The organism is Enterobacter cloacae complex sp. SYL003, assembly GCF_049236925.1.
GTDB classification, from domain to species: domain Bacteria; phylum Pseudomonadota; class Gammaproteobacteria; order Enterobacterales; family Enterobacteriaceae; genus Enterobacter; species Enterobacter intestinihominis.
This window is the reverse complement of sequence record NZ_JBMKJK010000016.1, coordinates 1-57671: the sequence shown is the minus strand read 5'-3', so window position 1 is coordinate 57671 and position 57671 is coordinate 1. Positions and strand designations below refer to the sequence as shown.

General features: G+C 56.4%; 51 protein-coding genes and 1 riboswitch (1 of these 52 running past the window's edge). Of the genes, 25 read left to right on the top strand and 26 right to left on the bottom strand.

Annotated elements, in window-relative coordinates:
- Both rhaA and rhaB read right to left on the bottom strand, forming a co-directional pair.
- On the bottom strand, nucleotides 1-706 hold the 5' portion of the coding sequence (gene rhaA, locus ACOT1A_RS18945; RefSeq protein WP_276170164.1) for an L-rhamnose isomerase. It extends 554 nt beyond the left edge of the window; 706 of the gene's 1260 nt are visible here — the first part of the coding sequence; the start codon lies at nucleotides 704-706; its stop codon lies beyond the left edge, outside the window.
- Entirely contained in the window at nucleotides 703-2172 is a 1470-nt protein-coding gene (gene rhaB / locus ACOT1A_RS18940; protein ID WP_023298908.1) for a rhamnulokinase, read from the bottom strand. Before rhaB ends, rhaA begins: the two co-directional genes overlap by 4 nt.
- Nucleotides 2173-2473: 301 nt before the next feature.
- On the opposite strand from rhaB, the gene rhaS reads away from it, so the two are divergent.
- Both rhaS and rhaR read left to right on the top strand, forming a co-directional pair.
- Entirely contained in the window at nucleotides 2474-3310 is an 837-nt protein-coding gene (gene rhaS, locus ACOT1A_RS18935) for an HTH-type transcriptional activator RhaS (RefSeq protein ID WP_022649815.1), read from the top strand.
- A 73-nt stretch (nucleotides 3311-3383) separates the two neighbouring features.
- The gene (gene rhaR, locus ACOT1A_RS18930; RefSeq protein ID WP_017382695.1) at nucleotides 3384-4232 is read left to right on the top strand and encodes an HTH-type transcriptional activator RhaR; all 849 of its coding nucleotides are present in this window, start codon (nucleotides 3384-3386) and stop codon (nucleotides 4230-4232) included.
- Here rhaR and rhaT read toward each other — a convergent pair whose 3' ends face one another.
- Nucleotides 4233-5267 carry an L-rhamnose/proton symporter RhaT gene (gene rhaT / locus ACOT1A_RS18925; protein WP_022649813.1) on the bottom strand — a complete coding sequence of 345 codons (1035 nt, stop codon included), beginning with the start codon at nucleotides 5265-5267 and terminating at the stop codon, nucleotides 4233-4235.
- A 288-nt stretch (nucleotides 5268-5555) separates the two neighbouring features.
- On the opposite strand from rhaT, the gene sodA reads away from it, so the two are divergent.
- Both sodA and yiiM read left to right on the top strand, forming a co-directional pair.
- Nucleotides 5556-6176: a superoxide dismutase [Mn] gene (gene sodA, locus ACOT1A_RS18920; protein ID WP_003861999.1), complete on the top strand. Its 621-nt coding sequence runs from the start codon at nucleotides 5556-5558 to the stop codon at nucleotides 6174-6176.
- Nucleotides 6177-6242: 66 nt separating this feature from the next.
- On the top strand, nucleotides 6243-6917 hold the full coding sequence (gene yiiM, locus ACOT1A_RS18915) for a 6-hydroxyaminopurine reductase (RefSeq protein ID WP_276170165.1): 675 nt from the start codon (nucleotides 6243-6245) through the stop codon (nucleotides 6915-6917).
- 99 nt (nucleotides 6918-7016) lie between these two features.
- Here the strand turns inward: yiiM and cpxA are convergent, their stop codons facing one another.
- Both cpxA and cpxR read right to left on the bottom strand, forming a co-directional pair.
- The gene (cpxA, locus tag ACOT1A_RS18910) at nucleotides 7017-8390 is read right to left on the bottom strand and encodes an envelope stress sensor histidine kinase CpxA (protein WP_022649811.1); all 1374 of its coding nucleotides are present in this window, start codon (nucleotides 8388-8390) and stop codon (nucleotides 7017-7019) included.
- Nucleotides 8387-9085, bottom strand: a complete 699-nt coding sequence (gene cpxR, locus ACOT1A_RS18905) for an envelope stress response regulator transcription factor CpxR (RefSeq protein ID WP_003862004.1) — start codon at nucleotides 9083-9085, stop codon at nucleotides 8387-8389. Before cpxR ends, cpxA begins: the two co-directional genes overlap by 4 nt.
- A gap of 150 nt (nucleotides 9086-9235) precedes the next feature.
- On the opposite strand from cpxR, the gene cpxP reads away from it, so the two are divergent.
- The 6 genes from cpxP (at nucleotide 9236) to ACOT1A_RS18875 (ending at nucleotide 15358) form a co-directional block, all read left to right on the top strand.
- The gene (gene cpxP, locus ACOT1A_RS18900) at nucleotides 9236-9742 is read left to right on the top strand and encodes a cell-envelope stress modulator CpxP (RefSeq protein WP_023305089.1); all 507 of its coding nucleotides are present in this window, start codon (nucleotides 9236-9238) and stop codon (nucleotides 9740-9742) included.
- 153 nt (nucleotides 9743-9895) lie between these two features.
- The gene (gene fieF / locus ACOT1A_RS18895) at nucleotides 9896-10780 is read left to right on the top strand and encodes a CDF family cation-efflux transporter FieF (RefSeq protein ID WP_023298903.1); all 885 of its coding nucleotides are present in this window, start codon (nucleotides 9896-9898) and stop codon (nucleotides 10778-10780) included.
- Nucleotides 10781-10964: 184 nt separating this feature from the next.
- A complete protein-coding gene (gene pfkA / locus ACOT1A_RS18890) occupies nucleotides 10965-11927 on the top strand; it encodes a 6-phosphofructokinase (protein WP_003862009.1) in 963 nt (320 codons plus the stop codon).
- A gap of 208 nt (nucleotides 11928-12135) precedes the next feature.
- Nucleotides 12136-13125: a sulfate ABC transporter substrate-binding protein gene (locus ACOT1A_RS18885; RefSeq protein ID WP_276170166.1), complete on the top strand. Its 990-nt coding sequence runs from the start codon at nucleotides 12136-12138 to the stop codon at nucleotides 13123-13125.
- Between the two features lie 111 nt (nucleotides 13126-13236).
- Nucleotides 13237-13980 carry a CDP-diacylglycerol diphosphatase gene (locus ACOT1A_RS18880; protein ID WP_276170167.1) on the top strand — a complete coding sequence of 248 codons (744 nt, stop codon included), beginning with the start codon at nucleotides 13237-13239 and terminating at the stop codon, nucleotides 13978-13980.
- Between the two features lie 73 nt (nucleotides 13981-14053).
- The gene (locus ACOT1A_RS18875) at nucleotides 14054-15358 is read left to right on the top strand and encodes an SLC13 family permease (protein ID WP_276170168.1); all 1305 of its coding nucleotides are present in this window, start codon (nucleotides 14054-14056) and stop codon (nucleotides 15356-15358) included.
- Nucleotides 15359-15405: 47 nt separating this feature from the next.
- Here the strand turns inward: ACOT1A_RS18875 and tpiA are convergent, their stop codons facing one another.
- Nucleotides 15406-16173, bottom strand: a complete 768-nt coding sequence (gene tpiA, locus ACOT1A_RS18870; protein WP_003862019.1) for a triose-phosphate isomerase — start codon at nucleotides 16171-16173, stop codon at nucleotides 15406-15408.
- 111 nt (nucleotides 16174-16284) lie between these two features.
- Nucleotides 16285-16881, bottom strand: coding sequence for a DUF1454 family protein (locus ACOT1A_RS18865; RefSeq protein ID WP_022649805.1), 597 nt, complete (start codon nucleotides 16879-16881; stop codon nucleotides 16285-16287).
- Between the two features lie 112 nt (nucleotides 16882-16993).
- On the opposite strand from ACOT1A_RS18865, the gene ACOT1A_RS18860 reads away from it, so the two are divergent.
- The gene (locus ACOT1A_RS18860; protein ID WP_022649804.1) at nucleotides 16994-17413 is read left to right on the top strand and encodes a DUF805 domain-containing protein; all 420 of its coding nucleotides are present in this window, start codon (nucleotides 16994-16996) and stop codon (nucleotides 17411-17413) included.
- On the opposite strand, the gene fpr is transcribed toward ACOT1A_RS18860, so the two are convergent.
- From fpr to ACOT1A_RS18840, 4 genes are all read right to left on the bottom strand, one after another.
- On the bottom strand, nucleotides 17414-18160 hold the full coding sequence (fpr, locus tag ACOT1A_RS18855) for a ferredoxin--NADP(+) reductase (protein WP_022649803.1): 747 nt from the start codon (nucleotides 18158-18160) through the stop codon (nucleotides 17414-17416).
- A gap of 96 nt (nucleotides 18161-18256) precedes the next feature.
- Entirely contained in the window at nucleotides 18257-19267 is a 1011-nt protein-coding gene (glpX, locus tag ACOT1A_RS18850) for a class II fructose-bisphosphatase (protein WP_276170169.1), read from the bottom strand.
- Nucleotides 19268-19403: 136 nt separating this feature from the next.
- On the bottom strand, nucleotides 19404-20912 hold the full coding sequence (gene glpK / locus ACOT1A_RS18845) for a glycerol kinase GlpK (RefSeq protein WP_022649801.1): 1509 nt from the start codon (nucleotides 20910-20912) through the stop codon (nucleotides 19404-19406).
- Nucleotides 20913-20933: 21 nt separating this feature from the next.
- Complete coding sequence (locus tag ACOT1A_RS18840) at nucleotides 20934-21779, bottom strand: MIP/aquaporin family protein (RefSeq protein WP_022649800.1); 846 nt, start codon at nucleotides 21777-21779, stop codon at nucleotides 20934-20936.
- 400 nt (nucleotides 21780-22179) lie between these two features.
- On the opposite strand from ACOT1A_RS18840, the gene zapB reads away from it, so the two are divergent.
- Nucleotides 22180-22419 (top strand): septal ring assembly protein ZapB, encoded by a 240-nt coding sequence (gene zapB / locus ACOT1A_RS18835; RefSeq protein ID WP_022649799.1) that lies wholly within the window; start codon nucleotides 22180-22182, stop codon nucleotides 22417-22419.
- Between the two features lie 583 nt (nucleotides 22420-23002).
- On the opposite strand, the gene rraA is transcribed toward zapB, so the two are convergent.
- The 7 genes from rraA to priA all read right to left on the bottom strand — a co-directional run bounded on the left by rraA (nucleotide 23003) and on the right by priA (nucleotide 30940).
- A complete protein-coding gene (rraA, locus tag ACOT1A_RS18830; RefSeq protein WP_015569946.1) occupies nucleotides 23003-23488 on the bottom strand; it encodes a ribonuclease E activity regulator RraA in 486 nt (161 codons plus the stop codon).
- Between the two features lie 92 nt (nucleotides 23489-23580).
- On the bottom strand, nucleotides 23581-24507 hold the full coding sequence (menA, locus tag ACOT1A_RS18825) for a 1,4-dihydroxy-2-naphthoate polyprenyltransferase (protein ID WP_088581795.1): 927 nt from the start codon (nucleotides 24505-24507) through the stop codon (nucleotides 23581-23583).
- A gap of 62 nt (nucleotides 24508-24569) precedes the next feature.
- Entirely contained in the window at nucleotides 24570-25904 is a 1335-nt protein-coding gene (gene hslU, locus ACOT1A_RS18820) for an HslU--HslV peptidase ATPase subunit (protein ID WP_022649796.1), read from the bottom strand.
- 9 nt (nucleotides 25905-25913) lie between these two features.
- A complete protein-coding gene (hslV, locus tag ACOT1A_RS18815) occupies nucleotides 25914-26444 on the bottom strand; it encodes an ATP-dependent protease subunit HslV (RefSeq protein ID WP_022649795.1) in 531 nt (176 codons plus the stop codon).
- 94 nt (nucleotides 26445-26538) lie between these two features.
- On the bottom strand, nucleotides 26539-27507 hold the full coding sequence (gene ftsN / locus ACOT1A_RS18810) for a cell division protein FtsN (protein ID WP_017383099.1): 969 nt from the start codon (nucleotides 27505-27507) through the stop codon (nucleotides 26539-26541).
- Between the two features lie 92 nt (nucleotides 27508-27599).
- Nucleotides 27600-28625, bottom strand: a complete 1026-nt coding sequence (gene cytR / locus ACOT1A_RS18805) for a DNA-binding transcriptional regulator CytR (protein ID WP_022649794.1) — start codon at nucleotides 28623-28625, stop codon at nucleotides 27600-27602.
- A 119-nt stretch (nucleotides 28626-28744) separates the two neighbouring features.
- Nucleotides 28745-30940, bottom strand: coding sequence for a primosomal protein N' (priA, locus tag ACOT1A_RS18800; RefSeq protein ID WP_154051977.1), 2196 nt, complete (start codon nucleotides 30938-30940; stop codon nucleotides 28745-28747).
- 200 nt (nucleotides 30941-31140) lie between these two features.
- On the opposite strand from priA, the gene rpmE reads away from it, so the two are divergent.
- The gene (gene rpmE / locus ACOT1A_RS18795; RefSeq protein ID WP_003862040.1) at nucleotides 31141-31353 is read left to right on the top strand and encodes a 50S ribosomal protein L31; all 213 of its coding nucleotides are present in this window, start codon (nucleotides 31141-31143) and stop codon (nucleotides 31351-31353) included.
- Between the two features lie 48 nt (nucleotides 31354-31401).
- On the opposite strand, the gene metJ is transcribed toward rpmE, so the two are convergent.
- Nucleotides 31402-31719, bottom strand: a complete 318-nt coding sequence (gene metJ, locus ACOT1A_RS18790; RefSeq protein WP_006179183.1) for a met regulon transcriptional regulator MetJ — start codon at nucleotides 31717-31719, stop codon at nucleotides 31402-31404.
- Between the two features lie 275 nt (nucleotides 31720-31994).
- On the opposite strand from metJ, the gene metB reads away from it, so the two are divergent.
- The 4 genes from metB to katG all read left to right on the top strand — a co-directional run bounded on the left by metB (nucleotide 31995) and on the right by katG (nucleotide 39030).
- On the top strand, nucleotides 31995-33155 hold the full coding sequence (gene metB / locus ACOT1A_RS18785) for a cystathionine gamma-synthase (RefSeq protein ID WP_017383102.1): 1161 nt from the start codon (nucleotides 31995-31997) through the stop codon (nucleotides 33153-33155).
- A gap of 2 nt (nucleotides 33156-33157) precedes the next feature.
- A complete protein-coding gene (locus ACOT1A_RS18780) occupies nucleotides 33158-35590 on the top strand; it encodes a bifunctional aspartate kinase/homoserine dehydrogenase II (protein WP_023298896.1) in 2433 nt (810 codons plus the stop codon).
- A gap of 224 nt (nucleotides 35591-35814) precedes the next feature.
- Nucleotides 35815-36705, top strand: a complete 891-nt coding sequence (metF, locus tag ACOT1A_RS18775) for a methylenetetrahydrofolate reductase (RefSeq protein WP_022649792.1) — start codon at nucleotides 35815-35817, stop codon at nucleotides 36703-36705.
- Nucleotides 36706-36849: 144 nt separating this feature from the next.
- Complete coding sequence (gene katG / locus ACOT1A_RS18770) at nucleotides 36850-39030, top strand: catalase/peroxidase HPI (RefSeq protein ID WP_276170170.1); 2181 nt, start codon at nucleotides 36850-36852, stop codon at nucleotides 39028-39030.
- A gap of 91 nt (nucleotides 39031-39121) precedes the next feature.
- Here katG and gldA read toward each other — a convergent pair whose 3' ends face one another.
- The 5 genes from gldA to argE all read right to left on the bottom strand — a co-directional run bounded on the left by gldA (nucleotide 39122) and on the right by argE (nucleotide 46005).
- On the bottom strand, nucleotides 39122-40225 hold the full coding sequence (gene gldA, locus ACOT1A_RS18765) for a bifunctional L-1,2-propanediol dehydrogenase/glycerol dehydrogenase (RefSeq protein WP_023298894.1): 1104 nt from the start codon (nucleotides 40223-40225) through the stop codon (nucleotides 39122-39124).
- 12 nt (nucleotides 40226-40237) lie between these two features.
- Nucleotides 40238-40900 carry a fructose-6-phosphate aldolase gene (fsa, locus tag ACOT1A_RS18760; protein ID WP_046621345.1) on the bottom strand — a complete coding sequence of 221 codons (663 nt, stop codon included), beginning with the start codon at nucleotides 40898-40900 and terminating at the stop codon, nucleotides 40238-40240.
- A gap of 128 nt (nucleotides 40901-41028) precedes the next feature.
- Nucleotides 41029-41793 carry a helix-turn-helix transcriptional regulator gene (locus ACOT1A_RS18755; protein ID WP_023298892.1) on the bottom strand — a complete coding sequence of 255 codons (765 nt, stop codon included), beginning with the start codon at nucleotides 41791-41793 and terminating at the stop codon, nucleotides 41029-41031.
- A 102-nt stretch (nucleotides 41794-41895) separates the two neighbouring features.
- Nucleotides 41896-44547: a phosphoenolpyruvate carboxylase gene (gene ppc / locus ACOT1A_RS18750; RefSeq protein WP_022649787.1), complete on the bottom strand. Its 2652-nt coding sequence runs from the start codon at nucleotides 44545-44547 to the stop codon at nucleotides 41896-41898.
- A 306-nt stretch (nucleotides 44548-44853) separates the two neighbouring features.
- A complete protein-coding gene (gene argE, locus ACOT1A_RS18745; protein ID WP_015569956.1) occupies nucleotides 44854-46005 on the bottom strand; it encodes an acetylornithine deacetylase in 1152 nt (383 codons plus the stop codon).
- 88 nt (nucleotides 46006-46093) lie between these two features.
- Between argE and argC the strand changes: the two genes are divergently transcribed.
- From argC to oxyR, 4 genes are all read left to right on the top strand, one after another.
- Entirely contained in the window at nucleotides 46094-47098 is a 1005-nt protein-coding gene (gene argC, locus ACOT1A_RS18740; RefSeq protein WP_032626959.1) for an N-acetyl-gamma-glutamyl-phosphate reductase, read from the top strand.
- A gap of 6 nt (nucleotides 47099-47104) precedes the next feature.
- Nucleotides 47105-47881: an acetylglutamate kinase gene (gene argB, locus ACOT1A_RS18735; RefSeq protein WP_115504209.1), complete on the top strand. Its 777-nt coding sequence runs from the start codon at nucleotides 47105-47107 to the stop codon at nucleotides 47879-47881.
- 105 nt (nucleotides 47882-47986) lie between these two features.
- Nucleotides 47987-49360, top strand: a complete 1374-nt coding sequence (gene argH, locus ACOT1A_RS18730) for an argininosuccinate lyase (RefSeq protein WP_023307180.1) — start codon at nucleotides 47987-47989, stop codon at nucleotides 49358-49360.
- Between the two features lie 305 nt (nucleotides 49361-49665).
- Entirely contained in the window at nucleotides 49666-50583 is a 918-nt protein-coding gene (oxyR, locus tag ACOT1A_RS18725) for a DNA-binding transcriptional regulator OxyR (protein WP_022649783.1), read from the top strand.
- On the opposite strand, the gene sthA is transcribed toward oxyR, so the two are convergent.
- Nucleotides 50566-51966 (bottom strand): Si-specific NAD(P)(+) transhydrogenase, encoded by a 1401-nt coding sequence (sthA, locus tag ACOT1A_RS18720; protein ID WP_154051983.1) that lies wholly within the window; start codon nucleotides 51964-51966, stop codon nucleotides 50566-50568. The genes oxyR and sthA overlap by 18 nt on opposite strands.
- 196 nt (nucleotides 51967-52162) lie before the next feature.
- Here sthA and fabR point away from each other — a divergent pair, with 196 nt between their 5' ends.
- Nucleotides 52163-52801: an HTH-type transcriptional repressor FabR gene (gene fabR / locus ACOT1A_RS18715; RefSeq protein WP_003862059.1), complete on the top strand. Its 639-nt coding sequence runs from the start codon at nucleotides 52163-52165 to the stop codon at nucleotides 52799-52801.
- A gap of 9 nt (nucleotides 52802-52810) precedes the next feature.
- Nucleotides 52811-53170 (top strand): YijD family membrane protein, encoded by a 360-nt coding sequence (locus ACOT1A_RS18710; protein ID WP_017383113.1) that lies wholly within the window; start codon nucleotides 52811-52813, stop codon nucleotides 53168-53170.
- A 90-nt stretch (nucleotides 53171-53260) separates the two neighbouring features.
- Here ACOT1A_RS18710 and trmA read toward each other — a convergent pair whose 3' ends face one another.
- On the bottom strand, nucleotides 53261-54361 hold the full coding sequence (gene trmA / locus ACOT1A_RS18705; protein WP_058677361.1) for a tRNA (uridine(54)-C5)-methyltransferase TrmA: 1101 nt from the start codon (nucleotides 54359-54361) through the stop codon (nucleotides 53261-53263).
- 104 nt (nucleotides 54362-54465) lie between these two features.
- Nucleotides 54466-54641: riboswitch (cobalamin riboswitch) on the top strand.
- 66 nt (nucleotides 54642-54707) lie between these two features.
- Here trmA and btuB point away from each other — a divergent pair.
- On the top strand, nucleotides 54708-56555 hold the full coding sequence (btuB, locus tag ACOT1A_RS18700) for a TonB-dependent vitamin B12 receptor BtuB (protein ID WP_023298886.1): 1848 nt from the start codon (nucleotides 54708-54710) through the stop codon (nucleotides 56553-56555).
- Entirely contained in the window at nucleotides 56500-57351 is an 852-nt protein-coding gene (gene murI, locus ACOT1A_RS18695; RefSeq protein WP_023298885.1) for a glutamate racemase, read from the top strand. The genes btuB and murI overlap by 56 nt, the downstream gene beginning before the upstream one ends.
- Nucleotides 57352-57671: the final 320 nt, after the last annotated feature.

The following is a 57671-nucleotide window of genomic DNA, read 5'->3' as shown; positions in this document are numbered from 1 at the left end:
TCTCTGCGCCAATGCCGAACAGCTTGCTCTCGACGGCGTCGATGTGGTGCGCCGGGTCCAGTTTTTCGCTGATAGCTTCATCCAGCGCGGCCAGCAGACGCTGACGCGGGGCCAGTCGGTCTACGGTGATGTCCTTCATGCCGTCCGGGATCCAGATATTCATTACCGATGGCGTGCCAAGCTGCTCGCCGAAATACGCCGAGACGCGGCGGCTGGCTTTGACATGGTCGATCCAGAACTGGCGGATTTCGTCGTTGGCGTGCGCAAGGGTAAACCCGTCCGCGCTCAGCGGGTGCGAGAAGCAGGACGGGTTAAAATCCAGACCCAGCCGGTTGGCCTTCGCCCACTCCACCCAGTTCTTAAAGTGTTCCGGTTTGATTTCGTTACGCGCGACCGGCTCGTCGGATTCGAGATAAATGGCGTGCAGGTTCAGGCGCTTTGGCCCGGGGATCAGGCTCAGCGCCAGCTCCAGATCCGCACGCAGTTCGGTGGCGTTGCGCGCTTTGCCCGGGTAGTTACCCGTGGCCTGAATACCCCCCGTCAGGGAACCGCCCGGGTTCTCGAAACCGGCGACGTCATCACCCTGCCAGCAGTGCATGGAGACGGGCAGACGGTCGAGCTGGCGCAGCGCCTCTTCGACATCCACGCCGACGGCGGCGAAACGCTGTTTAGCCAGATCCCAGGCTTGTTCAAGTTGAGTGGTCATGCGCAAAGCTCCTTAGTCAGTCGTTTTTGCTGAAACTGCGCCCGGTAGCGGGCAATTTCATGGCAGGGATGGGGGGTGAAGGTGGTCAGGCTGTTATTCGCCGTCACCACCGAACGGAAATCGTCGACGTTTGAAAGTTCGTCCAGGGTCATCAGCTGAATGCCGATATTGCCGAGCGTGGAGGCTTCAATCGGACCTGCCACCACGGTAATGCCGCAGGCATCCGCGCAGAGCTGGTTCAGCAGCTGGTTCTGGCAGCCGCCGCCCACGATATGCAGTTGTGTGAACGGTTTGCCGCGAAGGTCAGCCAGCTCGCTCAGGATGTCGGCATACAGCAGGGCGAGGCTGTCAAAAATGCAGCGTGCCAGCTCGGCGGGGCGGGAAGGTACCGGCTGCCCCGCTTCAAAACAGGCGGCCTGGATTTCGGCGCTCATGTGCACCGGGTTGATAAAGCGATCGTCGTTCGGGTTGATCAGGAAGGTGCAGGCCTTCAGCGTTTCGGTTTCCGCGATAAGCGCGGGCAGGTCGGTGATGGCCTGCTCTTTCAGCACCCGCTGGAGCAGCCACAGGCCCATGATGTTCTTCAACACGCGGTAGCGCCCTTCCGCGCCACCTTCGTTAGTAATGTTCGCCGCCATCGCGGCATCGCTGGTGTACGGGGTTTTGCTCTCGAAGCCCATCAGCGACCAGGTGCCGGAAGAGAGATAGGCCGCATCTTTGTCGGCGAGCGGCGAGGCAATGACCGCGCTCGCGGTGTCGTGACTGGCGACGGCGACAACAGGGATTTCATTCCCCTGCGGGCAAAGCCAGTGGCCGATCACATTGCCCGGATGGGTTGGTGCGCCGAACCAGGACGGCGAGGCGCCCGTCCAGGCCAGCAGATGTTCATCCCAGTTATCGGTGTTGATGTTGACCAGCTGCGTGGTGGTGGCGTTGGTGTATTCCCAGTTCATATTGCCGGTCAGACGGTAGCTTAAGTAGTCCGGGATCAGCAGCGCATGCGCCACCTTTTCGACCAGCTCAGGCTGTTGCTCAACCAGCGCACGTAGCTGATACAGCGTGTTAAACGGCAGGAACTGGATGCCACTGCGACCATAGATGTTCTCCTTGCCAAGCTGCGCGATGGCGTGCGCCATCAGCCCATCGGTGCGGCTGTCGCGGTAGGAGACCGGCAGGCCGACGCGTTCGCCGTGACTGTCCAGCAGCACGTAATCCACACCCCAGGTATCAATGCCGATACTGTCGATGCGAATACCGTCTTCGCAGACGTTGTGAAGTCCGGTGCGGATCTCTGCTTCCAGGGCGTCGATATCCCAGGTAACAAAACCGTCCTGTTTTTGCAGACAATTGGCGAAACGGTGCATTTCGCGAAGCGTAAGGGTGTGCAGGTCGCAGTCCCAGGTGGCGAGCATTACACGGCCGCTGGATGCGCCTAAATCGACAGCCACACAATGGCGAAAAGTCATGGTCGGGTCCTTTCTTAAGTCATTAGCGAGGAGTGTAAGAAAGGGAAGAAATAGCCACCTTCTCGCCACTGACAGCCCAAATCTCGCGCTGGCAAGAAAGCAAAGATGAACGTGAGGGAGTTCACAGTTTCCAGTAATCGCGGGGTTTGCAGGCAGTGTGACGCTGACCGCATTTCCCGATCTTTCCGCCTGTTTCTTGAAAAACCGGCAGCTTTTGCGCGGTTTGCTGTCAAAAATTTAAGGTGAGCGGGGAAGGCCTTAATTACTATTTTGAGAACTTTTCTCATTGGTAGAGGCCGTTATGACCGTACTGCACAGCGTCGATTTTTTTCCTTCGGGGGCTTCGCCGGTTGCGATTGAGCCACGGCTGCCTCAGGCTGCGTTCCCGGAACATCATCATGATTTTCATGAAATTGTGATTGTTGAGCACGGAACGGGCATCCACGTGTTTAATGGTCAGCCGTATACCATCAGCGGCGGTACTGTGTGCTTCGTGCGCGATCACGACAGGCACCTGTATGAACATACCGATAACCTGTGCCTGACCAATGTGCTCTATCGTTCTCCGGATGCGTTTCAGTTTCTCTCCGGGCTGAATCAGCTGTTGCCGCAGGAGAAGGACGGCCACTACCCGTCGCACTGGCGGGTGAATCAGTCCACGTTGCAGCAGGTGCGTCAGCTGGTAAGCCAGATGGAGCAGAGCGAGGATGGACAGGAGACGCACGCCATTGCTACCCGCGAGATGCTGTTTATGCAGCTGCTGGTGCTGCTGCGGCGCAGCAGCCTGGTGGAAGGGCTGGAAAATAACGACGCGCGCCTGAATCAGCTGATGGCCTGGCTGGAAGATCATTTTGCCGAAGATGTCTGCTGGGAAACGCTGGCGGATGACTTTTCGCTCTCGCTGCGCACGCTGCATCGTCAGCTCAAGCAGCATACCGGGCTGACGCCGCAGCGCTACCTCAACCGTCTGCGCCTGATCAAAGCGCGTCACCTTTTAAGGCACACGGATGAAAGCGTCACGGATATCGCCTATCGCTGCGGTTTCGGCGACAGTAACCACTTTTCAACGCTGTTTCGTCGGGAATTTAGCTGGTCGCCGCGCGATATCCGTCAGGGGAAAGACGCGTTGCTTCAGTAACGCGAGGGCAGTCACCGTTTTTTTACCGCAGAAAGGCTAATAATGTCCGGTTATTCGCCGTCGAGGTTGTGGTGTGGCTGCTCAGTTAATTCTTCGTAAAGATGATTTTTTTGCCTCCGCGAGTCAGGCCGTCGCGGTGGCGGACCGCTATCCGCAAAACGTCTTTGCCGAGCATACCCACGAGTTCTGCGAGCTGGTGCTGGTGTGGCGGGGCAACGGCCTGCACGTCCTCAACGACCGTCCCTACCGCATCACGCGCGGAGACCTGTTCTACATCCGCGCCGAAGATAAACACTCTTACGCCTCGGTTAACGATCTGGTGTTGCAGAACGTCATCTACTGCCCTGACAGGCTTAAACTGAATGTCGACTGGGCGGGCAATATCCCCGGTTTTCATGATGCCAGAGGCGAACCGCACTGGCGCTTAAGCAGCAACGGCATGGCTCAGGTGCGCCAGACGATTTCCCAGCTGGAGCAGGAGAGCCAGAAGAGCGATCCGGTGGCAAACCAGATGTCGGAGCTGCTTTTTGCCCAGCTGGTGATGACCCTGAAGCGCCATCGTTACGCTACGGATAATCCCTCCGCCACCACGCAGGAAGCGCTGCTGGATAAGCTCATCACCCGGCTTGCGGGCAGTCTTAACAAGAGTTTCGTGCTGGAAAAATTCTGCGAGCAGGAGCAGTGCAGCGAGCGCGCGCTGCGCCAGCAGTTCCGCACCCAGACGGGGATGACGGTAAACCACTATCTGCGCCAGCTGCGCATCTGCCACGCTCAGTATCTGTTACAGCATACGGAGCTGATGGTGAGTGAAGTGGCGATGCGCTGCGGCTTTGAGGACAGTAACTACTTTTCGGTGGTGTTTAACCGTGAGGTGGGGATGACGCCGGTTCAGTGGCGTCATCGCAGTCGAAAGGCAGCGTAATCAGTTCGCCATGCCGAGGCCGACGATATTGGCCGCAATAATAATCACCACGCAGCCCAGGCTCAGCACGCCAACCGGACGACGCCCGGCGTTGTTCCACTCTTTCAGCACCAGCCCAACCAGCCCGCCGCACAGCACGTAGAAGCTCATGTGCAGCATCCAGCTCATGTAGTCATACTGCGCCGGAATACTGGCGTGACCCCAGGCGTAAAAGAAGAATTGCAGATACCACATCAGACCGCCGAGGGCGGAAAGCAGGACGTTGGTGACGATCAGCGGTTTTGCCAGCGAGAAGTCGGCTTTTACCGACAGATTCTTCACTTTTGCCAGACGAATGAAGCAAAAGCCGAGGTTTACCAGTGCGCCGCCGCCCATGATCACCACGTAGCTTGGCAGGGCAACGTACAGCGGGTCGACGCCCAGCGCTGCAGCGGCGTCGTGCATCGGTTTGGCGGCGTTCATCGCGAACGACATGCCCGCCGAGAAGACGCCGCACATCACAGCCAGTAGCAGCCCTTTCTTCAGATTGAACTCTTCGGCTTTGATGCCCATCTTGCGTTCTTTCAACTGGCCCGCGCGGGTGACAATTCCCACGCCGATCACCGCTACCAGCACGCCCAGCAGCGTCATTCGCCCACCCTGGGTGTTGATCAGCACATCGAAGTTGCCGTTGAGGATTGGCGTCATCAGGGTGCCAACAATCAGCGTAATGCCGATCGCGATGCCAATCCCCATCGACATGCCGAGGTAGCGCATGGTGAGGCCGTAGTTGATATTACCGATACCCCACATCGCGCCGAACAGGAATACCGGCAGCAGGGTAGAGGCGTTGAAGGAGGAGAAGTAGCCCCAGAAATCGGGCAGCAGCATGGCGCTGATTGTCCACGGCAAAATCAGCCAGGACACGGTACCGCCAACGGACCACATGGTTTCCCATGACCAGCCTTTCACCTTTTTAAACGGGGCATAGAAACAGGCTGCACTGGCCGCGCCTATCAAATGCCAGAAGATACCCATCGTAATCGCATGATTCATTTTTACATCCTCATCGTTTTTATAGCCGGAGGCTTCCCGCCGACTTGATGAGTGTAAAAATTAGGCGGTTTGGGAACCTTCAGAAGGTTGCCGCACTTTTGTTTTGAATGGCAATCAGCACGTTAACCGCGTGAGCAGACTCACAATTCCTTCATTTCTCAAAAACCGAATAACCTTATAAAAACTACGGCATTGATAATCATTTTCAATATCATTTAATTAACTATAATGAACCAACTGCTTACGCGGCATTAACAGCTGTGCCGCCCGACAATAATGGAGAGGATTATGAGTTATACACTGCCATCCCTGCCGTATGCCTACGACGCACTGGAACCGCATTTCGACAAGCAGACGATGGAAATCCATCACACTAAACATCACCAGACCTACGTGAATAACGCGAATGCTGCGCTGGAAAGCCTGCCAGAGTTCGCTAATCTGCCTGTTGAAGAGCTGATCACCAAACTGGACCAGCTGCCAGCAGACAAGAAAACCGTGCTGCGCAACAACGCGGGCGGTCACGCTAACCACAGCCTGTTCTGGAAAGGCCTGAAAACCGGCACCACCCTTCAGGGCGACCTGAAAGCGGCTATCGAGCGTGACTTCGGTTCCGTTGACAACTTCAAAGCGGAATTCGAAAAAGCCGCTGCAACCCGTTTCGGCTCTGGCTGGGCGTGGCTGGTCCTGAAAGGTGACAAACTGGCGGTCGTTTCAACCGCAAACCAGGACTCCCCGCTGATGGGTGAAGCTATCTCTGGCGCATCCGGCTTCCCAATTCTGGGTCTGGACGTGTGGGAACACGCTTACTACCTGAAGTTCCAGAACCGTCGCCCTGACTACATCAAAGCCTTCTGGGATGTAGTGAACTGGGACGAAGCAGCAGCGCGTTTCGCCGCTAAAAAATAAGGTTGCATTGACGCCTGTGAGAAGCGAGTCTGATGACTCGCTTTTTTTGTATCTGAAGGAGTGGAGATGCATTACCCGGTGAATGTGTTTACAGGCAAGGTAAGGGAGTACGAAGGCAGTCGCCCGAGCGCTATCGCCAAAGTGCAGGTCGACGGTGAGCTGACGCTTACCGAGCTTGGTCTGGCGGGCGACCAGCAGGCCGAAAAGAAAATCCACGGCGGGCCCGATCGCGCGCTGTGCCACTATCCGCGCGAGTACTATCAGCACTGGAAAACCGAATTTCCTGAACAGGCGGACCTTTTCGTCGCCCCCGCGTTTGGCGAAAATCTCTCAACGGAAGGGCTGACGGAGAAGAACGTCTTTATTGGCGATATTTATCGCTGGGGCGATGCTCTGATTCAGGTCACCCAGCCGCGCTCGCCGTGCTTCAAACTTAACTACCATTTTGGCATTCAGGATATGTCGGCCCAGCTGCAAAACGCGGGTAAAACCGGCTGGCTGTATCGCGTTGTGCAGGCGGGACAGGTTTCGGCGGATGCGCCGATTGAGCTGGCTTCGCGCCTGAGTGAGGTGTCGGTATTCGAGGCCTGTGCCATTGCCTGGCATATGCCGTTCGACGATGAACAGTTTCACCGCCTGCTGTCAGCGGCAGGATTATCCACCAGCTGGACCAGAACGATGCAGAAGCGGCGGATAAGCGGCAAGATCGAGAGCAGTTCGCGGAGATTGTGGGGGAAATAATTGCCCCTCACCCCGGCCCTCTCCCCAAAGGGGCGAGGGTGAAAAGACCGCACCGAGCCGTCCCCTCTCCCCTATGGGGAGAGGGTTAGGGTGAGGGGATTACGAACGCTTATACAGCGGCAGCCACAGCGTTAGCCGCAGCCCGCCCAGCGGGCTGTCATCGGCTTTCACCCAGCCACGGTGCTGCTGCATGGCGGTTTCAACAATCGCCAGACCCAGCCCCGTACCGCCAGATTCACGGTCGCGCGCCTCGTCGGTACGGTAGAACGGACGGAAAATCTGCTCGCGATCTTCCGGGCTGACGCCTGGACCGTCGTCGTCCACGATGATAGTGATCCCGTCTTTATCCACCGAGAACGCCACTTCAATCTTCGTGTGCGAGTAGCGCAGGGCGTTACGCACGATATTCTCCAGCGCGCTTTCCAACGTGTTGGGGTTACCGTACAGCGGCCACGGGCCCGGCGGGAAATTGACGGTGAAGGATTTGCCCATCTGTTCCGCTTCGAAGGCCGCGTTATCCAGCACCTCATGCCAGAGGTGATTGGCTTTCACCGTTTCGCTCACCAGCGCGTTTTTCTGCTGATTGCGCGACATCACCAGCAGATCGTTGATCATGCTGTCCAGGCGATGCGCTTCCGTCTCAATACGCTCCAGCTCTTTGCTCTCACCGCTGCGACGGCGCAGCAGGGCGGTACCCAGCTGTAAACGCGTGAGCGGCGTCCGCAGCTCGTGGGAGATATCCGACAGCAGACGTTGCTGGGCCGTCATCATTCGATCAAGCGCGCTCACCATCTGGTTAAAACTGGTTCCGGCGGCCAGGAACTCCTGCGGCCCGGATTCCAGCTCCGGATGCTGCCTCAGGTTGCCCTGCGCCACTTCGTCCGCCGCGTTTTTCAGCTTACGCGCCGGTTTCGCCAGGCTCCACGCCAGCCATAACAGCAGTGGGGAACTAACCAGCATGGTGACAATCAACAGCAACAGCGGACGGTCAAACAGCAGGTTGATGAAGTCGGACTGGGAACTGCTCGCGGGGCGAATCAGGTAGAGCTGGTAGTTATCTTCCCCATCCCGCACCGAGAAAGGGCCCACCATTTCTACCCGACCATATTTCTTTTTCTGCGGGTGATCGGCGTTATCCGCCTGGCCAATAAAGTTGCGGATAATCTGCATTTCATTGCGATCGGCCCCAATCACGCGGCCTTCACTAGTGACCAGTAAAAGACGTTGTCCGGGGGGCGCCCACTTGTCGATAGCGCGAAACAGCCTGCGCCACCACATTAAATCGTTCGGCGGATCGTTTGCCAGCTCCGCTTCCACGTGCTGCTCGATCATCACGCCCTGACGTTGCTCGCTGTCGAGCAGCTCCGTCATCTGGCGTGAGTCGAGTTTTGGCAACATCAAAACGAGCATTAAAACCAGTGCCAGCGTCAGCCAGAAGATGGCGAAGATGCGGGCGGTTAAGCTGCCTATCATGAAGCGGAAACCATCAGATAACCGCGACCACGCAGGGTTTTAAACCAGGGGTGACCGTCTTTACGCTCCGGCAGCTTACGGCGCAGGTTCGAGATATGCATATCAATGGCGCGGTCAAACGGGGTAAGGCGTTTGCCCAGCACTTCCTGGCTCAAGTGTTCACGCGACACCACCTGGCCGAGATGCTGCGCCAGCAGATACAGCAGGGTGAACTCGGTGCCGGTTAGCTCCAGCGTTTCACCGTCGAAGCTCGCTTCCTGGCGGCCCGGGTTCAGGCTCAGGGAGTCCACTTCCAGCGTAGGTGAGCTGTTGTCGGTATTCTGCTGCTGCTCGCTCCAGTGAGAGCGGCGCAGGATCGCGCGAATACGGGCCACCAGTTCACGGTCGTTGAACGGCTTAGGTAAATAGTCATCCGCACCCAGCTCAAGGCCGAGTACGCGGTCAAGCTCGCTGCCGCGCGCGGTCAGCATAATGACGGGGGTCTGGTGTGTCTGGCGAAGCTCTTTCAACGTATCAATACCGTTTTTCTTCGGCATCATGACGTCGAGCAAAAGTAAATCGATGCTGTCGTCAAGGAGACTCAGCGCCTGTTCCCCATCATGGGCAACCAGGACGTTGAAACCTTCCATGTCGAGCAACTCCTTTAAAAGAGATGTGAGCTCTCGGTCATCATCAACTAACAGGATTTTATTCATTGTTTAAATACCTCCGAGGCAGAAATTACGACATCAAGGCTATCTAATCCATGACTTTACGTTGTTTTACACCCCCTGACGCATGTTTGCAGCCTGAATCGTAGACTGTCTCTCGTTGAATCGCGACACGAAAGATTTTGGGAGCAAGTGATGCGCAAAGTTACCGCTGCCGTCATGGCCTCAACGCTGGCCTTCTGTGCGTTTAGCCAGGCTGCTGTAGCTATCAACAGCGATAACGGTTCCTCAGCAGAGGGCGCAACGCAGCACAGCAGCCAAAGCCATATGTTTGACGGCATAAGTTTAACCGAACATCAGCGTCAACAGATGCGAGATCTGATGCAGAGGGCACGACACGACCAGCCCCCTGTTAATGTTAGCGAAATGGAGACAATGCATCGCCTTGTCACCGCAGAAAATTTTGACGAAAGCGCTGTACGCGCTCAGGCAGAAAAAATGGCGCAGGAACAGGTTGCCCGCCAGGTAGAAATGGCGAAGGTTCGCAACCAGATGTTCCACCTGCTAACGCCCGAGCAGCAAGCGGTTTTGAATACCAAACATCAGCAACGTATGAACCAGTTACGTGAGGTTGCACGGATGCAGCGAAGCTCAGATATGACGCTTTTCAGTAGCAATAGCAGTACCCGTAGTAACCAGTAAACCCTGTTTTCCTTGCCATAGACACCATCCCTGTCTTCCCCCACATGATGTGGGGGTTTTTTTTGCCCATCGTTCCGGTTTGTTAACGCTTTATTCATCCATTCACTCCACCACCATCCGTTATACTAGCGCCATGGCATGACAGGAGTGTTTATGAATCAATCCTATGGACGGCTGGTAAGCCGGGCCGCAATAGCCGCGACGGTGACGGCGTCGTGTTTGCTGATCATTAAAATTTTCGCGTGGTGGTACACCGGGTCGGTTAGTATTCTGGCGGCGCTGGTGGATTCACTGGTGGATATTGCCGCCTCGCTGACCAACCTGCTGGTGGTGCGCTATTCGCTGCAACCGGCAGATGAAGAGCATACGTTTGGCCACGGCAAAGCGGAATCGCTGGCCGCGCTGGCACAAAGTATGTTTATTTCGGGCTCCGCGCTTTTCCTGTTTTTGACCGGCATTCAGCATCTTATTTCGCCTTCTCCGATGAACGATCCGGGCGTTGGTGTGGTCGTAACCGTAGTTGCACTTATAAGCACACTTGTTCTTGTAACGTTCCAGCGCTGGGTTGTACGCAAAACACAAAGCCAGGCTGTACGGGCCGATATGCTTCATTATCAGTCTGATGTTATGATGAATGGGGCAATTCTTATTGCGCTCGGTCTGGCCTGGTATGGCTGGCATCGTGCCGATGCGTTGTTTGCGTTAGGGATAGGGATCTATATTTTATACAGCGCGTTGCGGATGGGGTATGACGCGGTACAGTCGCTTCTTGACCGTGCGCTTCCGGATGCAGAACGTGATGAAATTTATGCCATCGTGACCCACTGGCCTGGCGTCAGTGGTGCTCACGATCTTCGTACGCGGCAGTCAGGGCCGACCCGCTTTATTCAGATTCATTTGGAAATGGAAGACAACCTGCCACTGGTTCAGGCGCATATGGTCGCTGAACAGGTGGAGCAGGCGATTTTGCAGCGTTTCCCTGGGTCAGACGTCATTATTCACCAGGATCCGTGCTCTGTCGTCCCCAGGGCGTTTTGAGCTTTCGTAATTCGTTGTAAAAAAGTGAGCCAGACCAGCATTTTGTGGATAAATTACCACCATATGGCCTGACCTGAATCAATTCAGCTGGAAGGTATTGATATACTATTTGCAGTATTCGACGGTTGAACAGTTTCTTCCGGCAGCAGATTTCAATTTTGCATTCCTAAGTTCAGAGGTAGTCATGATTAAGAAAATCGGTGTGTTGACAAGCGGCGGTGATGCGCCGGGCATGAACGCGGCAATCCGTGGGGTTGTCCGTGCAGCGCTGACGGAAGGTCTGGAAGTTTTTGGTATCTATGACGGTTACCTGGGTCTGTATGAAGACCGCATGGTTCAGCTCGACCGCTACAGCGTGTCTGACATGATCAACCGTGGCGGTACTTTCCTCGGTTCCGCTCGCTTCCCGGAATTCCGTGACGAACACATCCGTGAAGTGGCTATCGAAAACATGAAAAAACGGGGTCTGGATGCGCTGGTGGTTATCGGCGGCGACGGCTCGTACATGGGTGCAAAACGTCTGACTGAAATGGGCTTCCCGTGCATCGGCCTGCCTGGCACCATCGACAACGACATCAAAGGCACTGACTACACCATCGGTTACTTCACTGCGCTGGGTACCGTTGTGGAAGCGATTGACCGCCTGCGTGACACCTCTTCCTCTCACCAGCGTATTTCCATTGTTGAAGTGATGGGCCGTTACTGCGGTGACCTGACCCTGGCGGCGGCCATTGCCGGTGGCTGTGAGTTCGTGGTAGTTCCGGAAGTAGAGTTCAGCCGTGAAGATCTGGTCGCAGAGATCAAAGCCGGCATCGCGAAAGGTAAGAAACACGCCATCGTTGCTATCACCGAGCACATCTGTGACGTTGACGAGCTGGCGAAGTACATCGAAACCGAAACCAAACGCGAAACCCGCGCGACCGTTCTGGGTCACATTCAGCGTGGCGGTTCCCCAGGCCCGTACGACCGTATCCTGGCGTCCCGCATGGGTGCGTATGCGATCGAGCTGCTGCTACAGGGCCACGGCGGCCGCTGCGTCGGTATTCAGAACGAGAAACTGGTTCACCATGACATCATCGACGCCATTGAAAACATGAAGCGTCCGTTCAAAGGTGACTGGCTGGACTGCGCGAAAAAACTGTACTGATCGGCTCTGTTGCCCGGTGGCGCTGCGCTTACCGGGCCTACAAAAGCACGGATCGTAGGCCGGGTAAGGCGTAGCCGCCACCCGGCTTTTTTGTGCCCATCCTTTTTTTATTCCTCCACGTTATAGCCAATCTTTTTTTATTCTTTAATCATCGGTTAGCTTTCTGGCACGCTGCATTCATCAAAACACTACACAAGAGAGCCGGGCGATGAATAAATGGGGCGTGGGGTTAACATTATTGCTGGCATCGACCAGCGTTCTGGCAAAGGACATTCAGTTACTGAACGTGTCGTACGATCCGACGCGTGAACTGTACGACCAGTACAACAAAGCTTTTGCGGCGCACTGGAAACAGGAAACCGGCGATAACGTGGTGGTTCGCCAGTCTCACGGCGGTTCAGGTAAGCAGGCGACATCGGTGATCAACGGCATTGAAGCCGATGTGGTTACCCTGGCGCTGGCTTATGACGTAGACGCGATCGCGGAGCGTGGCCGTATCGACAAAAACTGGATCAAGCGCCTGCCGGACAACTCTGCGCCATACACCTCGACCATTGTCTTCCTGGTGCGCAAAGGCAACCCGAAACAGATTAAAGACTGGAACGACCTGATTAAGCCGGGCGTGTCTGTCATCACGCCGAACCCGAAAAGCTCCGGCGGCGCACGCTGGAACTACCTGGCGGCCTGGGGCTACGCCCTGCACCACAACAACGGTGACCAGGCTAAAGCGCAGGAATTCGTGAAAGCGCTGTTTAAAAATGTCGAAGTGCTGGACTCCGGCGCGCGCGGCGCAACTAACACCTTCGTCGAGCGCGGTATCGGCGACGTGCTGATTGCCTGGGAAAACGAAGCCCTGCTGGCGACTAACGAGCTGGGTAAAGACAAATTCGAGATCGTGACCCCGAGCGAATCCATCCTGGCTGAGCCGACCGTCTCCGTCGTCGATAAGGTTGTTGATAAGAAGGGCACCAAAGCGGTGGCGGAAGCCTACCTGAAGTACCTCTACTCACCGGAAGGGCAGGAAATTGCGGCGAAAAACTTCTACCGCCCGCGCGATGAGGCCGTCGCGAAGAAATACGAAAACACCTTCCCGAAACTGAAGCTGTTCACTATCGATGATGTTTTTGGCGGCTGGACCAAAGCGCAAAAAGAGCACTTCTCTAACGGCGGCACCTTCGACCAGATCAGCAAGCGCTAAGCGTTTTACAAAGAACGACACGGTAACCCGGTGTGAGAAATCCACCGGGTTTTTTATTTGGTCATCATTTTGCGTTACTCTTTTGCCTCTATTGAAAACAGGGAACGCGTTGTGAAAAAAATTATCTTACTGATTCTGATCGTTATCGCCCTTGCCGCAGGCGGCGTGTACTGGATGAAAGCGGGTAATCCGAATGCGTTGCGCCATATCGTGCTCGACCAGTGTGTGCCCAACCAGCTGCAAAACCGTAACCCGGCGCCGTGTGCGCAGGTGAAGCCAGATGCGGGCTACGTGGTGTTCAAAGACCGCAACGGGCCGCTGCAATACCTCCTGATGCCCACGTACCGTATTAACGGCACCGAAAGCCCGCTGCTGACTGAGCCTCAGACGCCGAATTTCTTCTGGCTGGCATGGCAGTCTCGTCATTTTATGAGCATGAAACGGGGAGCCGACGTGCCTGACAGCGCTGTTTCGCTGACCATCAACTCCCCGACCGGACGCACGCAGAACCATTTTCATATCCACATCTCCTGCCTGCGCCCGGACGTGCGCGAGAAGCTGAACGCGGCGCAGGGGCAAATCAGCACCCAGTGGCTACCGCTTCCGGGCGGGCTGGAAGGGCATGAGTACCTTGCCCGTCGGGTGACGGAGAACGAACTGGTGCAGCGCAGCCCGTTTATGATGCTGGCGGAAGAGCTGCCGGAAGCGCGCGACCATATGGGACGCTTCGCGCTGGCGATGGCGCAGCAGTCAGACGGCTCGTTTGTATTGCTGGCGACAGAGCGTAACCTGCTTATCTTTAACCGTGCGTCGGCTGAGGAATTGCAGGATCATCAATGCGATATCCTGAAGTGACCCCACCATAAATAGCATTTACTCGCCCTGCCTGTCGCCGTAGACTTGCTGAAAAATTCTACTGGAGACAGGTATGTCGCTCTGGTTAACGCATCCTCTGCTGCTTCCCTCGCTGATCGTCGGCGTCACCATCGTGCTGTGGGCGACGTCGCTGTTGCCGGAATTTATCACCGCGCTGCTGTTCTTTACGGCGGCGATGACCGCCAGAATCGCCCCGCCGGAAGTGATCTTTGGCGGCTTCGCCTCGTCTGCCTTCTGGCTGGTGTTCAGCGGCTTTGTGCTGGGCGTGGCGATTCGGAAAACCGGCCTGGCGGACAGGGCCGCCCGGGCGCTGTCGGCAAAGCTTACCGACTCCTGGGTGCTGATGGTGGCAAGCGTTGTGCTGCTGAGCTATGCCCTGGCATTCGTGATGCCGTCGAACATGGGACGTATTGCGCTGCTGATGCCGATTGTCGCCGCGATGGCGAAGCGGACCGGCATTCCTGATGGCTCGCGGGCCTGGTTTGGCCTGGCGCTGGCGGTCGGGTTTGGCACCTTCCAGCTCTCGGCCACTATTTTGCCCGCTAACGTGCCAAACCTTGTGATGAGCGGCGCGGCGGAGGGCTCATACGGCATCCACCTCAACTATGTCCCGTATCTGCTGCTGCACACGCCGGTGCTGGGTATTCTCAAAGGCCTGATTCTGATTGGCCTGATCTGCTGGCTGTTTCCCGGCAACCCAAAACCGGCGAAGGATCTCGCGCCATCGGAACCGATGGGGCGTGACGAAAAACGACTCGCCTGGCTGCTGGCGGTGGTGTTGACGATGTGGGTAACGGAGAGCTGGCACGGCGTGGGCCCAGCGTGGACAGGGCTGGCGGCCTCGGTCATCGTTATGCTGCCGCGCATCGGATTTATCACCGGCGAGGAGTTCTCGGCGGGGGTGAATATGCGCACCTGTATTTACGTCGCGGGTATACTCGGGCTGGCCATTACGGTGACGCAGACCGGTATCGGTGCGGCCGTAGGCGAGGCGTTGCTCCATATCATGCCGCTGGATGCAGACCGCCCGTTTACCAGCTTCCTGGCGCTGACGGGGATCACCACGGCGCTCAACTTCATTATGACCGCCAACGGCGTTCCGGCGCTGTACACCACGCTGGCGCAGAGCTTCTCCGACGCGACCGGCTTCCCGCTGCTGTCGGTGATCATGATTCAGGTGCTGGGGTATTCCACGCCGCTGCTGCCGTATCAGGCGTCGCCGATTGTGGTGGCGATGGGCTTAGGGAAAGTGCCTGCGAAGGCGGGGATGCTGCTCTGCCTGGCGCTGGCGATTGCGACGTATCTGGTGCTGCTGCCGCTGGATTATTTGTGGTTTAGCGTATTAGGACGTTTGTAGTGGTTTTGTAGGGCGGGTTAGCGAAGCGCCACCCGCCCCAAAGGCAATTACGCCTGCTTAGCCGCTTCTGCCGCTTTAACGATCACCGCGAAAGCGTCTGCTTTCAGGGATGCGCCGCCAACCAGCGCGCCATCGATGTCTGGCTGGGTGAACAGCTCAGCTGCGTTTGATGCGTTAACGGAACCGCCGTACTGGATGATGACCTGCTCAGCCACTTTCGCGTCTGCTTTTGCAATGTGGTCACGGATGAACTTGTGCACCGCCTGTGCCTGCGCTGGAGTTGCAGATTTGCCGGTACCGATCGCCCAGACTGGCTCGTAAGCGATAACCGCGCCTTCGAACGCTGCCGCGCCCTGGGTTTTCAGCACAGCGTCGATCTGACGTGCGCACACTTCTTCGGTTTTACCCGCTTCGTTTTCTGCTTCGGTTTCACCGATGCACAGAACCGGGATCAGACCCTGCTCTTTCAGCACAGCGAATTTCTTCGCGATGAACTCGTCAGATTCTTTGTGGTAGGTGCGACGCTCAGAGTGGCCGATGATGATGTATTTCGCGCCGATGTCTTTCAGCATTTCAGCGGAGGTTTCACCGGTAAACGCGCCAGACAGGTTAACGTCAACGTTCTGCGCGCCCAGAATGATGTGGCTGCCGTCAGCGGCACGTTTAGCCAGATCCAGGTACATATCCGGCGGAGCGATAGCAACCGCGCAGCCGGTCACGCCAGCCAGCTCTTTACGCAGGTTAGCAACCAGTTCGTTTACCATGTGGCGGCTGCCGTTCAGTTTCCAGTTACCCATCACTAAAGGATGTCGCATTTCAATTCTCCACGCTCAATAAGCGAATTAAGGAATATGGCCGCCCTTAAGGGCAGCATGGTCTGTGAATCAGTATAGAGATTTTCCCTCGAAAGGCTTTGCTTTTTGTCATTAATTCGCCCCCTCGAGTGCGTCTGATAGGGCCAGCTTAATCGGTTCAACCGCGAAGGTCAGCCCCTTTTCGCCGTTATCTGCGACGACATAGCGAACGGCACCTTCCGTATCGGCGTAATAGCGTTTGTTTTTCCCGGCGGTAAGCAGTTTTTGCAGCTTTTGCTGGCTTTGCGCTTTCGTGAAGGTGGGGGTAAAGGCGCGCAGAATAGCGCTCATATACTCCAGCGCTTTCGCTTTCGCCGCTTTCTGCTCTGGGCCCTGAATCGGCAGCCAGGTGATCTGCATGCTTTTGATTTTTAACGTTCCGCGCTCAAGGGCAGTGGAAGCATATAGATTCTCGTTAATTTTGCTGGCAGCGCGGGTCAGGGTTGGCGTATCGCGGGCACCGTCAATCGCACGGAACTCCCCCAGCGCAAGCGAGGGGTTTTCTTTATTGAAGGCTTCGCGGAACTGGCTGATAGATTGATCGAAAGAGGGGGCGCCCGCCAGAAGGTAGGGGGCGGTGACCGGGGAAGCCGGTTCCGCGGCGTGCAGAGAAAAACTGGCGCTCAGCATCGCTAAACACAAATAAAGAGAGTGTGCCGAACTTTTCATCAACTTTGCCCCTGGCCGTCATTGCCCATGATTAAAACGATATCTGGTCGGCTTGTCAAAAGGTCACAACTCCAGGGTAAAATGCGGGCTAAACAATAATAAGGAACCTTACATGACCATACAGCAGTGGTTGTTTTCATTCAAAGGGCGTATTGGACGCCGTGACTTCTGGATCTGGATGGCAGCGTGGGTTGTCGCCATGCTGCTTCTGTTTTTTGTTGCCTATAACGCCTGGCTGAGCACGCAAACTGCGGCTTTTGCGCTGGTCTGTTTACTGTGGCCAACCGCCGCCGTGGTGGTGAAACGTCTGCACGATCGCGGTCGCTCCGGCGCTTGGGCTTTTCTGATTATTCTGGCGTGGATGCTGGTGGCGGGGAACTGGTCAATGCTGCCCTCCATCCTCCCGTGGGTGGTGGGCAGACTGCTGCCGACGGTTATCTTTGTGATGATGGTTGTCGAACTGGGCGCGTTTATCGGCACCCAGAGCGAGAACAAATACGGAAAAGATACCCTTGAGGTGAAGTACCGCTGATCACCAGTAGTGTTCGGCGGTCATATGGCCCGGTCGGCGGCGAAGGTGTTTCGTCATCTGCCGGGTATCCTTCAGCAGTTGCTGCGTATCGCGCACCATTTGCGGGTTACCGCACAGCATCACGTGGCTGGTTTCGGTATTCATCGGTAAACCCACCGCCTCTTCCAGCGCGCCGCTTTCAATCAACGCCGGAACGCGGCCGGTTAACGAGCCAGCTGCGGTTTCGCGGCTGACCACCGTCTGAATTTTTAACTTCCCGCCATATCGCTGTTCCAGCGCCTGCATCTGCGGCAAATAGCTCAGGTCTGCGGCGTAGCGCGCGGCGTGAACCAGCACGATATTCTTAAAGCGCTCCAGATCTTTGCCGTACTCCAGGATAGAGAGATACGGGCCGATGGCCGTGCCGGTCGCCAGCATCCAGAGCGTGTCACAGTCGGGGATTTCATCCAGCACGAAGAACCCCGCCGCGTCGGAGACAATCTGCACCTCATCGCCCGGTTTCAGCGCGGCGAGGCGCGGGCTGAGCTTACCGTCCGGGACGGTGACCAGATAGAACTCGAGATCCGGGTTATCAGGCGCGTTAACGTAAGAGTAGGCGCGCTGTACGCGTTCACCGTCGATATCCAGCCCGAGCTTGGCAAACTGCCCGGCGGTAAACGGATGAACGGGAGCGTGCAGCGTGAGGCTAAATAGCGCATCGGTCCAGAACTGTACCTTTGTGACTTTACCTGTTACCCAGTCCGCCATGATCTTCTCCTGTGCTGTTTCTCTCTTCTATCTTCCGTACTTGTGGGAAACATTTCCAGCCCATTCGGGCCGGAAAGCTCTATCGATCAAACGGTTTTACAGAATGTACGTCTGTACGTCCGGGTCTTTGCGGTCGAGATAATGAATGGACTGAATGCGGCGAATGGTGCGGGATTTGCCGCGGATCAGCAAGGTTTCAGTGGTGGCCATGTTTCCCTTGCGGGTGATGCCATCCAGCAGATCGCCTTTGGTGATGCCGGTTGCGGAGAAGACCACGTTATCGCTGCGAGCCATCTCGTTCAGCGCGAGCACTTTATTGGCCTCGATGCCCATCGCCGCACAGCGCGCCAGTTCGTCTTCACCAATGCGAAGGTTCTCGTCGCTGTCGCCTTTGACCTCATGGCGTGGCAGCAGACGCGCCTGCATATCGCCGTCCAGCGCGCGGATCACTGCCGCAGAGACCACACCTTCCGGCGCGCCGCCGATGCCGTAAAGCACGTCGACCTCGCTGTCCGGCATGCAGGTCAGAATAGAGGCGGCAACGTCGCCATCCGGAATAGCAAACACGCGTACGCCGAGCGCTTGCAGGTACGCGATGGTGGCGTCGTGGCGCGGTTTCGCCAGAATGGTCACGGTGAGTTCGCTGAGCGCTTTACCCAGCGCCGCGGCGATATTGCGCAGGTTGGCATCCAGCGGCAGGCTAAGGTCGATAGCGCCTTTAGCGCCAGGACCGACGATCAGCTTTTCCATGTACATATCGGGCGCGTTGAGGAAGCAGCCCTTATCGCCCACCGCCAGCACCGCCAGCGCGTTGGCCTGGCCCATCGCCGTCATGCGCGTGCCTTCGATCGGGTCGACCGCGATATCCACCGCATCGCCTTTGCCCGTCCCGACTTTTTCACCGATGTAGAGCATCGGGGCTTCGTCGATTTCGCCTTCGCCAATGACGATAGTGCCATCGATATTGACCTGATTAAGCACAATGCGCATGGCGTGGACGGCTGCGCCGTCTGCGGTATTTTTGTCGCCACGGCCCAGCCACTTGTAGCCTGCGAGGGCGGCAGCTTCGGTGACGCGGGAAAACTCGATAGCAAGTTCACGTTTCATGAGGTACTCGTACAATCAAAAGGAATTGCACGAAGTTTATCACAGAGTGGGGAGGGGGAGGGGTGGTGCGGTCTGAGCCCCTCACCCCGGCCCTCTCCCCAAAGGGGAGAGGGTTAGGGTGAGGGGTGAGTCTGTCTTACTCGTCGTGCTCTTCCCATGCCAGGGCACGTTTCACCGCTTTCTTCCAGCCGCTGTAGCGGTAGTTGCGCTCGGTGGTTTCGATGCCAGGACGGAATTCGCGTTCGATAACCGCTTTTTCCTGAAGCTCGTCGAGGTTTTGCCAGAAGCCAACCGCCAGACCAGCCAGATACGCCGCGCCCAGCGCCGTCACTTCTCGCACCTCAGGACGTTCAACGCGGGTACCCAGAATGTCGGACTGGAACTGCATCAGGAAGTTGTTGGCTACCGCACCGCCGTCCACGCGCAGGGCGTGCAGACGAATGCCGGAGTCCGCCTGCATCGCTTCCAGCACGTCGCGCGTCTGGTAGGCGATGGATTCCAGGGTCGCACGAATAATGTGGTTTGAGTTCACACCGCGCGTCAGGCCGAAAATCGCGCCGCGGGCGTACGGATCCCAGTACGGTGCGCCCAGACCGGTAAACGCTGGCACCACGTATACGCCGTTGGTGTCTTTCACTTTGGTCGCGAAGTATTCGGAGTCAAACGCATCGCTGATCAGCTTCATCTCGTCGCGCAGCCACTGAATGGAGGCGCCCGCCATGAATACCGCCCCTTCCAGGGCATAGTTCACTTCACCGCGTGGGCCGCATGCGATGGTGGTCAGCAGACCGTTTTCTGATTTCACCGCTTTCTCGCCGGTGTTCATGAGCATAAAGCAGCCGGTGCCGTAAGTGTTCTTCGCCATCCCTTCCTTGACGCACAGCTGGCCGAACAGCGCCGCCTGCTGGTCACCGGCAATACCGGCGATAGGAATACGGGTGCCGCCTTTACCGCCGATGTTGGTCTGGCCGTATACTTCTGAAGATTTGCGCACGTCTGGCAGCATCGCACGCGGAATGTCCAGCGCGTCCAGCATCTTGTCATCCCACTCCAGGGTGTTGATGTTGAACAGCATGGTGCGCGAGGCGTTGGTGTAGTCGGTGACGTGAACGCGTCCCTGAGTCATCTTCCAGATAAGCCAGGTATCGACGGTGCCAAACAGCAGCTCGCCGCGTCGTGCACGTTCGCGTGAACCTTCCACGTGATCGAGGATCCACTTCACTTTGGTGCCGGAGAAATACGGGTCAATGACCAGACCGGTTGTACTGCGCACGTACTCTTCCATTCCGTCGCGCTTCAGTTTTTCGCAGATCTCTGAGGTGCGGCGGCACTGCCAGACAATGGCGTTGTAGATGGGCTTACCGGTTTCGCGCTCCCAGACAACGGTGGTTTCACGCTGGTTGGTGATACCGATAGCGGCAATCTCGTCAGAACTGATGTCGGCTTTCGCCAGCACTTCCACCAGCGTGGAGCTTTGTGACGCCCAGATCTCCATCGGGTCGTGTTCAACCCAGCCTGGACGCGGATAGATTTGCTCAAATTCGCGTTGAGACACGCTGACAATGTTCGCGTCATGATCCATTACGACAGCGCGGGAGCTGGTAGTGCCCTGGTCGAGCGCAACGATATATTTTTTTTCGGTCATGGTATGTGTCCCGTAGTCAGATTACAGCGAAGCTTTTTGTTGTGTGGTGGAAGTCGACTCTTTTTCCTCTTCCACACAGGTGTCGCACGGTAAGTGGCGACCAATTAATTTGCGATAGCCGAATGCGCCCAGCGCCGCCCCTACGATTGGCCCGAACAGCGGAACCAGGAAGTAAGGAATGTCTTTGCCGCCGGTAAAGGCGACATCGCCCCATCCTGCAAAGAAGGCGAAGGTTTTTGGACCCAGGTCACGCGCCGGATTCATCGCAAAGCCGGTCAGCGGACCCATTGATGCGCCAATTACCGCAATCAGAAGGCCAATCAAAAGTGGTGCCAGCGGGCCGCGCGGAATGCCGTTTCCGTCGTCGCCCAGCGCCATAATGACGCCCATCAGAATAGCGGTAATCACCATTTCAACTGCGAACGCCTGCACAAAATTAATATGCGGATTCGGATACGTTGAGAAAATGCCTGCCAGATCCAGACTTTCGACACTGCCACGCACCATATGATGCGTCTGTTCGAAGTCGGTGAAAAGATTGTAATAAAGCCCGTAAACTAACGCCGCTGCGCAAAAGGCGCCGGCAAATTGTGAAATGATGAAAGGGACAACTTTGCGTCCGTCAAAGCACGCGAATAGCCACAACGCGATGGTCACCGCCGGGTTAAGATGTGCGCCGGAAACCCCTGCGGTCAGGTAGATGGCCATCGCCACGCCCAAACCCCAGATAATACTGATTTCCCACTGACCAAAACTGGCACCTGCCACTTTCAGTGCAGCGACACAGCCTACTCCGAAGAATATCAACAACCCGGTACCCAGGAACTCGGCAATGCACTGGCCTTTTAAGGTTGATGTCTGACTCATAATCGGAATCCTGCAAAAGAGTAATGTTTATTGTTTGCGTGACCGCCCGTGACAGCCACGATGCCCTGTAGACATAGTGTTAATTTATCGTTAACGAGCACAAACGAGAAATATCGAAATCAAAATGTGTGGTCTGCGTCAATAAAATGAGCGTTTTCGCGCCATAAAGCGCGTTTTTGCATCAAAGGTATAATGTGAGCTGAATCATTTCATTAACTAAAGAGTTAACAATTTAGGGGTATATGCCGCGAACGCACCAGGACCAGACCTAAAAGTGTTGCAAACCGCGATCTGCGCGGTGTGTCGCTGGACACAGAGCGCCGCGCTCCATACAATCGACGGTATATGTCGTGCGCGTTTACGTTAAAGCGTCGCCTTGCAATTCAGGAGAGGTAGCATCATGTCTTTAGAAGTGTTTGAGAAACTGGAATCGAAAGTACAGCAGGCGATCGACACCATCACCCTGCTGCAGATGGAAATTGAAGAGCTGAAAGAGAAAAACAACTCCCTGTCCCAGGAAGTTCAGAATGCTCAGCACAGCCGTGAAGAACTGGAGCGCGAAAACAACCAGCTGCGCGAACAGCAGAACGGCTGGCAGGATCGCCTGCAGGCACTGCTGGGACGTATGGAAGAAGTTTAATTCCGGTGGGGTTAACTGATTAGGCCGGGTAAGGCGAAGCCGCCACCCGGCTTTTTTATGGTTTTCGCTAACCGATATCAAACCATAAAAAAGGCCGCCTGAGGCGGCCTTAACGCTACTTGTCCTGCGCTGTCGTAGCAAAAGCAACAAACCCAACAGGTTCATCGCTCTTTACAACGAGTACGCTGGCGACAATGAACGCGATACATAAATAGCGTTTCATTATGCGGTCCCTGCTGCTTACCGCTCCACCGTTCACCACCGGTGATAAGTCGGTGGACACAAGCCCGGTTAAAGGTTGCTTTACGGTTGTGAATACACCTTTCCCTGGACCGGCGCCCATTTGCGAGATGGCGGAAAGGGACACAGCATCATAATGAGCAACAGCTGCGGAGTTAAGGTTTCCACACATAATTAGGAATTCATAAAGGGTCGACAGGGGTTACCTGAGGAATGAATCAGGGTAAGATAAAAATCCTGGTTAAAGGTTGCAATATCACCCAACGGACCGCGAATCCCGAGGGACAAAAAAACCGCCACATTGCTGTTGGCGGTTTTTTTATGCATCTCGCTTATCGATTAACTACTCAATGTCCAGCGCATCCTCGGAAAGGATAATGCCGGTATTGTCAGCATAAAGGTGGTCGCCCGAGAAGAAGGTCACGCCGCCGAAATTGACGCGCACGTCGCTTTCGCCGATGCCGTCGCCCGCTGCGCCTACCGGTATGGCCGCGATGGCCTGAATCCCGATATCCAGGTCTTCGAGATCGTCCACCTGACGCACGGAACCGTACACCACAATGCCTTCCCACTCGTTCTGGACGGCAATTCCCGCCAGTTCAGCATCAATCAATGCACGGCGCACGGAACCGCCGCCGTCGACCACCAGAACGCGGCCACGGCCGTTCTCTTCGAGCAGATCGTACAGCAACCCGTTGTCCTCGAAACATTTCACCGTGATGATTTGTCCGCCAAACGACGACCGTCCACCAAAGTTGGAGAACAGGGGTTCAACGACGTTGACATCTTCCTGGTAGATGTCACAAAGCTCGGAGGTATCGTATTTCATAGGTTTAACGCTCTGTTGCTGCGAATGTGTTCAGTATATCGTGCGAAATGCCTTGTTGGCAAAATCATCAATTGTTAATTGATATTTGTCAGCTAACTCAGCGTCTGGCTTAAGACAATCCCGATGACGAACAGCAGGTTAGTCAGCAACGCGCCTTTTACCGTGCGCTCCAGCATCGGCGGCATGGCAGCCGGGCTGAGTTCACGCATGACATAGCGGGCCTGCTTAACCAGCAGCGGTGCGGCGAGCACAAACAGCCAGCCCCACAGGCTGTGCAGAGAGATCAGATTGAACAGTGCCAGGCAGACCAGCGCGCCGATGAGCAGGCAGGCGTGATAGCGGCGGGCATTCACCGGGCCCAGACGCACGGCCAGCGTGTTCTTACCGTTCTCACGGTCGCTGTCGATGTCGCGCAGGTTATTGATATTCAGCACCGCCGTCGCCAGCAGACCGCAGGCGGTCGCGGGCAGGAACAGGGCGGGGATCACCGTATGCGCCTGCAAGTACCAGCTTCCCATGACGCTCAGCCAGCCGAAGAACACCAGTACGGAGATGTCGCCCAGACCAATATACCCGTAAGGACGCGTCCCAACGGTATAGGTAATTGCTGCAATAATGGCGAGCAAGCCCAGCACCAGGAAGCCAATGAAATCGCTGGTGGTTTTCGAGGCGACCGTCACCAGCGCCAGGCCGGACAGGCAAATCAACACCACGGTGATAATCAGCGCCCGCTTCATCTGTGCCTGGGTAATCACCCCTTTTTGCATCCCGCGCAGCGGCCCGATACGATCAGGTTTATCGCTGCCTTTTACCGCATCGCCGTAATCATTGGCGAGATTAGAGAGGATTTGCAGTAGCCCGGCGGTGACAAGCGCCAGACCAGCCACCAGGGGATCGAAATGCCCCTGCCACCAGGCAAGTGCGGTACCGACGATAATGGCGGCAAAAGCCAGAGGAAGCGTTTTTGGACGCAGACTTTCGAGCCACGCCTGCGTACGGCTGATATCAGTCATAGTTATTTAGCCAATAAAAATGGGGGCCATAGCCCCCATCAACAGTGATGAAAATGCATTGAACGCGATTATAGAATAAAACGGCTCAGATCTTCATCTGCCACTAACGCATCCAGGTGTTTGCCCACATACTCTGCGTCAATGGTAATGGTTTGACCGTTAAGGTCGCTCGCATCGTAAGAGATATCTTCCACCAGGCGTTCCAGCACGGTGTGCAGACGACGCGCACCGATGTTTTCGGTGGTTTCGTTGACCTGCCATGCGGCCTGAGCGATGCGTTTGATCCCATCGTCGGTGAACTCGATATTCACGCCTTCGGTCGCCATCAACGCTTTGTACTGTACGGTCACAGAAGCGTTTGGCTCAGTCAGGATACGTTCGAAATCTTCAGTGGTCAGCGCCTGCAGCTCAACGCGGATTGGCAGACGACCCTGCAGTTCCGGAATGAGATCGGATGGGCTGGCAACCTGAAACGCACCTGACGCGATAAACAGAATGTGGTCAGTTTTCACCATGCCGTGCTTGGTAGAGACGGTGCAACCTTCCACCAGCGGCAGCAGGTCGCGCTGAACGCCTTCGCGGGAAACATCCGGGCCGGAGCTGTTGCCGCCGCGCTTACAGATTTTGTCGATTTCGTCGATAAACACGATACCGTGCTGCTCAACCGCGTCGATAGCGTCCTGTTTCAGCTCTTCCGGGTTAACCAGCTTCGCGGCTTCTTCTTCAATCAGCAGCTTCATCGCGTCTTTGATTTTCAGCTTACGCGCTTTCTGTTTCTGCCCGCCCAGGTTCTGGAACATGGACTGCAACTGGCTGGTCATCTCTTCCATGCCCGGAGGGGCCATGATTTCCACGCCCATTGGCGCGGCAGCGAGATCGATCTCAATCTCTTTGTCGTCCAGCTCGCCTTCGCGCAGTTTTTTGCGGAATGCCTGACGCGCAGCAGAAGGTTCAGGCTGCTGTTCAGCCTGTCCCCAGTTATTTTTTGCCGGTGGGATCAGCACGTCGAGAATACGCTCTTCGGCCATCTCTTCGGCGCGATAGCGGTTTTTCTCAATCGCCTGGACACGCACCATCTTAATCGCTGAATCGGTCAGGTCGCGGATGATGGAGTCCACTTCTTTACCCACATAGCCCACTTCGGTGAACTTGGTGGCTTCAACTTTGATGAACGGCGCGTTAGCCAGTTTGGCCAGACGACGGGCGATTTCGGTTTTACCCACCCCGGTCGGGCCGATCATCAGAATATTTTTTGGCGTCACTTCATGGCGGAGCTCTTCGTCGAGCTGCATGCGACGCCAGCGGTTACGTAGTGCGATAGCCACGGAGCGCTTGGCGTTGTCCTGGCCGATAATGTGTTTGTTCAGTTCGCTGACAATTTCGCGTGGGGTCATTTCAGACATGGGCGATCCTTACGCTTTGGAGGTCAATTCTTCGATGGTGTGATTGTGGTTGGTATAGATGCAGATATCACCTGCAATATCCAACGCTTTCACCGCGATATCGCGCGCGTTCATGTCGGTATTTTCCAACAGCGCACGGGCTGCGGCCTGGGCGTACGGGCCGCCAGAGCCGATGGCAATCAGGTCGTTTTCAGGCTGAACCACGTCGCCGTTACCGGTGATGATCAGCGAGGCGTTTTCGTCAGCCACGGCCAGCAGCGCTTCGAGCTTGCGCAGCATGCGGTCGGTACGCCAGTCTTTTGCCAGCTCAACGGCGGCTTTCACCAGATGACCCTGATGCATTTCCAGTTTGCGTTCAAACAGTTCAAACAGCGTGAAGGCATCAGCCGTGCCGCCTGCGAAACCGGCGATCACTTTGTCGTTATAAAGACGACGTACTTTCTTCACGTTGCCTTTCATGACGGTATTACCCAGCGTGGCCTGGCCATCACCGGCAATTACCACCTGGCCGTTACGGCGTACACTTACTATTGTTGTCACGAGCAGACCCCCTGGTTACAGATTCGGGAAACAGAAGCCCTGAGCCTGTGCTCAGGGCTGAATTAAATGATAGATGGGGGGGATTTTGGGGGTTTCAACCCCCGGAGGCGAGTCGAATGCAGTTTGTGTGGCCAGCCACTTTCAAACGGGAAATGGTGCCGTCTGCGTTTTCTTTGCCTTTGACCGGTCCAATCACCACGCGATTCCAGCCGTTATTGGTGGTAATGCGTGAGTCAAATCCTTCAAATGCCAGCTGAGCTCGCACCGTTTCTGCCTGTTCGGCGCCTTTAAACGAACCGCACTGAACCATCCAGCGGCGTTCATCTTTTTTCTCAGCCGTCTGCTTTGGTGCCTCGGTCTCTTTAGTGACCGGCGCAGCCTGCTGCGTTTTTGGCTGTTGCGCAGTGGTATGTGCAGGCGTCTGCAACAGATCCTGATACGGCTGTGCTGTTTGCTTCTGCGGCTGGGCTTTCGGCTGCTGCTGAACAGGCTGCGTTTGTACGGTACGCGTCTGCTGCTGCGGTTGTGTACGCGGCTGTTGTACCGGCTGCGTCTGCGTCCACTGCTGCTGTTGCGTTTGCTGCTGTGCCTGACGCTGGCGCTGCAACGTTTGCTGACGCTGCGCCGGGGTTTGTTCGTTCCACGGTACTTCGTTCAACTGCGTAGGCTGCTGGCGCATGTCCGCCTGCATCTGAGCGAGCAACTGGCGCTGTTCGTCCGTCAGCTGATCGGCATTCTTCACTTCACCCCCGGCAGAAGGCTCGGTAGGCGCACGTACGCCAGGCTGGCGGCTTTCCAGCTCTTTAATGTAGCGCCAGCGCTCTTCAGGCTTCGGAGGAAGGCCGTTGCCGACGACCTTGTTACCCTGAAGGGCTTCAGACTCTTCTTTTTTATGATGCGTAATGAAGTAGAGGCCGCCAATAAAGGCCACCAGCACAGCCGCAGCAATGGCGACCATGGCTGGGGAGACAGCAGACAGGCTACGTTGCTTGCTTTTTGAACTACTCTTTTTGCGTCGCGAAGGTGCCGGCTGGCCGCGACGTACATAATCTCGTTGTGCCACTATCGTTTCGCTGTATTTATTCGTTCGTCAGCCCGCCATGTTACTTAAGCGACGGGGCTTTGACCAGATAAGGGTGTCGAAAGGTATTTACTTTAAGTTAATGCCTGGGTAGAGCCGCGCACAATCAGCTCACAATCCAGTAGTCGTGACCCACTGCTAACTGTTTGACCGTGCAGCTGATCCAGCAAAAGCAGCATCGCTTCCCGGCCAATGTCATACCGCGGCTGCGAAACAGTCGAAAGCGGCGGATCGCAAAACTCCGAAAGCGAAATATTATCAAAACCGATTATCGACAGGTCCTTTGGCACGCGCAGGCCGTGACGTTTGGCGTAGGATAACGCCCCCAGCGCCATCACGTCGCTGTGGCAGAAGACCGCGGTAGGCGGTTCTGGCAAGGCAAGCAATTTTTCCAGCGCCTGCCCGCCCGCTTCAAAGGTGAAATCACCGCGCGCAATGTAGTGCGGATCGACAACAGCCCCGGTACGGCGAAGCGCCTGAACGTAACCCTGCAACCGGTAATGACACAGCGGCATCTCTTCTGGTCCGGCAATACAACCGATACGTTTATGCCCCAGCTCCTGAAGATAGTTCACGGCGTTGAACGCGGCGGTGAGGTTATCGATATGAACGGTCGGCAGCTCCAGCTCCGGCGCGAATTCGTTCGCCATGACCATTGGCGGTAAATTGCGCTGTTCTTCAATGCTGGCATCAAACGGCAGGCGTGAGCCAAGCAGCAGCATGCCATCAATCTGCTTGGTGATGATCAGGTCGATGAACGTTTTTTCCTGCTGGTTCTGGTGGGCACAATCACCAATCAGCACCAGATAGCCCTGGGCGGCGGCCGTGACCTCAATGCCGCGGATGATTTCGCTGAAGAAGGGATCGCAGATGTCCGGCACGATCACCAGGATGGTGCGGGATTCGTTGCGTTTAACGTTGCGCCCCATGGCTTGCGGGAAATAACCGACCTCAAGCGCCGCCTTTTCAACCCGGTTTCGGGTCGCCTGGGAGACTTTGTCAGGGTTCATCAATGCGCGGGACACGGTTGCTGTTGAGACTTGTGCTTTCTCGGCAACGTCTTTCATGGTCGCCGAGGCAACCTCTTTCCTGGACTTCAACGTCTTCTCCTCGCCTGAACACCGAACTGCGGACCGCACCATTTTTACAGATAGTTAATGGAATCGGTTACAGAATTTTCATAAAAAGTGTGAGGCGCATTAAATTTTTCGATCCGTCTTCAGCCTTCAATCGGATCGACGTCCAGAACCCACTTCACTTTTCGCGCTTCCGGCAGGGTATTAATCAGCGCCAGCGTGCCGCTGACGATCTGCTGTAAACGGATACGCGAAGGGTGCTGAAGTAAGAGTTGCCAGCGGAAACGGCCGCCGCGTTTCGGGGCGAGCGCGGGTACCGGGCCTAAAATCCACAGCTGATTATCCACCAGTGGGCTGGCCTGCAGGAGATTTCTCAGCTGTTGCAGGAATAGCGGCGCCTGCTGGTTGTTATGATCTTCCGCACGGATGATGACGTGGCTGGTCCACGGAGGAAGCTGCATCGTCTGACGTTCGGCCAGCGCCTGGTCCGCGAAGGCGTCATAGCCTTTGTGCAGCAGCGTTTGCAGCAGCGGGTGCTCAGGATGGTGCGTTTGCAGCACTACTTCGCCCTGCTTACCCGCTCGACCGGCGCGACCAGCAACCTGGGTATAAAGCTGTGCGAAACGCTCGGCGGAGCGAAAATCCGCGGAGAACAGCGCGCCGTCGACGTCCAGCAGGGCGACCAGCGTCACGTCCGGGAAGTGATGCCCTTTCGCCAGCATTTGAGTGCCAATCAGGATGCGCGCGCCGCCGCGATGCACTTCCGCCAGCTGCTGCTCCAGTGCCCCTTTGCGGCTGGTGGTATCCCTGTCGATACGCGAAATGGGCACATCAGGGAAGAACGGCGCCAGCGCCTGTTCGAGCTGCTCCGTCCCCAGACCCACCGGCACGATGTGCGTTGAGCCGCAGGACGGGCACTGACGGGGTACCGGACGCTGGCTGTCGCAGTGGTGGCAGCGTAAATGGCGCTGAGCCTGGTGGAAGGTGTAGTAGTGATCGCAGCGCGGGCACTCGGCAATCCAGCCGCAGTCGTGGCACAGCAACGCAGGCGCGAAGCCGCGGCGGTTCAGAAACAGGATCACCTGGTTGCCCGCCTGCAAATGTTGGCGCATGCGGCTAATCAGCGCAGGCGCTAACCCGGCCTGCACCTGCTGGCCTTTCAGATCCAGCACATGCTGAATGGCCGGACGGGCATTCCCCGCGCGGCGCGTCAGGCGCAGCATGTGGTATTTACGCTGGCGAACGTTGTGCAGCGTTTCAAGCGCGGGGGTGGCGGACCCCAGAATAATGGGGATTTGCTCGCTGTGGGCGCGGTACACGGCTAAGTCGCGGGCGTGATAGCGCCAGCCTTCCTGCTGTTTATAGGAGCTGTCATGCTCTTCATCGATCACGATAACGCCGAGATTTTTAAACGGCGTAAAGAGTGAGGAACGGGTGCCAATCACAATCGCCGCTTCGCCGTTTTTCGCTTTCAGCCAGGCGCTGAGGCGCTCGCTGTCGTTCAGGCCGGAGTGCAGAACCTCAACGGGCGCATTAAAGCGTTCACGGAAACGGGCGATGGTTTGCGGCGTCAGGCCGATTTCCGGCACCATTACCAGCGCCTGTTTACCCTGCGCGAGCACATTTTCCAGTACGCTCAGATACACTTCGGTTTTACCGGAGCCGGTGACGCCCGCCAGCAGCCAGGCGGAGAAACGATCGGCGGCGCTGTGAATCGCGCCCACGGCGGTGGCCTGCTCGGTATTCAGACGCAGGCGATCGCCCGAGACGGAAAAGCCGTCGCGCCAGTCGTGAAGGGCAGGTGCTTCGCTGGCCAGCTCGCTCAGCCCTTTCTTCCTTAATGCCTGCAACGCGGTTTCGCTCACCTCGAGCTCGTCGACCTGATGGCGCCAGATTTTCCCCTGGCGTAGCGCGGCCAACGCCTGCTGTTGTTTTTGCGAGCGCTTCAGGCTGTTAATGTCGACCGCCTGACCCTGCTCGGTGGCAAACCAGTACCACATTGGCGCATGGCTGGCGCGCTTACCCTGACGCAGCATAATCGGCAGGGCGTGGAACAATACGTCGCCAATAGGATGGTGATAATAATCTGCCGCCCACAACAGCAGTCGCCAGGTGCTTTGAGAGTAAACAGGTTCATCGTCCAGCACTTCAACGATCGATTTCAGCTCGGTAAGCGGCAGCTCGCTTTTATCGCTGACGGAGACGACGATCCCCACGCGCTGCTGTTTACCGAACGGCACGGTCACGCGACAGCCCGCTTTGGCGCTCATGCTGTCGGGCAGCAGGTAGTCAAAGGTGCGGGGAAGCGGAACGGGCAGGGCAACGTGAGCGACGGGCATCGAATCTTCCTGACTTGAAAAGTGGCGCGTTAGTATACACATTAGTGAAAGCGGCGTGCGGATCAGTTTGCATACGTTGGTTAAATTCTGTATGATTCGCCGCCTTTGGTGTACTTTACGCCAAAGAACTTACATTCAACATCGCGTGGTGTCTGGCGTTAGGGCTGGAAGAGCGACGCGGCCTTAACTGAGGTTCTCCCATGAAAAAAGATATTCACCCGAAATACGAAATGATTACTGCAAACTGCTCTTGCGGTAACTCTATCCAGATCCGCTCTACCGTGGGTCACGATCTGAACCTGGACGTGTGCGGCAAATGCCACCCGTTCTACACTGGTAAGCAGCGTGATGTTGCAACCGGTGGCCGTGTTGACCGCTTCAACAAGCGTTTCAGCATCCCGGGCGCTAAATAAGTTTCCCGAAAAAAAGGCACCGCAAGGTGCCTTTTTTGTATCCGCTTATCAGTATTCCCACGTATCCGGGTCGATACCCAGTTCACGCATGATCACCTTCGCCTCTTCTGGAATTTCGTCACTGCGCTCTTTGCGCAGATCGTCATCGTTCGGCAACGGTTGGCCGGTAAACGCATGCAGGAACGCTTCGCACAGCAGTTCGCTGTTAGTGGCGTGACGCAGGTTGTTCACCTGACGACGCGTACGTTCATCGGTGAGGATCTTCAACACCTTCAGAGGAATGGACACCGTGATTTTCTTGACTTGCTCACTCTTCTTACCGTGCTCAGCGTATGGGCTGATATATTCGCCGCTCCATTCAGCCATGAGATACCTTTAATCCTCTCAGTCATTAATCTAAAGGTGCAAAACCGGTAACCATCAGTTTTGAACCGTAATCTTGCGTAGTTTACCGTAGAGACGATACCGAGGCACGGATATTGCCGCTGTAGCGTGTCCTAAAGCATATAATTTTAACGGCTATTTGCGCATTGCTCAATCTATACGCAAAGAAGTTTAGATGTCCAGATGTATTGACGTCCATACTTTCAATGTTTACTCTGGTGCCTGACTTTTCACCTCATTCGCCAGGAAGCCTCACCATGACGCGTAAACAGGCCACCATCGCAGTGCGTAGCGGATTGAATGATGACGAGCAGTACGGCTGCGTTGTCCCGCCAATTCATCTCTCCAGCACCTATAATTTCACCGGATTTAATGAACCTCGCGCGCATGACTACTCGCGTCGCGGCAATCCTACGCGTGACGTTACCCAGCGCGCGCTGGCGGAACTGGAAGGCGGCGCAGGGGCGGTATTAACCAATACCGGCATGTCTGCCATTCACCTGGTAACCACGGTGTTCCTGAAACCTGGCGATCTGCTGGTGGCGCCGCACGACTGCTACGGCGGCAGCTATCGTCTGTTTGATAGCCTGGCGAAACGTGGCTGCTACCGCGTGTTGTTTGTCGATCAAAACGACGAACAGGCGCTGAAACAGGCGTTAGCCGAACAGCCGAAGCTGGTTCTGGTGGAAAGTCCAAGCAATCCATTGTTGCGCGTAGTCGATATTGCGAAAATTTGTCAGCTCGCAAGGGATGCGGGAGCGATAAGTGTAGTGGATAATACGTTCCTCAGTCCGGCCCTTCAGAACCCACTGGCACTGGGTGCCGATCTGGTGTTGCATTCATGCACGAAATATCTGAACGGCCATTCTGACGTGGTAGCGGGTGTGGTGATTGCCAAAGATCCTGATGTTGTCACTGAACTGGCATGGTGGGCCAATAACATTGGCGTCACCGCGGGCGCGTTCGACAGCTATTTGCTGCTGCGCGGCATCCGCACGCTGTCACCGCGTATGGACGTGGCGCAGCGTAATGCCCAGGCGATCGTGGATTTCCTGAAAACCCAGCCGCTGGTGAAGAAGCTTTATCACCCGTCGCTGCCGGAAAACCAGGGGCACGAGATTGCCGCGCGCCAACAGAAAGGATTTGGCGCGATGTTAAGTTTTGAACTGGACGGTGACGAGCAAACGCTGCGTCGCTTCCTGAGCGGGTTGTCATTGTTTACGCTGGCGGAATCCTTAGGGGGAGTAGAAAGCTTGATCTCCCACGCCGCAACCATGACGCACGCAGGTATGGCACCCGAAGCACGTGCCGCCGCCGGGATTTCCGAGACGCTGCTGCGTATCTCGACCGGTATTGAAGATTCTGAAGATTTAATTGCCGATCTGGAAAATGGCTTCCGGGTCGCAGCCAAGGGGTAATCATGAGTGTGATAGCGCAGGCAGGGGCGAAGGGTCGTCAGCTGCACAAGTTTGGTGGTAGTAGTCTTGCTGATGTGAAATGTTATCTGCGTGTCGCAGGGATCATGACCGAGTATTCACAGCCGGGGGACATGATGGTTGTCTCTGCGGCGGGCAGCACCACCAACCAGCTGATTAGCTGGCTGAAACTGAGCCAGACCGATCGCCTCTCTGCGCATCAGGTGCAACAGTCCTTACGTCGTTACCAGAGTGAACTGATTGCCGGTTTGCTGCCTGCGGACGTGGCGGACGGGCTGATAAGCGCCTTTACTCACGACCTTGAGCGTCTGGCAGCTCTGCTGGACAGCGGCATTACCGATGCGGTGTATGCGGAAGTGGTTGGCCATGGTGAAGTGTGGTCTGCGCGCCTGATGGCCGCCGTGCTGCAACATCTTGGCGTGGAAGCCGCCTGGCTCGACGCGCGTGATTTCCTGCGTGCCGAACGCGCCGCACAGCCGCAGGTAGACGAAGGGTTGTCCTACCCGCTGCTGCAACAGCTGCTGGTGCAACATCCGGGTAAACGTATTGTAGTGACCGGCTTTATCAGTCGCAGCAACGCAGGTGAAACCGTACTGCTGGGCCGTAACGGCTCTGACTACTCGGCAACGCAGATTGGCGCCCTGGCGGGCGTGTCCCGCGTCACCATCTGGAGCGACGTGGCCGGTGTCTACAGCGCGGACCCGCGCAAAGTAAAAGATGCCTGCCTGCTGCCGCTGCTGCGTCTCGACGAAGCGAGCGAGCTGGCGCGTCTGGCGGCACCAGTGCTGCACGCGCGCACGCTACAGCCGGTTTCCGGCAGCGACATCGACCTGCAACTACGCTGTAGCTACACGCCGGATCAGGGTTCCACTCGCATCGAGCGCGTGCTGGCATCCGGTACGGGCGCGCGCATTGTCACCAGCCACGATGACATCTGCCTGATTGAGTTCCAGGTACCTGCGGGCCAGGATTTCAAACTGGCGCACAAAGATATCGACACCATCCTGAAACGTGCCCAGGTGCGTCCGCTGGCCGTTGGCGTGCATAACGATCGCCAGCTGTTGCAGTTCTGCTATACCGCTGAAGTGGTGGACAGCGCCCTGAAGATTCTGGATGAAGCGGGACTGCCGGGCGAGCTTCGCCTGCGTCAGGGACTGGCGCTGGTGGCAATGGTGGGCGCGGGCGTCACCCGTAACCCGCTGCACTGCCACCGCTTCTGGCAGCAGCTGAAAGGGCAGCCGGTGGAGTTCACCTGGCAGTCGGAAGAGGGCATCAGCCTGGTTGCCGTTCTGCGCAAGGGGCCAACCGAAAGCCTGATTCAGGGCCTGCACACCTCCCTGTTCCGTGCGGAAAAACGCATCGGCCTGGTACTGTTCGGGAAAGGGAACATCGGTTCCCGCTGGCTGGAGCTGTTCGCCCGCGAGCAGGTCACGCTTTCGGCGCGTACCGGATTTGAGTTTATTCTGGCAGGCGTGGTGGACAGCCGCCGCAGCCTGTTGAACTACGAAGGGCTGGACGCCAGTCGGGCGCTGGCCTTCTTTAACGATGAAGCGGTTGAGCAGGACGAAGAGTCGCTGTTCCTGTGGATGCGCGCGCACCCGTACGACGATCTGGTGGTGCTGGACGTTACCGCCAGCGAGCAACTGGCCGATCAGTATCTGGATTTTGCCAGCCACGGGTTCCACGTCATCAGCGCCAACAAGCTGGCAGGCGCGAGCAGCACTGATAAATATCGCCAGATCCACGACGCGTTCGAAAAAACGGGTCGTCACTGGCTGTATAACGCCACCGTTGGCGCAGGTCTGCCGGTTAACCATACCGTGCGCGATCTGATTGATAGCGGCGACAGCATTCTGGCGCTGAGCGGGATCTTCTCCGGCACGCTCTCCTGGCTGTTCCTGCAATTTGACGGTACCGTGCCGTTCACCGACCTGGTGGATCAGGCGTGGCAGCAGGGCTTAACCGAGCCGGATCCGCGCGTCGACCTTGCCGGTAAAGACGTGATGCGCAAGCTGGTGATCCTGGCGCGTGAAGCGGGCTACGACATTGAGCCTGGCCAGGTTCGCGTTGAGTCTCTGGTGCCTGCGGGCTGCGAGGAAGGATCTGTCGATCACTTCTTTGAGAACGGCGACGAGCTGAACGAGCAGATGGTGCAACGTCTGGAAGCGGCAAACGAGATGGGCCTGGTGCTGCGTTACGTGGCGCGCTTCGAGGCGAACGGTAAAGCGCGCGTGGGCGTGGAGGCGGTACGTCCTGAACATCCGCTGGCGGCGCTGCTGCCGTGCGATAACGTCTTCGCCATCGAAAGCCGCTGGTACCGCGATAACCCGCTGGTGATCCGTGGCCCGGGTGCGGGGCGCGATGTGACCGCCGGAGCCATTCAGTCCGACATTAATCGCCTGGCTAAGCTACTGTAACCCCTCACCCTAACCCTCTCCCCTTTGGGGAGAGGGCTGGGGTGAGGGGCCTTCTCACCCCCCATCATGAATCCCCTTCATCTTCCCTGAACAAACCTCACCGTTAATGTTGATTATTTCTGTTGACGTCATCCCGCTTTTCCGTCATTTTTACATCTGGACGTCTAAACGTATAGAAGTTCACAACACAACAAACAATGACACGCGAAAGATAGAGGTAAGGTATGAGCTTTTTTCACGCCAACCAGCGGGAAGCCCTGAATCAGAGCCTGGCCGAAGTAAACGGCCAGATTAACGTCTCTTTTGAATTTTTCCCGCCGCGCACCAGTGAAATGGAGCAAACCCTGTGGAGCTCTATCGATCGCCTGAGCAGCCTGAAGCCGAAGTTCGTCTCCGTGACCTACGGCGCCAACTCCGGTGAGCGTGACCGCACGCACAGCATCATTAAGGGCATTAAAGACCGAACCGGTCTGGAAGCGGCACCGCACCTCACCTGTATCGACGCCACCCCTGATGAACTGCGCGCGATTGCTCAGGACTACTGGAACAACGGCATTCGTCATATCGTTGCCCTGCGCGGCGACCTGCCGCCGGGGAGCGGTAAGCCGGACATGTACGCCACCGATCTGGTTGCCCTGCTGAAAGACGTTGCTGACTTTGATATTTCCGTTGCCGCTTACCCGGAAGTTCACCCGGAAGCGAAAAGCGCCCAGGCGGATCTGCTTAACCTGAAGCGTAAGGTGGACGCAGGTGCCAATCGCGCCATTACTCAGTTCTTCTTTGATGTGGAAAGCTATTTACGCTTTCGCGACCGCTGCGTCTCGGCGGGTATTGATGTCGAAATCATCCCTGGCATTCTGCCGGTCTCGAACTTCAAACAGGCGAAGAAATTCGCGGATATGACCAACGTGCGCATTCCGCTGTGGATGTCCAAAATGTACGAAGGTTTGGACGATGACCCGGAAACACGCAAGCTGGTGGGGGCCAATATCGCGATGGATATGGTGAAGATTTTAAGCCGTGAAGGGGTGAAGGATTTCCACTTCTATACGCTTAACCGCGCGGAGATGAGTTACGCCATTTGCCATACGCTGGGTGTCCGCCCGGCGTTATAAAGTAAAAATCCCTCATAAAGTGAGGGTTTTTTACTCGAACAGAAAGTTAAAAGGTATTAGCTATCGAATCTGTGGATTAATTCAACTATCTCTTATCGCTAGTGGTGTATATCGTAACGGTAACACTGTAAAGGGAGCATAGCGATGAGCATGTCAGACGAGACCAATAACGCGGCATCCGCCGGCAAATGTCCGTTCCACCAGGGCGGCGTCGATCACAGCGCGGGTGCAGGTACCGGCAGCAAAGAGTGGTGGCCTAAACAACTCCGCATCGATTTACTTAATCAACACTCCAGCCGTTCAAACCCTCTGGGTGAAGACTTCGACTACCGCAAAGAATTCAGTAAGCTCGACTATTCCGCCCTAAAGGGCGATCTCAAAGCACTGTTAACCGACTCACAACCGTGGTGGCCTGCCGACTGGGGCAGCTATGCGGGCCTGTTTATCCGTATGGCCTGGCACGGTGCGGGTACCTATCGCTCCGTTGATGGTCGCGGCGGTGCTGGTCGCGGTCAGCAGCGTTTTGCGCCGCTGAACTCCTGGCCTGATAACGTCAGCCTGGATAAGGCTCGCCGTCTGCTGTGGCCAATTAAGCAAAAATACGGACAAAAAATCTCCTGGGCCGACCTGTTTATCCTCGCGGGTAACGTGGCGCTGGAGAACTCCGGCTTCCGCACCTTTGGTTTCGGTGCCGGGCGTGAAGACGTCTGGGAACCGGATCTGGACGTGAACTGGGGCGATGAAAAAGCCTGGCTGACTCACCGTGACCCGGAAGCGCTGGCGAAGCGCCCGCTGGCCGCCACAGAAATGGGCCTGATTTACGTTAACCCGGAAGGGCCAAACGCCAGTGGTGAACCGCTGTCTGCGGCGGCGGCGATCCGCGCTACCTTTGGCAACATGGGCATGAATGACGAAGAGACCGTTGCGCTTATTGCAGGCGGCCATACGCTCGGTAAAACGCACGGTGCAGGCGAAGCCACGCACGTGGGCACTGACCCTGAAGCGTCGCCTATTGAAGCGCAGGGCCTGGGCTGGGCCAGCACGCACGGCACCGGTATTGGCGCTGACGCCATCACCTCCGGGCTGGAAGTTATCTGGTCTCAAACCCCAACCCAGTGGAGCAACTATTTCTTCGAGAACCTGTTCAAATACGAATGGGTGCAGACGCGTAGCCCGGCGGGCGCAATTCAGTTTGAAGCCGTGGATGCGCCGGAAATTATGCCTGACCCGTTCGACCCGTCGAAAAAACGCAAGCCAACCATGCTGGTCACCGACCTGACGCTGCGTTTTGATCCGGAATTCGAGAAAATTTCCCGTCGTTTCCTGAACGATCCGCAGGCCTTCAACGAAGCCTTTGCGCGCGCGTGGTTCAAGCTGACCCACCGCGATATGGGGCCAAAAGCGCGGTACATCGGCCCGGAAGTACCGAAAGAAGATCTGATTTGGCAGGATCCGCTGCCTCAGCCGGTGTTCCATCCGACGCAGGAAGATATTGAAAGCCTGAAAGCGGAAATCGCGGCCTCGGGTCTCTCCGTGAGCGAGCTGGTTTCCGTGGCCTGGGCGTCGGCATCGACCTTCCGCGGCGGCGACAAGCGTGGCGGCGCTAACGGCGCGCGTCTGGCGCTGGCACCTCAGCGCGACTGGGACGTTAACGCCGCGGCGGTGCGGGCATTACCGGCTCTGGAAGCGATCCAGCGCACCACCAACAAAGCGTCACTGGCCGATATCATTGTGCTGGCGGGTGTCGTGGGCGTTGAGCAGGCGGCGAAAGCGGCAGGCGTTTACGTCAACGTACCGTTCACTCCAGGTCGTGTGGATGCGCGTCAGGATCAGACGGATATCGAGATGTTTAACCTGCTCGAACCGATTGCCGACGGTTTCCGTAACTATCGCGCGCAGGTGGATGTGTCCACCACGGAGTCGCTGCTGATCGAAAAAGCCCAGCAGTTGACCCTGACCGCGCCGGAACTGACGGTGTTGATCGGCGGTTTGCGCGTACTGGGTGCAAACTTCGATGGCAGCAAGAATGGCGTGTTTACTAACCGCGAGGGCGTGCTGAGCAACGACTTCTTCGTCAATCTGCTGGATATGAACACCCAGTGGAAAGCGACCGACGACTCAAACGAGCTGTTTGCCGGTAGCGATCGCGCCAGCGGGGAAGTGAAATATACCGCCACCCGCGCCGATCTGGTCTTCGGTTCCAACGCTGTCCTCCGCGCGCTGGCCGAAGTTTACGCCAGCAGCGATGCACAAGAGAAGTTTGTCCGCGACTTCGTTGCCGCATGGGCGCGAGTGATGGATTTGGATCGGTTTGACGTGAAGTAACCCTTGTGCCGGGTGGCGGCTACGCCTTACCCGGCCTACAAATTAAAGTGCCATGTAGGCCGGGTAAGCGCAGCGCCACCCGGTTTTTCTATTACTCCCACTCCTGCAAGAATCGCTGTCCATACTGGTCCGCCACCAGCAGCGCCGCATAGACCTGATCCGGCGTTACGCCGCCAGGCATGTTGTGAATGGTTTCCCCTTCGGCACAGGACGCCTCCGCGATCAGCCGCATTTTAGCCGGAATATCCTCTTTGATATTCAGCTGCGCCAGCGTAATTGGCAGCCCGACGCTATGGCACAGCGCCGCAACGGTTTCGATTTCTTCTACCGGCGCGTTCTCCAGTACCAGTTGCGTCAGCGTACCAAATGCCACTTTTTCACCGTGGTAGAAATGGTGCGCATCCGGCACCGCCGTCATGCCATTGTGAATGGCGTGTGCCGCCGCCAGCCCGCCACTTTCAAAGCCCACGCCGCTCAGATAGGTGTTGGCTTCAATAATGCGTTCCAGAGCAGGCGTCACCACGTGTTGTTCCGCCGCCAGCATCGCTTTCTCGCCCTCTTCAACCAGCGTGTTGTAGCACAGCTCAGCCAGCGCTAACGCTGCCTGCGTGCACTTGCCACCCGCCATGGTCGTGGCGCCGCTACGCGAACAGGCGCGCGCTTCAAACCAGGTTGCCAGGGCATCGCCAATCCCGGCGGCCAGCAGGCGCGCAGGTGCGCCCGCCACCACCCTGGTATCGACAATCACCATGTTCGGGTTGTGCGGCAGCATCAGGTAGCGATCGAACTCGCCGCTGTCGGTATAAATCACGGAAAGGGCACTGCACGGCGCATCGGTGGAGGCAATGGTCGGGGCAATAGCCACCGGCACGTCCATAAAGTGCGCCAGCGCTTTGGCGGTATCCAGCGTTTTTCCGCCCCCGATACCCAGCACCGCCAGGCAGTCGGTACTGTCGGCCAGTTTTTTCAGGCGATCGATTTCATTTTGCGAACATTCGCCGCCAAACGGTGCAATTTCGGCATGGAGTCCGGCTTTTTTAAAACTCTGACGCAGGGTTTCTTCGGCAAAACCCAGCACAAATTTATCGCCTACCACCAGCCAGCGAGCCGCCAGCGGCTTCAGGTAGTCGCCGAGACGAGTGAGAACATCAGCGCCCTGGATGTACTTCCCCGGCGATTGAATGATACGGTCCATAACATTTCTCCCTTAGAGGTTGAGGTTACCAAACGCGTTTTTCCAGTCCTGCTCGAACTTCTCTATGGCTGACTCTACCGCTGGCGTGCCGAGCATTTGTTGCGCTACGTCTAAGGGAAGCGTAATTGCCTCACATCCTGCCAACAGGCAATCCAGCGCCTGGCGCGGCGTTTTAAAGCTGGCAGCCAGCACCATGCTCTCTGGCGCATGCTGTTCCAGCAGGGATTGCAGTTCCTGTACCGTGCGAATGCCGTCACCGCCCTGCGCATCGACGCGGTTTACATACGGTGCGACATATTTCGCTCCTGCCAGCGCGGCCAGTAACCCCTGAGCGGCGCTGTAAACGGCGGTTCCCAGCGTGGTAATTCCCTCTTTCTTCAGCACTTTAATCGCGATGAGCCCCTGTGCAGTGACGGGAATTTTTACCACGATGTCCGGCAGGGCATTGTTCAGCCGTTTTGCTTCCGCCACCATTCCTTCGGCGTCGCGGCTCATGGTTTGGGCAAACAGCCTGCCCTCCGGGCCGATAGCATGCTGCAGGCGCGGCAACACCTCCCAGACAGATTCGCCGCTGGCGGCTACGATGCTTGGGTTGGTGGTCACGCCCGCAATGGGAAAAATGCGCGCCAGGCGTTCAACTTCTGCCACGTTGGCGGTATCCAGGTACAGTTCCATTATTTTTCCTTAAGTCAGAAAGGTTGAATAAAGGATACGGCGCACCCAGTCGCGGCGAATACAGGTCAATTTTGCCAAATACTGGATAAATGTAATGTCCCTGGCGAAGTGAGAGAGCGATCACAATGCTACTTTTTGGCGATCAGCTGGCTGTGATACTGGCGTCGATATTCGGAAGGGGAACGTTCAGTGTGCTTGCGAAAGAGACGGCAAAAGTAGTTGCTGTCCGTAAATCCGCAGCTTGCAGCGATATCTTTGATTTTAAACTCGTAGCCTTTAAGAAGCTGACGCGCGTGCTCGAGGCGTGTTTGCGTAAGATATTCGTTGAACCCCACGCTGCCTGTTTTTTGAAAAAGATGAGAAAGGTAGTTCGGTGAAATATAAAACGCCTGCGCCACCGATTCACGGGTCAGTGCAGAGGCGTGATGTTCTTCGATGTAGTGACGAATCGCTTCAAATAATGCACGGCTGCGGCTGGCGGTATGGATATCGCTGCCCAGCAGATCGCGACAGTGGCTGAGCAAACTTAATACCACCAGTCTGGCCGTTTCCCGATCGTCTGGCTGCATTTGCAATTCAGCGAGCGTCTGCAAAAGGAATGCGCCCACTCGCGGCCCGCGTCTGGCAACCTGTTGCTGTTGCAAAAGCGTGTTGTCGCGCTCGAGCTGAAGAGTCAGTTGTTGCTTGCCGAAGCTGATGTTGAGCGAAAAGGCGGGTTGAAGCGGAATATTACCGGATGAAAAAAATAACGCTTCGCAGGCCGTATCAAAGCTAAGCACGAGGCAAGGTGACGTTCGGGGGAGCGGTTTAGCCGAAGGGGGGAAATGCACCTGACGCAGCGGCAAGGTGCCGTTGATCAGGTCATTCAGGATGTGGGGGATATCGTGGTGCATGGTGTGGATACCAGGGTATTGCCCGGCGACGCTGGCGCTTGCCGGGCCTACGAAAAGCCTATTGTAGGCCGGGTAAGCGTAAGCGCCACCCGGCAAAACCGATCAACCGGTGTTACGCATCCCCGCCGCAACGCCCGCAATCGTCACCATCAGCGCCTGTTCAACGCGCGGATCCGGCTCTTTACCTTCCTCTTCCGCCAGACGCGAACGGTGCAGCAGTTCAGCCTGTAAAACGTTCAGCGGGTCGGTGTAGATGTTACGCAGTTGGATAGACTCGGCGATCCACGGCAGGTCTTCCATCAGGTGGGAGTCATTAGCGATATCCAGCACCACTTTGATGTCGCCTTCCAGCAGCTCGCGTAGCTCTTTACCCAGCGCCCACAGCTCGGGTTTCACCAGACGCTGATCGTAGTATTCCGCCAGCCACAGGTCGGCTTTCGAGAAGACCATCTCCAGCATGCCCAGACGGGTAGAGAAGAATGGCCAGTCGCGGCACATGGTTTCCAGTTCGCTCTGCTTACCGTCTTCCACCACTTTTTGCAGCGCCGCACCGGCACCCAGCCAGGCTGGCAGCATTAAGCGGTTCTGCGTCCAGGCAAAGATCCACGGAATGGCGCGCAGGGATTCAACGCCGCCAGTAGGACGACGCTTGGCCGGGCGCGAGCCGAGCGGCAGTTTACCCAGCTCCTGCTCAGGCGTGGCTGAGCGGAAGTAAGGCACAAAGTCTTTGTTTTCACGCACGTAGCCGCGATACAGATCGCAGGAGATGTCAGACAGCTCGTCCATAATCCGGCACCAGGATTCTTTTGGCTCCGGCGGCGGCAGCAGGTTGGCTTCCAGGATCGCACTGGTATAGAGCGACAGGCTGCTGATGGTCACTTCCGGCAGGCCGTACTTGAAGCGGATCATCTCGCCCTGCTCGGTCACGCGCAGTCCGCCTTTCAGGCTTCCTGGTGGTTGGGAGAGCAGCGCCGCGTGTGCAGGCGCACCGCCACGACCAATTGAGCCGCCGCGTCCGTGGAACAGGGTCAGTTCAATACCGGCTTTTTCGCAGGTTTTGATTAGCGCATCCTGCGCCTGATACTGCGCCCAGGAGGCTGCCATCACGCCCGCATCTTTCGCGGAGTCGGAATAGCCAATCATCACCATCTGCTTGCCCTGAATAAAGCCGCGATACCAGTCGATGTTCAGCAACTGGGTCATCACGTCGTTGGCGTTGTTCAGGTCGTCGAGAGTCTCAAACAGCGGTGCTACCGGCAGAGCGTAGTCGATGCCCGCTTCTTTCAGCAGAAGGTGAACGCCCAGCACGTCGGACGGGGTCTTCGCCATGGAGATCACATAGGCGGCCACCGATCCTTTCGGCGCATCCACGATCGCTTTACAGGTGTTGAGCACTTCGCGGGTGTCATTGCTTGGCTCCCAATTGCGCGGCAGCAGCGGGCGCTTGGAGTTCAGCTCGCGGATCAGGAACGCCTGTTTGTCGGCTTCGGACCAGCTTTCATAGTCGCCAATGCCGAGATAACGGGTCAGCTCGCCCAGCGCTTCGGTATGACGGGTGCTTTCCTGACGGACGTCGATACGCACCAGCGGCACGCCGAAACACTTCACGCGGCGCAGGGTGTCGAGCAGCTCGCCATTGGCAATGATGCCCATCCCGCAGGCCTGAAGCGATTTATAACAGGCGTACAGAGGTTCCCAGAGCTGTTCGTTCTGGCTCAGCAGACCTTCCGGCTTCGGCAGGCGCTGGCCTTTCAGGCGCGCTTCCAGCCAGGCCTGCGTGGCCATTAGCTGACCGCGCAGTTTTTTCATCAGGAAACGGTACGGCTCACTGGCACCTTCTTCACCGGCCAGCGCGCGCAGTTCCGGCGTCGCTTCTACCATCGACAGCTCGGAGATCAGCACCTGAATATCTTTCAGGAACAGATCGGTTGCTTTCCAGCGGCTCAACAACAGGACATGACGGGTGATTTCCGCCGTCACGTTCGGGTTGCCGTCGCGGTCTCCGCCCATCCAGGAAGTGAAGCGAACCGGCACAAAGTCGACCGGCAGGCGATAGCCCAGATTTTCTTCCAGCTGTTCGTTAAGCTCGCGCAGGTAGTTTGGCACCCCTTCCCACAGGCTGTTTTCCACCACCGCAAAGCCCCATTTGGCTTCGTCGACCGGGCTTGGGCGATGCTTACGAATTTCATCGGTGTGCCAGGACTGAGCAATCAGCTGGCGCAGGCGGCGCATAAGCTGGTTACGTTCGTAGTCGGCAATGTCTTTGTTATCCAACTGCTTCAGACAGTTGTTCACTTCCACCATTTTGTGGATCAGCGTACGACGCGTGATTTCGGTTGGGTGTGCGGTCAGCACCAGCTCCAGCGAAAGGGATTCCACCGCTTTTTTGATGGTCGCTTCGTTGAGGTTGGGCTGGTCTTTGAGTTTACGAAGGGTGCGGGCAATGACTTCCGGGTTGCTGGCCGCTTCGCCTTTTGGCGAAATGCTGTGGTATTGCTCAGCGGTGTTTGCCAGGTTCAGAAACTGGCTGAAGGCGCGGGCAACGGGCAGTAGCTCATCATTAGAGAGGTTCTGCAAGGTGGTGAGCAGCTCCTGACGATTGGCCTCGTTACCGGCGCGGGAAGATTTGGACAGCTTGCGGATGGTTTCAACACGGTCGAGGATGTTCTCCCCCAACGCATCTTTGATGGTATCTCCAAGCACTTTGCCGAGCATACTGACATTACTACGCAACGCGGAATATTGTTCGTTCATAAAAACCCAGTCACCCCATCATTTTTGTTTATGCCCAGGCGAAAATTTTCTGGACATTATTTTGTCATCTCCCTTTATAAAGCCACGTAAAACCCCCGTCGTCAATTGCTGCGAAAACGGTTCAGCAGATGAATAAATGCGGGCAATTTACGAAATTTAATTCGTATTGCGTCAGATAAGAGATGCTTATGGGAATGTGACGGAGATCGCGGGATTTACTCCCCTCACCCTAACCCTCTCCCCAAAGGGGAGAGGGTACTTGAACACCCTCTCCCCTTTGGGGAGAGGGCAGGGTGAGGGGCCGTTTTAATGCCAGCAGAAGTGATGCACAACCTGGGTAATGAGTTCGCGGGTGGGCTTGATGAAGCGGGTTTCGAGATATTCGTCCGGCTGGTGGGCCTGGTTGATGGAGCCAGGGCCCAGAACCAGCGTCGGGCACAGGGTCTGAATAAACGGCGCTTCGGTGCAGTAGTTCACCACGTCGGTTTTCTCTCCGAGCAGTTTTTCCACCACCTGAACCAGCTGGTGGTCAGGCGGGCATTCGTAGCCTGGAATCGGCGGATGCAGTTCGGAGACCGTCAGACGTCCCGGCCAGCGCTCGCTGACCGGGGCCAGCGCTTCGTTCAGTAAGCCATCCAGATCGCTCAGCGTCATGCCCGGCAGAGGACGGATATCCATATGCAGTTCGCAGCAGGCGCAGATACGGTTGGACGCATCACCGCCGTGCAGGCTGCCGAGGTTCAGCGTCGGATACGGCACGGTGAACGCCTCGTAGTGATAGCGCTCTTTCAGATCGTCGCGCAGGGTCATGATGCGGCCAATCGCGTCATGCATCAGCTCAATGGCGTTCACGCCGCGCGCCGGATCGCTGGAGTGACCAGACTGGCCCAGCACGCGCACTGCGGTAGAAATATGGCCTTTGTGCGCCCGAATCGGTTGCAGAGAGGTAGGTTCACCGATGATCGCGCAGTCCGGGCGAATCGACGTGTTTTCAGAGAAATACCGTGCGCCCGCCATGCTGGTCTCTTCATCGGCGGTCGCCAGAATGTAGAGCGGCTTTTTCAGCGTTGTCACGTCCACGTCACGCAGCGCGTCGAGGATAAAAGCAAAGAAGCCTTTCATGTCCGCCGTGCCGAGACCGTAGAGCTTGTTGTCGTGCTCTGTCAGGGTGAACGGATCGCGGGTCCAGCGGCCATCGTCAAACGGCACGGTGTCAGTGTGACCAGCCAGCAGCAGGCCGCCAGCGCCATGTCCGGTGCTGGCGAGCAGGTTAAATTTGTGACGTGTTCCGGGGACGGGCTGAACCTCAACGTTAAACCCAAGATCGCTAAACCAACCCGCCAGCAGATTGATTAAAGACTCATTGCTCTGATCCAGCGCTTCTTCCGTTGCGCTGATGGACGGTGTGGCAATCAGGGCGCGGTAAATCTCGATAAATGGCGGTAAGTTCATTTTCATTGTTGACACACCTTAGGTCGTGATAGTATCAATATTCATGCAATAAATGTGAATAAAAATACATTAACGTTGAGCATAAAGGAACCCGATGTTGAATACGCTGATTGTAGGCGCTAGCGGTTATGCGGGCGCAGAGCTTGTAAGCTACGTGAATCGCCACCCACATATGACCATAACCGCTTTGACCGTGTCAGCGCAAAGCAATGATGCCGGAAAGTTAATTTCCGATTTGCATCCACAACTTAAGGGCGTGGTTGATTTGCCTTTGCAGGCCATGTCTGACATCAGCGAGTTTACCGACGGCGTTGACGTGGTGTTTTTAGCCACCGCACACGAGGTCAGTCACGACCTGGCGCCGCAGTTTCTGGCAGCCGGTTGCGTGGTCTTCGATCTCTCCGGCGCGTTTCGCGTTAACGACAGCGCGTTCTACGAAAAATATTACGGCTTCACCCATCAGCACCCGGATCTGCTCGAAAAAGCGGTGTACGGCCTGGCGGAGTGGAGCGCAGATAAACTGAAAGAAGCGAATCTGATTGCCGTGCCTGGCTGTTACCCGACGGCGGCGCAGCTCTCCCTTAAGCCGCTGATCGACGCGAGTCTGCTGGATCTTGACCAGTGGCCGGTGATCAACGCCACCAGCGGCGTGAGCGGCGCCGGGCGCAAGGCCGCGATCTCCAACAGCTTCTGCGAAGTGAGCCTTCAGCCGTATGGCGTGTTTAATCACCGTCATCACCCTGAAATCACCACCCATCTGGGCGCGGAGGTGATCTTCACCCCGCACCTCGGTAGCTTCCCGCGCGGGATCCTCGAAACCATTACCTGCCGCCTGAAGCCGGGTGTGACCAAAGAACAGGTGAGCGAAGTCTTCACGCAGGCGTATGCGGATAAACCACTGGTGCGTCTGTATGACAAAGGCGTACCAGCGCTAAAAAACGTGGTCGGCCTGCCGTTCTGCGACATCGGCTTTGCCGTGCAGGGCGAGCACCTGATTGTGGTCGCCGCAGAAGATAACTTACTCAAAGGCGCTGCCGCACAGGCAATGCAGTGTGCAAATATTCGTTTCGGCTTCCCTGAAACGCAGGCTCTTATTTAAGGTGTGATGATGAACCCATTAATTATCAAACTCGGTGGTGTACTGCTGGACAGCGAAGAAGCGCTGGAGCGCCTGTTTACCGCGCTGGTGAACTATCGTGAATCACATCAACGTCCGCTGGTGATTGTCCACGGCGGCGGCTGTGTGGTGGACGAGCTGATGAAAGGGCTCAACCTGCCGGTGATTAAGAAAAATGGCCTGCGCGTCACGCCTGCCGACCAGATTGACATTATTACTGGTGCGCTGGCGGGGACGGCGAACAAAACGCTGCTGGCGTGGGCGAAGAAGCACCACATCGCGTCCGTTGGCCTCTGTCTTGGCGATGGCGATAGCGTGAAAGTGACCCAGCTCGACGAAGCGCTTGGCCATGTTGGACTGGCGCAGCCAGGTTCGCCTAAGCTGATTAACACCCTGCTGGAAGGTGGTTTTCTGCCGGTGGTGAGCTCAATCGGCGTGACCGAAGAGGGCGAGCTGATGAACGTCAATGCGGACCAGGCGGCAACCGCGCTGGCTGCTACGCTGGGCGCAGACCTGATCCTGCTCTCCGACGTGAGCGGTATTCTGGACGGCAAAGGCCAGCGTATAGCGGAAATGACCGCCACAAAAGCCGAACAGCTGATCGATCAGGGCATTATCACCGACGGCATGATCGTTAAGGTGAACGCGGCGCTGGATGCTGCGCGCACGCTGGGTCGTCCGGTGGATATCGCCTCCTGGCGTCACGCGGAGCAACTCCCGGCGCTGTTTAACGGTACGCCGATTGGTACGCGTATTCTGGCTTAAGATTCTGTGCCGGATGGCGCTTCGCTTATCCGGCCTACGTGAATTTTGTAGGCCCGGTAAGCGCAGCGCCACCGGGCAAAAATATCATCATTAAGGAAATTCGTTATGGCACTTTGGGGTGGGCGTTTTACACAGGCAGCGGATCAGCGGTTCAAACAGTTCAACGACTCTTTGCGCTTCGACTACCGCCTGGCCGAACAGGATATTGTCGGCTCTGTGGCCTGGTCCAAAGCGCTGGTGACCGTGGGCGTGCTGACCGCAGAGGAACAGCAGCAGCTGGAAGAGGCGCTGAATAATCTGCTGGAAGAGGTGCGTCTGGATCCGCAGCAAATCCTCCAGAGCGATGCCGAAGATATTCACAGTTGGGTGGAAGGCAAACTGATCGACAAAGTCGGCCAGCTGGGTAAAAAGCTCCATACCGGGCGTAGCCGTAATGACCAGGTGGCGACCGACCTGAAGCTGTGGTGTAAAGAGACCGTCGGCGAACTGCTGGCGGCGAATCGTCAGCTGCAGAGCGCGCTGGTGGACACTGCGCAGAACAATCAGGATGCGGTGATGCCGGGTTATACCCACCTGCAACGCGCACAGCCGGTGACCTTTGCGCACTGGTGTCTGGCCTACGTTGAGATGCTGGCGCGTGATGAGAGCCGTTTACAGGATACCTTAACGCGTCTGGACGTCAGCCCGCTGGGCAGCGGCGCGCTGGCCGGTACGGCGTATGAAATCGACCGTGAGCAGCTGGCAGGCTGGCTGGGTTTTGCTTCCGCCACCCGCAACAGCCTGGACAGCGTCTCTGACCGTGACCACGTGCTGGAGCTGCTGTCGAATGCCTCTATCGGGATGGTGCACCTGTCGCGCTTTGCCGAAGACCTGATCTTCTTTAACTCTGGCGAAGCGGGCTTCGTCGAGCTGTCCGACCGTGTGACGTCCGGCTCCTCCCTGATGCCGCAAAAGAAAAACCCGGATGCGCTGGAGCTGATCCGCGGTAAGTGTGGCCGCGTGCAGGGCGCGCTGACCGGCATGATGATGACCCTGAAAGGGCTGCCGCTGGCATACAACAAAGATATGCAGGAAGACAAAGAGGGGCTGTTCGACGCGCTCGACACTTGGCTGGACTGTCTGCATATGGGCGCGCTGGTGCTGGACGGCATTCAGGTGAAACGTCCTCGCTGCCAGGAAGCGGCGCAGCAGGGCTATGCTAACTCTACCGAGCTGGCAGACTACCTGGTGGCGAAAGGCGTACCGTTCCGCGAGGCGCACCATATTGTGGGTGAAGCGGTAGTGGAAGCGATTCGTCAGGGTAAAGCCCTTGAAGAGCTGGCGCTTGCCGACCTGCAAAAATTCAGTGCGGTTATTGGGGAGGATGTCTACCCGATTCTGGCCCTGCAATCCTGCCTGGATAAGCGTGCGGCGAAAGGTGGAGTCTCGCCGAAGCAGGTGGCGCAGGCGATTGCGGACGCGAAAAACCGGTTGGTTTGATTTGTGCGGGCTGGTGCCCTCACCCCGGCCCTCTTCCACAGGGAGAGGGAGAAAAACGGAGCCTGGCTTAGTGCCGGGCTTTTTTATACGCAAAAAAAAGCGGACCACGGGGTCCGCAAAAGTTCACGTTGGCTTTAGTTTTTCGAGTTTTGAGAGAAACTCGCTGACGGTGCGGGGTCGTTTTGGGTCAAACACGTGCCGCCTCGTCTATGTGATGTATTATTCAACAGAATGCTTGATAGGGATAATCGTTCGTTGCTATGCTATCTATCGCCATGAACTATCGTGGCGACGGAGGATGAATAATGAATATTCGTGATCTTGAATACCTGGTAGCGTTAGCTGAGCATCGCCATTTTCGCCGCGCGGCAGACTCCTGCCATGTCAGCCAGCCAACGCTGAGCGGTCAGATCCGCAAGCTGGAAGATGAGCTGGGCGTGATGCTGCTGGAGCGCACCAGTCGTAAGGTACTGTTCACGCAGGCAGGTCTGCTGCTGGTGGATCAGGCGCGCACCGTACTGCGCGAGGTCAAAGTGCTCAAGGAAATGGCAAGCCAGCAGGGGGAGGCGATGTCCGGCCCGCTGCATATTGGCCTGATCCCAACCGTTGGCCCGTATCTGTTGCCGCAAATCATTCCGCTGCTGCACCAGACGTTCCCGAAACTCGAAATGTACCTGCATGAAGCGCAAACCCATCAGCTGCTGGCGCAGTTAGACAGCGGCAAGCTCGACTGCGCGATCCTGGCGCTGGTCAAAGAGAGTGAAGCGTTTATTGAAGTACCGCTGTTCGATGAGCCGATGATGCTGGCGATCTATGAAGATCACCCGTGGGCGAACCGCGATCGCGTGCCGATGGCCGATCTGGCCGGAGAAAAGCTGCTGATGCTGGAAGACGGCCACTGTCTGCGCGATCAGGCGATGGGCTTCTGCTTCGAAGCGGGTGCAGATGAAGATACCCATTTCCGCGCAACCAGCCTGGAAACGCTGCGTAACATGGTCGCGGCGGGAAGTGGCATTACGCTGCTGCCTGCGCTGGCCGTGCCGCGCGAGCGTAAGCGTGATGGCGTGGTCTATCTGCCGTGTATTAAGCCAGAGCCGCGTCGCACGATCGGCCTGGTTTATCGTCCGGGTTCACCGCTGCGCAGCCGCTATGAGCAGCTGGCAGAGGCCATCCGTGGTGCAATGGATGGCCATTTCGACAACGCGTTAAAACAGGCGGTTTAAGCCGTTCAGCGCAGCTACCCGATAGGCTTCCGCCATGGTCGGGTAGTTAAAGGTGGTGTTAACGAAGTACTCGATGGTGTTGCCACCACCTTTTTGCTCCATGATCGCCTGGCCGATATGAATGATTTCCGCGGCACGTTCACCAAAGCAGTGAATACCGAGGATCTCTTTCGTCTCGCGATGGAACAGGATCTTCAGCGTACCCACGCTCATCCCCACAATTTGTGCGCGCGCCAGGTGTTTAAACTGGGCACGACCCACCTCGTAAGGCACCTTCATGGCCGTCAACTGCTGCTCGGTTTTGCCGACAGAACTGATTTCCGGGATGGTGTAGATGCCCGTCGGGATGTCCTCGATCAGATGCGCCGTCGCTTCACCTTTCACCAGCGCCTGTGCGGCGATGCGGCCCTGATCGTAAGCAGCGGAGGCCAGACTTGGGTAACCAATAACGTCGCCGACCGCGTAAACGTGCGGCAGCGCAGTCTGGTACATGCTGTTGACCTTGAGCTGACCGCGGCTGTCGGTTTCAAGCCCGATATTCTCCAGCTGCAATGAATCCGTGTTGCCGGTACGGCCGTTGGCATACAGCAGGCAGTCCGCCTTCAGCTTCTTACCAGATTTCAGGTGCATGATCACACCGTCGTCGCAGCCTTCGATTTTCTCGTACTCTTCGTTGTGGCGAATCACCACGCCACTGTTCCAGAAGTGGTAGGAGAGGGAATCTGACATCTCCTGATCGAGGAACGCCAGCAGCCGGTCGCGGGTGTTGATCAAATCAACTTTGACCTCCATTCCCCGGAAAATCGACGCATATTCACAGCCAATCACGCCCGCGCCATAGATGATCACATGGCGTGGCTCGTGGTGCAGGCTGAGGATGGAGTCGCTGTCGTAAATACGTTGATGAGAGAAGTCCACGTCTGCCGGATGATATGGGCGCGATCCGCAGGCAATCACAAATTTTTCAGCGGTGAGCGTCTCAACCGAACCGTCGTGGCACTCCAGCGCCAGGGTGTGTTCATCCACAAAATGCGCGTTACCCTGCAGAATTTCACAGTGGTTGCGCTCATAGAAACCCTGACGCATGCGCGTCTGCTGGTTAATGACCGTGTCTGCGTGATTCAGGATATCGGCAAAGGAAGAACGAAGAAGTCGGGAGTGGTCGCTGTAAAGAGGGTTCTGGTTAAATTCGATAATGCGGCTAACGGCGTGGCGGAGGGCTTTCGAAGGGATGGTGCCCCAGTGGGTGCAACCGCCGCCGACATTATGGTAGCGCTCAATAACCGCTACTCTGGCTCCCTGTTTTACCAGACCCATAGCAGCACCTTCGCCGCCGGGGCCGGAACCAATAACTATTGCGTCGTAATCGTAGGAATGTGGCATGGCAAGGCTTACCTGTTCTTATACATAAAAGCAACAGAATCATAACATCATTGCCTGGGTAACCCAATTATCGTTGTGCTTTTTTCGGGCAGTGGAGCACAAACCGCGCGTAAACAATCATTCACAAAGCCAGGTAAACAGATTAATTTTATTCTCTGGTATAGTGCCAACGGGCCTTTGGAAGGATTCAACTATCGTGATGGGCGTAAGAGCACAACAAAAAGAGAAAACCCGGCGTTCGCTGGTGGAAGCCGCATTCAGTCAACTGAGTGCTGAGCGGAGTTTTGCCAGTTTAAGCCTGCGCGAAGTGGCGCGCGAGGCCGGGATTGCGCCAACGTCCTTCTATCGTCATTTCCGTGATGTGGATGAACTGGGCCTGACCATGGTCGACGAGAGCGGTTTGATGCTGCGCCAGCTTATGCGTCAGGCGCGTCAGCGTATTGCCAAAGGCGGCAGCGTGATCCGCACCTCCGTGTCGACATTTATGGAATTTATCGGCAATAACCCTAACGCGTTTCGCCTTTTGCTGCGCGAGCGCTCTGGCACGTCGGCGGCGTTTCGTGCCGCCGTCGCGCGTGAAATTCAGCATTTCATCGCGGAACTTGCCGACTATCTTGAACTCGAAAACCATATGCCGCGTGCGTTTACTGAAGCACAGGCCGAGGCGATGGTGACCATTGTTTTCAGTGCGGGTGCCGAAGCGCTGGATGTCAGCATTGAACAACGTAAGCAACTCGAAGAGCGACTGGTATTGCAGCTGCGGATGATTTCTAAAGGTGCGTACTACTGGTATCGCCGTGAACAAGAGAAGTTGGCACATCAAAACGATGAGTGAAGGTGAGTAATGAAACAGTCAGGTCAGGATAAAGGAACGCTGTTGCTGGCATTGATCGCTGGCTTATCCATTAACGGTACGTTTGCGGCGGTTTTCAGCTCAATTGTACCGTTCTCGATTTTCCCGATTATCGCGCTGGTGCTGACGGTGTATTGCCTGCATCAACGTTATCTGAACCGCACCATGCCGGTTGGGTTACCGGGGCTGGCCGCAGCCTGTTTTATTCTGGGTGTACTGTTGTACAGCACCGTCGTGCGTGCAGAGTATCCGGATATCGGTTCTAACTTCCTGCCTGCGGTGCTGTCTGTGGCGCTGGTGTTCTGGATTGGCTCTCGCATGCGTAGCCGCAAGAGCCAGTTACCAGAGTAAAGGGTTTTGTCATTGTAGGCCGGATAAGCGAAGCGCCATCCGGCTTTTTTGGCAGGTGGCGCTTCGCTTACCTGCCCTACAAGGCCCACATTACTTCGCCGTGAGCAGTACGCCGCACTCCATATGGTGCGTATATGGGAACTGATCGAACAGCGCCAGACGTTCAACCTTGTGCGTCTGGCTTAATGTTTCCAGATTCTTGCACAGCGTCTCCGGGTTACAGGAGATGTACAAAATACGCGGGTACGCCTGCACCATCTTCTCGGTTTCGCTGTCCAGGCCACTGCGCGGCGGATCGACAAAAATTGTCTCACACTGGTAGCTCTTCAAATCAATCCCTTGCAGGCGGTTAAACTCACGTACGCCGTTCATCGCCTGGGTAAACTCTTCTGCCGCCATACGAATGATCTGCACATTATCAATATGGTTAGCGGCGATGTTGTACTGCGCGGCGGCCACCGACGGTTTGGCGATTTCCGTCGCCAGCACGCGCTCGAAGTTACGCGCCAGCGCCAGCGAGAAGTTGCCGTTACCGCAGTAGAGCTCCAGCAGATCGCCCGTCGACCCTTCCGTCGCATTCAGCGCCCACTCCAGCATCTGCACGTTCATTGCCGCATTCGGCTGGGTGAAGCTGTTCTCCACCTGACGGTAAACCATCTCTTTTCCTGCCACCGGCAAACGCTCGTCGATGTAATCCTGGTCCAGCATGATTTTGGTTTTGGTCGCGCGGCCAATCAGGTGCACGTTGATGTTCTGCGCGCGCAGCGCATCGCGCAGGGCTACTGCCTGCTCGCGCCACTCGTCGGTCAGCGCTTTGTGATAGAGCAGAGAGACAATGGCCTGATTGCTTTGGGTGGTCAGGTAGTCAATCTGGAACAGCTTGTTGCGCAGCACCGGATTAGTGCGCACACCGTCGATCATCAGCGTCATTAGCTGGTTGATAAGCTCACTCGCCGCCGGGAAACTGTCTACGCGAATCCGGGATTTCGTCTGCTGATCGAAAATGATGTGGTACAGGTCATCGCCATCGTGCCAGATGCGAAACTCAGCGCGCATACGGTAGTGGCTGACCGGAGAACGAAACACCTCGGGAACGGGCGCGTTGAAAGGCGTCATCATACTTTGCAGGCGGACAACTTTTTCTGCCAGCTGTGCGTCGTACTGTTCTGTCGGGAGGTGTTCGGGGGTCATGATGCGTCCTGAGTGATAAAGAATTACGCGGGGATTGTAGGGATTGTGCAGTGGATGTCCAGATTTAATGGCTAATAGCTATCTGGACATCTATACGTGTCTAATTGTAGCATTCTGTTTCCGGTCTCCTGAGAGTGAAAAGGGAATCCAGTGCAAATCTGGAGCTGACGCGCAGCGGTAAAGACTGGCGGGATGAGAGTTGTAGACACTGTGAAAACGGGAAGTCTTCATCCGTATAACGCCACCCAGCCCGAAGACCTGCCGGGATCACGTCGCATTTGGTTTCATCATCGCGTGCTATCGATGAGGCCTGCGGCATCCTTCTTATATTGTGGATGCTTTAACAATGATTAAAAAAGTATCGCTGTTGACGGCGTTTTCCGTCACGGCATTTTCGGGCTGGGCGCAGGAAAGCGCCGACTCGTTGGTGGTGACAGCAAACCGTTTCGAACAACCTGAAAAATCTGTTCTGGCTGCGACTTCTGTCGTGACGCGGGCCGATATCGACCGCTGGCAATCCACCACGGTTCTGGATGTCATGCGTCGCCTGCCTGGCGTAGATACGGCACAAAATGGCGGGATGGGGCAGCTCTCTTCTCTCTTTATACGCGGTACGAACTCCAGCCATGTCCTGATTCTCGTCGACGGGATCCGTCTTAACCAGGCGGGCGTCACGGGGTCGTCCGATCTTAGCCAGTTTCCGATCTCCCTGGTGCAGCGCATCGAATATCTTCGTGGACCGCGTTCGGCGGTGTACGGCTCGGATGCGATCGGTGGTGTAGTCAACATTATCACTACGCGTGCGAAGGATGGCACAACGCTGAATGCTGGCGTTGGGACACACGGCTTCCAGAATTATGGTGGCAGCACCCAGCAAACATTGGGTGAAAGTACGCGCGTTACGCTGGCGGGGGATTACACCTACACAAAAGGCTTTGACGTCGTTGCTGACGGTAATAACGGCGGCCTTGCCCAGACCGATCGCGACGGCTTTATGAATAAAACGCTCTACGGCGCACTGGAGCATGCTTTCTCTGAGCAATGGAGTGGTTTCGTTCGCGGCTATGGTTACAGCAACCGTACCGCCTATGACGGCTATTACAGTTCATTTACCCCTGATGTGCTGGTTGATACCCGCCAACTCTATAGCCAGACCTGGGATGCCGGATTGCGGTTTAACCGGGATATTTTCCATTCACAGTTGCTCTCCAGCTACAGTCACAGCAAAGACTACAATTACGATCCGCACCTTGGACGCTATGACTCCACAGCAACCCTGGATGAAATCAAACAGTACAATGTTCAGTGGACCAACTCAGTTGACGTGGGACATGGCAACATCGGCGCGGGCGTTGACTGGCAGAAACAGAGCACCGAGCCGGGTACCAACTACGTAACCAACGCCTATGACCTGCGTAACACTGGCGTCTACCTGACTGGGTTGCAGCAGTTTGGAGATTTCACTCTGGAGGCGGCAGCCCGCAGCGATGACAACTCTCAGTTTGGTCGCCATGGTACCTGGCAAAGTAGCGCAGCCTGGGAGTTCGTTGACGGTTACCGCTTCATAGCCTCTTATGGCACGGCCTATAAAGCGCCGAATCTGGGTCAGCTCTATGGCTTCTACGGCAATACCCATCTTGATCCTGAAGAGAGCAAGCAGTGGGAAGGGGCGTTTGAAGGCCTGACGGCAGGCGTAAGCTGGCGCGTATCCGGCTATCGTAATGACGTTGATAATCTCATCGACTTCAACAATAACCTGCAGCAATATTACAACGTCGGCAAAGCACGCATTAAAGGTGTAGAAGCGACAGCGTCGTTTGATACGGGTCCGTTGACGCATACTGTGGGCTACGACTATGTGGATGCCCGCAATGCGGCAACCAATCAACTTCTGGACCGTCGTGCTAAACAGCAGGTGAAATATCAGCTTGATACGCAGATCTATGATGTTGACTGGAGCCTGACGTATCACTATCTCGGCACGCGCTACGACACCGACTTTGGAACCTATCCGTCAGAGAAAGTTAAAATGGGCGGCGTCAGCCTGTGGGACGTCGCGGTTTCATATCCTGTCACCTCACATCTCACAGTTCGTGGTAAAATAGCCAACCTGTTCGATAAAGATTACGAGACAGTTTATGGCTACCAAACTGCAGGACGGGAATACACCTTGTCTGGCAGCTACACCTTCTGATCCGCGTCCCACCGTGCTGGTGTTTGATTCCGGCGTCGGTGGGCTTTCGGTCTATGATGAGATTCGGCAGCTCCTGCCGGATCTCCATTACATCTACGCCTTCGATAACGTCGCGTTCCCGTATGGGGAAAAGAGTGAAGACTTTATCGTTGAGCGTGTGATTGAAATCGTCACTGCGGTACAAAAGCGCTATCCCCTGGCGCTGGCGGTTATTGCCTGTAATACGGCAAGCACGGTCTCTCTTCCTGCCCTGCGCGAAAAATTCCCGTTCCCGGTTGTGGGCGTTGTCCCGGCAATCAAACCTGCGGCGCGTCTGACGGCGAACGGTATCGTGGGGTTGCTGGCGACACGCGGTACGGTAAAACGTCCTTATACGCGTGAGCTTATTGAGCGCTTTGCCAATGAATGCCAGATCGCCATGCTCGGCTCCGCGGAGCTGGTGGAAATGGCGGAAGCGAAACTGCACGGCGAGACGGTATCGCTTGAAGAGCTGCGTCGCATTCTGCGTCCATGGCTGCGGATGCAGGAACCACCGGATACGGTTGTTCTCGGCTGCACCCATTTCCCGCTATTACAGGAAGAGCTGTTAAAGGTTTTGCCTGAAGGGACCCGGCTGGTGGATTCCGGTGCTGCGATTGCGCGTCGGACGGCCTGGCTACTGGAGCACGAGGCGCCGGATGCGAAATCAGCGGATGCGAACATCGCTTTCTGTATGGCGATAACAAAAGAAACCGAACAACTTTTGCCCGTTTTACGTCGTTATGGCTTCGAAACGCTCGAAAAACTGGCGCTGTAGCACGGTTTTGAGCAAAAAAGAGACGGTTGAACGTTTTTTTTCAAAGAGGGGTTGTCAACGTCTGAGAACTCCCTATAATGCGCCTCCACTGACACGGAACAACGGCTTACAAGCCGCCGGGACAGCGGGGTTCAGAGATGAACGCCAACAGAGAAAAGTGAAAATAATTGCTTGACTCTGAATGAGGAAAACGTAATATACGGGACCTCGCAACGATGAGCTGAAAGCCGCGTTGCAACTGCTCTTTAACAATTTATCAGACAATCTGTGTGGGCACTCAAAGTGACATGGATTCTTAATGTCCTCGGACACTAAATGAA

Excerpts from the sequence above, each read along its gene's own strand:
- yiiM (WP_276170165.1), top strand. The coding sequence starts at position 6,243 with ATGCATTACCCGGTGAATGTGTTTACAGGCAAGGTAAGGGAGTACGAA.
- cpxA (WP_022649811.1), bottom strand. The coding sequence starts at position 8,390 with ATGATAGGCAGCTTAACCGCCCGCATCTTCGCCATCTTCTGGCTGACG.
- cpxP (WP_023305089.1), top strand. The coding sequence starts at position 9,236 with ATGCGCAAAGTTACCGCTGCCGTCATGGCCTCAACGCTGGCCTTCTGT.
- ACOT1A_RS18865 (WP_022649805.1), bottom strand. The coding sequence starts at position 16,881 with ATGAAAAGTTCGGCACACTCTCTTTATTTGTGTTTAGCGATGCTGAGC.
- rpmE (WP_003862040.1), top strand. The coding sequence starts at position 31,141 with ATGAAAAAAGATATTCACCCGAAATACGAAATGATTACTGCAAACTGC.
- metF (WP_022649792.1), top strand. The coding sequence starts at position 35,815 with ATGAGCTTTTTTCACGCCAACCAGCGGGAAGCCCTGAATCAGAGCCTG.
- ACOT1A_RS18780 (WP_023298896.1), top strand. The coding sequence starts at position 33,158 with ATGAGTGTGATAGCGCAGGCAGGGGCGAAGGGTCGTCAGCTGCACAAG.
- ACOT1A_RS18840 (WP_022649800.1), bottom strand. The coding sequence starts at position 21,779 with ATGAGTCAGACATCAACCTTAAAAGGCCAGTGCATTGCCGAGTTCCTG.
- argB (WP_115504209.1), top strand. The coding sequence starts at position 47,105 with ATGATGAACCCATTAATTATCAAACTCGGTGGTGTACTGCTGGACAGC.
- rhaB (WP_023298908.1), bottom strand. The coding sequence starts at position 2,172 with ATGACTTTTCGCCATTGTGTGGCTGTCGATTTAGGCGCATCCAGCGGC.
- ACOT1A_RS18875 (WP_276170168.1), top strand. The coding sequence starts at position 14,054 with ATGTCGCTCTGGTTAACGCATCCTCTGCTGCTTCCCTCGCTGATCGTC.
- fpr (WP_022649803.1), bottom strand. The coding sequence starts at position 18,160 with ATGGCGGACTGGGTAACAGGTAAAGTCACAAAGGTACAGTTCTGGACC.
- katG (WP_276170170.1), top strand. The coding sequence starts at position 36,850 with ATGAGCATGTCAGACGAGACCAATAACGCGGCATCCGCCGGCAAATGT.
- murI (WP_023298885.1), top strand. The coding sequence starts at position 56,500 with ATGGCTACCAAACTGCAGGACGGGAATACACCTTGTCTGGCAGCTACA.
- argC (WP_032626959.1), top strand. The coding sequence starts at position 46,094 with ATGTTGAATACGCTGATTGTAGGCGCTAGCGGTTATGCGGGCGCAGAG.
- ACOT1A_RS18710 (WP_017383113.1), top strand. The coding sequence starts at position 52,811 with ATGAAACAGTCAGGTCAGGATAAAGGAACGCTGTTGCTGGCATTGATC.
- gldA (WP_023298894.1), bottom strand. The coding sequence starts at position 40,225 with ATGGACCGTATCATTCAATCGCCGGGGAAGTACATCCAGGGCGCTGAT.
- glpK (WP_022649801.1), bottom strand. The coding sequence starts at position 20,912 with ATGACCGAAAAAAAATATATCGTTGCGCTCGACCAGGGCACTACCAGC.
- ACOT1A_RS18755 (WP_023298892.1), bottom strand. The coding sequence starts at position 41,793 with ATGCACCACGATATCCCCCACATCCTGAATGACCTGATCAACGGCACC.
- ACOT1A_RS18860 (WP_022649804.1), top strand. The coding sequence starts at position 16,994 with ATGACCATACAGCAGTGGTTGTTTTCATTCAAAGGGCGTATTGGACGC.
- ACOT1A_RS18885 (WP_276170166.1), top strand. The coding sequence starts at position 12,136 with ATGAATAAATGGGGCGTGGGGTTAACATTATTGCTGGCATCGACCAGC.
- oxyR (WP_022649783.1), top strand. The coding sequence starts at position 49,666 with ATGAATATTCGTGATCTTGAATACCTGGTAGCGTTAGCTGAGCATCGC.
- tpiA (WP_003862019.1), bottom strand. The coding sequence starts at position 16,173 with ATGCGACATCCTTTAGTGATGGGTAACTGGAAACTGAACGGCAGCCGC.
- fsa (WP_046621345.1), bottom strand. The coding sequence starts at position 40,900 with ATGGAACTGTACCTGGATACCGCCAACGTGGCAGAAGTTGAACGCCTG.
- rraA (WP_015569946.1), bottom strand. The coding sequence starts at position 23,488 with ATGAAATACGATACCTCCGAGCTTTGTGACATCTACCAGGAAGATGTC.
- metJ (WP_006179183.1), bottom strand. The coding sequence starts at position 31,719 with ATGGCTGAATGGAGCGGCGAATATATCAGCCCATACGCTGAGCACGGT.
- hslU (WP_022649796.1), bottom strand. The coding sequence starts at position 25,904 with ATGTCTGAAATGACCCCACGCGAAATTGTCAGCGAACTGAACAAACAC.
- fieF (WP_023298903.1), top strand. The coding sequence starts at position 9,896 with ATGAATCAATCCTATGGACGGCTGGTAAGCCGGGCCGCAATAGCCGCG.
- btuB (WP_023298886.1), top strand. The coding sequence starts at position 54,708 with ATGATTAAAAAAGTATCGCTGTTGACGGCGTTTTCCGTCACGGCATTT.
- zapB (WP_022649799.1), top strand. The coding sequence starts at position 22,180 with ATGTCTTTAGAAGTGTTTGAGAAACTGGAATCGAAAGTACAGCAGGCG.
- rhaT (WP_022649813.1), bottom strand. The coding sequence starts at position 5,267 with ATGAATCATGCGATTACGATGGGTATCTTCTGGCATTTGATAGGCGCG.
- trmA (WP_058677361.1), bottom strand. The coding sequence starts at position 54,361 with ATGACCCCCGAACACCTCCCGACAGAACAGTACGACGCACAGCTGGCA.
- argH (WP_023307180.1), top strand. The coding sequence starts at position 47,987 with ATGGCACTTTGGGGTGGGCGTTTTACACAGGCAGCGGATCAGCGGTTC.
- ppc (WP_022649787.1), bottom strand. The coding sequence starts at position 44,547 with ATGAACGAACAATATTCCGCGTTGCGTAGTAATGTCAGTATGCTCGGC.
- cpxR (WP_003862004.1), bottom strand. The coding sequence starts at position 9,085 with ATGAATAAAATCCTGTTAGTTGATGATGACCGAGAGCTCACATCTCTT.
- sthA (WP_154051983.1), bottom strand. The coding sequence starts at position 51,966 with ATGCCACATTCCTACGATTACGACGCAATAGTTATTGGTTCCGGCCCC.
- priA (WP_154051977.1), bottom strand. The coding sequence starts at position 30,940 with ATGCCCGTCGCTCACGTTGCCCTGCCCGTTCCGCTTCCCCGCACCTTT.
- argE (WP_015569956.1), bottom strand. The coding sequence starts at position 46,005 with ATGAAAATGAACTTACCGCCATTTATCGAGATTTACCGCGCCCTGATT.
- sodA (WP_003861999.1), top strand. The coding sequence starts at position 5,556 with ATGAGTTATACACTGCCATCCCTGCCGTATGCCTACGACGCACTGGAA.
- pfkA (WP_003862009.1), top strand. The coding sequence starts at position 10,965 with ATGATTAAGAAAATCGGTGTGTTGACAAGCGGCGGTGATGCGCCGGGC.
- glpX (WP_276170169.1), bottom strand. The coding sequence starts at position 19,267 with ATGAAACGTGAACTTGCTATCGAGTTTTCCCGCGTCACCGAAGCTGCC.
- metB (WP_017383102.1), top strand. The coding sequence starts at position 31,995 with ATGACGCGTAAACAGGCCACCATCGCAGTGCGTAGCGGATTGAATGAT.
- rhaS (WP_022649815.1), top strand. The coding sequence starts at position 2,474 with ATGACCGTACTGCACAGCGTCGATTTTTTTCCTTCGGGGGCTTCGCCG.